Origin of the sequence: Nisaea sp. (assembly GCF_017640745.1) — a bacterium.
Taxonomy (GTDB): Bacteria; Pseudomonadota; Alphaproteobacteria; order Thalassobaculales; family Thalassobaculaceae; genus Nisaea.
The window spans coordinates 1-55,074 of the sequence record NZ_JAEPQA010000005.1; the positions used below are offsets into that span (position 1 = coordinate 1).

General features: G+C 63.1%; 58 protein-coding genes and 1 pseudogene (1 of these 59 only partly in view). 24 read left to right on the plus strand and 35 right to left on the minus strand.

Annotation, left to right across the window (positions count from 1 at the left end):
* The 3 genes and pseudogenes from JJ959_RS05325 to JJ959_RS05335 all read left to right on the plus strand — a co-directional run.
* Nucleotides 1-354, plus strand: a pseudogene (locus JJ959_RS05325) (ABC transporter ATP-binding protein); the annotation flags it as partial.
* A 10-nt stretch (nt 355-364) separates the two neighbouring features.
* Nucleotides 365-1,147: an ABC transporter ATP-binding protein gene (locus JJ959_RS05330; RefSeq protein WP_292880510.1), complete on the plus strand. Its 783-nt coding sequence runs from the start codon at nt 365-367 to the stop codon at nt 1,145-1,147.
* Nucleotides 1,148-1,197: 50 nt separating this feature from the next.
* Nucleotides 1,198-1,683, plus strand: coding sequence for a dual specificity protein phosphatase family protein (locus JJ959_RS05335; RefSeq protein WP_292880512.1), 486 nt, complete (start codon nt 1,198-1,200; stop codon nt 1,681-1,683).
* 11 nt (nt 1,684-1,694) lie between these two features.
* On the opposite strand, the gene JJ959_RS05340 is transcribed toward JJ959_RS05335, so the two are convergent.
* On the minus strand, nt 1,695-2,048 hold the full coding sequence (locus JJ959_RS05340) for a RidA family protein (RefSeq protein WP_292880514.1): 354 nt from the start codon (nt 2,046-2,048) through the stop codon (nt 1,695-1,697).
* 218 nt (nt 2,049-2,266) lie between these two features.
* On the opposite strand from JJ959_RS05340, the gene JJ959_RS05345 reads away from it, so the two are divergent.
* Nucleotides 2,267-3,301, plus strand: a complete 1,035-nt coding sequence (locus tag JJ959_RS05345; protein WP_292880517.1) for a phosphotransferase family protein — start codon at nt 2,267-2,269, stop codon at nt 3,299-3,301.
* On the plus strand, nt 3,294-3,713 hold the full coding sequence (locus JJ959_RS05350; protein WP_292880520.1) for a DUF6285 domain-containing protein: 420 nt from the start codon (nt 3,294-3,296) through the stop codon (nt 3,711-3,713). Before JJ959_RS05345 ends, JJ959_RS05350 begins: the two co-directional genes overlap by 8 nt.
* A gap of 194 nt (nt 3,714-3,907) precedes the next feature.
* On the opposite strand, the gene JJ959_RS05355 is transcribed toward JJ959_RS05350, so the two are convergent.
* Complete coding sequence (locus JJ959_RS05355; protein ID WP_292880523.1) at nt 3,908-4,345, minus strand: methylglyoxal synthase; 438 nt, start codon at nt 4,343-4,345, stop codon at nt 3,908-3,910.
* A 120-nt stretch (nt 4,346-4,465) separates the two neighbouring features.
* Between JJ959_RS05355 and JJ959_RS05360 the strand changes: the two genes are divergently transcribed.
* The 5 genes from JJ959_RS05360 to JJ959_RS05380 all read left to right on the plus strand — a co-directional run bounded on the left by JJ959_RS05360 (nt 4,466) and on the right by JJ959_RS05380 (nt 10,472).
* Nucleotides 4,466-5,158 carry an RraA family protein gene (locus JJ959_RS05360; protein WP_193180035.1) on the plus strand — a complete coding sequence of 231 codons (693 nt, stop codon included), beginning with the start codon at nt 4,466-4,468 and terminating at the stop codon, nt 5,156-5,158.
* Nucleotides 5,159-5,182: 24 nt separating this feature from the next.
* Complete coding sequence (locus JJ959_RS05365) at nt 5,183-6,154, plus strand: hydroxyacid dehydrogenase (protein WP_292880527.1); 972 nt, start codon at nt 5,183-5,185, stop codon at nt 6,152-6,154.
* Between the two features lie 12 nt (nt 6,155-6,166).
* Nucleotides 6,167-6,922, plus strand: coding sequence for an aldolase/citrate lyase family protein (locus JJ959_RS05370; protein WP_292880529.1), 756 nt, complete (start codon nt 6,167-6,169; stop codon nt 6,920-6,922).
* On the plus strand, nt 6,922-8,037 hold the full coding sequence (locus tag JJ959_RS05375) for a malate/lactate/ureidoglycolate dehydrogenase (protein WP_292880532.1): 1,116 nt from the start codon (nt 6,922-6,924) through the stop codon (nt 8,035-8,037). The genes JJ959_RS05370 and JJ959_RS05375 overlap by 1 nt, the downstream gene beginning before the upstream one ends.
* A 110-nt stretch (nt 8,038-8,147) precedes the next feature.
* Nucleotides 8,148-10,472: a molybdopterin-dependent oxidoreductase gene (locus JJ959_RS05380; protein WP_292880535.1), complete on the plus strand. Its 2,325-nt coding sequence runs from the start codon at nt 8,148-8,150 to the stop codon at nt 10,470-10,472.
* A gap of 158 nt (nt 10,473-10,630) precedes the next feature.
* Here JJ959_RS05380 and JJ959_RS05385 read toward each other — a convergent pair whose 3' ends face one another.
* The 5 genes from JJ959_RS05385 to JJ959_RS05405 form a co-directional block, all read right to left on the minus strand.
* Complete coding sequence (locus JJ959_RS05385; RefSeq protein ID WP_292880538.1) at nt 10,631-11,512, minus strand: isocitrate lyase/PEP mutase family protein; 882 nt, start codon at nt 11,510-11,512, stop codon at nt 10,631-10,633.
* Between the two features lie 107 nt (nt 11,513-11,619).
* Nucleotides 11,620-11,805, minus strand: coding sequence for a 50S ribosomal protein L32 (gene rpmF / locus JJ959_RS05390; protein WP_292880541.1), 186 nt, complete (start codon nt 11,803-11,805; stop codon nt 11,620-11,622).
* 125 nt (nt 11,806-11,930) lie between these two features.
* Nucleotides 11,931-13,919, minus strand: a complete 1,989-nt coding sequence (locus tag JJ959_RS05395) for an acetyl/propionyl/methylcrotonyl-CoA carboxylase subunit alpha (RefSeq protein WP_292880543.1) — start codon at nt 13,917-13,919, stop codon at nt 11,931-11,933.
* A 64-nt stretch (nt 13,920-13,983) separates the two neighbouring features.
* The gene (locus JJ959_RS05400; RefSeq protein ID WP_292880545.1) at nt 13,984-14,256 is read right to left on the minus strand and encodes a hypothetical protein; all 273 of its coding nucleotides are present in this window, start codon (nt 14,254-14,256) and stop codon (nt 13,984-13,986) included.
* Between the two features lie 66 nt (nt 14,257-14,322).
* Complete coding sequence (locus JJ959_RS05405) at nt 14,323-15,519, minus strand: pyridoxal phosphate-dependent aminotransferase (RefSeq protein ID WP_292880547.1); 1,197 nt, start codon at nt 15,517-15,519, stop codon at nt 14,323-14,325.
* A gap of 134 nt (nt 15,520-15,653) precedes the next feature.
* Here JJ959_RS05405 and JJ959_RS05410 point away from each other — a divergent pair, with 134 nt between their 5' ends.
* A complete protein-coding gene (locus JJ959_RS05410; protein ID WP_292880549.1) occupies nt 15,654-16,262 on the plus strand; it encodes a histidine phosphatase family protein in 609 nt (202 codons plus the stop codon).
* Nucleotides 16,263-16,693: 431 nt separating this feature from the next.
* Here the strand turns inward: JJ959_RS05410 and JJ959_RS05415 are convergent, their stop codons facing one another.
* Both JJ959_RS05415 and JJ959_RS05420 read right to left on the minus strand, forming a co-directional pair.
* The gene (locus JJ959_RS05415; protein ID WP_292880551.1) at nt 16,694-17,566 is read right to left on the minus strand and encodes an NlpC/P60 family protein; all 873 of its coding nucleotides are present in this window, start codon (nt 17,564-17,566) and stop codon (nt 16,694-16,696) included.
* Nucleotides 17,563-18,741, minus strand: coding sequence for a VWA domain-containing protein (locus JJ959_RS05420; protein ID WP_292880554.1), 1,179 nt, complete (start codon nt 18,739-18,741; stop codon nt 17,563-17,565). Before JJ959_RS05420 ends, JJ959_RS05415 begins: the two co-directional genes overlap by 4 nt.
* Before the next feature lie 122 nt (nt 18,742-18,863).
* Here JJ959_RS05420 and JJ959_RS05425 point away from each other — a divergent pair, with 122 nt between their 5' ends.
* Complete coding sequence (locus tag JJ959_RS05425; RefSeq protein WP_292880556.1) at nt 18,864-19,829, plus strand: hypothetical protein; 966 nt, start codon at nt 18,864-18,866, stop codon at nt 19,827-19,829.
* Here JJ959_RS05425 and JJ959_RS05430 read toward each other — a convergent pair.
* From JJ959_RS05430 to flgB, 11 genes are all read right to left on the minus strand, one after another.
* Entirely contained in the window at nt 19,826-20,194 is a 369-nt protein-coding gene (locus JJ959_RS05430; RefSeq protein ID WP_292880559.1) for a hypothetical protein, read from the minus strand. The two genes, JJ959_RS05425 and JJ959_RS05430, sit on opposite strands and share 4 nt — an antisense overlap.
* The gene (locus tag JJ959_RS05435; RefSeq protein ID WP_292880561.1) at nt 20,191-21,051 is read right to left on the minus strand and encodes a MoxR family ATPase; all 861 of its coding nucleotides are present in this window, start codon (nt 21,049-21,051) and stop codon (nt 20,191-20,193) included. Before JJ959_RS05435 ends, JJ959_RS05430 begins: the two co-directional genes overlap by 4 nt.
* A gap of 136 nt (nt 21,052-21,187) precedes the next feature.
* Complete coding sequence (alaS, locus tag JJ959_RS05440) at nt 21,188-23,848, minus strand: alanine--tRNA ligase (protein ID WP_292880563.1); 2,661 nt, start codon at nt 23,846-23,848, stop codon at nt 21,188-21,190.
* Between the two features lie 251 nt (nt 23,849-24,099).
* Nucleotides 24,100-25,167 (minus strand): recombinase RecA, encoded by a 1,068-nt coding sequence (gene recA, locus JJ959_RS05445; RefSeq protein ID WP_292880566.1) that lies wholly within the window; start codon nt 25,165-25,167, stop codon nt 24,100-24,102.
* A gap of 269 nt (nt 25,168-25,436) precedes the next feature.
* Nucleotides 25,437-27,485, minus strand: a complete 2,049-nt coding sequence (locus JJ959_RS05450; protein WP_292880569.1) for an ATP-binding protein — start codon at nt 27,483-27,485, stop codon at nt 25,437-25,439.
* 64 nt (nt 27,486-27,549) lie between these two features.
* Complete coding sequence (gene flhB, locus JJ959_RS05455; protein ID WP_292880572.1) at nt 27,550-28,620, minus strand: flagellar biosynthesis protein FlhB; 1,071 nt, start codon at nt 28,618-28,620, stop codon at nt 27,550-27,552.
* 62 nt (nt 28,621-28,682) lie between these two features.
* On the minus strand, nt 28,683-29,447 hold the full coding sequence (gene fliR, locus JJ959_RS05460) for a flagellar biosynthetic protein FliR (protein ID WP_292880575.1): 765 nt from the start codon (nt 29,445-29,447) through the stop codon (nt 28,683-28,685).
* 13 nt (nt 29,448-29,460) lie between these two features.
* Entirely contained in the window at nt 29,461-29,727 is a 267-nt protein-coding gene (gene fliQ / locus JJ959_RS05465; protein ID WP_292880577.1) for a flagellar biosynthesis protein FliQ, read from the minus strand.
* Nucleotides 29,728-29,836: 109 nt separating this feature from the next.
* Nucleotides 29,837-30,142, minus strand: a complete 306-nt coding sequence (locus JJ959_RS05470) for a flagellar hook-basal body complex protein FliE (RefSeq protein WP_292880579.1) — start codon at nt 30,140-30,142, stop codon at nt 29,837-29,839.
* 76 nt (nt 30,143-30,218) lie between these two features.
* Nucleotides 30,219-30,629 (minus strand): flagellar basal body rod protein FlgC, encoded by a 411-nt coding sequence (gene flgC, locus JJ959_RS05475; protein WP_292880581.1) that lies wholly within the window; start codon nt 30,627-30,629, stop codon nt 30,219-30,221.
* Nucleotides 30,630-30,657: 28 nt separating this feature from the next.
* Nucleotides 30,658-31,068: a flagellar basal body rod protein FlgB gene (flgB, locus tag JJ959_RS05480; RefSeq protein WP_292880583.1), complete on the minus strand. Its 411-nt coding sequence runs from the start codon at nt 31,066-31,068 to the stop codon at nt 30,658-30,660.
* Nucleotides 31,069-31,186: 118 nt separating this feature from the next.
* Here flgB and JJ959_RS05485 point away from each other — a divergent pair, with 118 nt between their 5' ends.
* From JJ959_RS05485 to fliP, 4 genes are all read left to right on the plus strand, one after another.
* Nucleotides 31,187-31,594 (plus strand): EscU/YscU/HrcU family type III secretion system export apparatus switch protein, encoded by a 408-nt coding sequence (locus JJ959_RS05485; protein WP_366816918.1) that lies wholly within the window; start codon nt 31,187-31,189, stop codon nt 31,592-31,594.
* Nucleotides 31,591-31,923 (plus strand): hypothetical protein, encoded by a 333-nt coding sequence (locus tag JJ959_RS05490; RefSeq protein WP_292880585.1) that lies wholly within the window; start codon nt 31,591-31,593, stop codon nt 31,921-31,923. The genes JJ959_RS05485 and JJ959_RS05490 overlap by 4 nt, the downstream gene beginning before the upstream one ends.
* Before the next feature lie 116 nt (nt 31,924-32,039).
* A complete protein-coding gene (locus JJ959_RS05495) occupies nt 32,040-32,378 on the plus strand; it encodes a flagellar biosynthetic protein FliO (RefSeq protein WP_292880588.1) in 339 nt (112 codons plus the stop codon).
* The gene (fliP, locus tag JJ959_RS05500) at nt 32,375-33,151 is read left to right on the plus strand and encodes a flagellar type III secretion system pore protein FliP (RefSeq protein ID WP_292880590.1); all 777 of its coding nucleotides are present in this window, start codon (nt 32,375-32,377) and stop codon (nt 33,149-33,151) included. Before JJ959_RS05495 ends, fliP begins: the two co-directional genes overlap by 4 nt.
* 21 nt (nt 33,152-33,172) lie before the next feature.
* On the opposite strand, the gene JJ959_RS05505 is transcribed toward fliP, so the two are convergent.
* The 9 genes from JJ959_RS05505 to JJ959_RS05545 form a co-directional block, all read right to left on the minus strand.
* Complete coding sequence (locus JJ959_RS05505) at nt 33,173-36,796, minus strand: hypothetical protein (protein WP_292880593.1); 3,624 nt, start codon at nt 36,794-36,796, stop codon at nt 33,173-33,175.
* Between the two features lie 38 nt (nt 36,797-36,834).
* A complete protein-coding gene (locus tag JJ959_RS05510) occupies nt 36,835-37,557 on the minus strand; it encodes a flagellar motor protein MotB (protein ID WP_292880596.1) in 723 nt (240 codons plus the stop codon).
* 2 nt (nt 37,558-37,559) lie between these two features.
* On the minus strand, nt 37,560-38,195 hold the full coding sequence (locus tag JJ959_RS05515; protein WP_292880598.1) for a hypothetical protein: 636 nt from the start codon (nt 38,193-38,195) through the stop codon (nt 37,560-37,562).
* Nucleotides 38,196-38,198: 3 nt separating this feature from the next.
* Nucleotides 38,199-38,669, minus strand: coding sequence for a protein phosphatase CheZ (locus JJ959_RS05520; RefSeq protein ID WP_292880601.1), 471 nt, complete (start codon nt 38,667-38,669; stop codon nt 38,199-38,201).
* Nucleotides 38,670-38,713: 44 nt separating this feature from the next.
* Nucleotides 38,714-39,103, minus strand: a complete 390-nt coding sequence (locus JJ959_RS05525) for a response regulator (protein WP_193179982.1) — start codon at nt 39,101-39,103, stop codon at nt 38,714-38,716.
* Nucleotides 39,104-39,305: 202 nt separating this feature from the next.
* Nucleotides 39,306-40,163, minus strand: coding sequence for a hypothetical protein (locus JJ959_RS05530; protein WP_292880604.1), 858 nt, complete (start codon nt 40,161-40,163; stop codon nt 39,306-39,308).
* A complete protein-coding gene (locus tag JJ959_RS05535) occupies nt 40,163-40,711 on the minus strand; it encodes a DUF6468 domain-containing protein (RefSeq protein WP_292880607.1) in 549 nt (182 codons plus the stop codon). Before JJ959_RS05535 ends, JJ959_RS05530 begins: the two co-directional genes overlap by 1 nt.
* Nucleotides 40,712-40,720: 9 nt before the next feature.
* Complete coding sequence (gene fliM / locus JJ959_RS05540; protein WP_193179976.1) at nt 40,721-41,755, minus strand: flagellar motor switch protein FliM; 1,035 nt, start codon at nt 41,753-41,755, stop codon at nt 40,721-40,723.
* A gap of 9 nt (nt 41,756-41,764) precedes the next feature.
* On the minus strand, nt 41,765-42,301 hold the full coding sequence (locus JJ959_RS05545) for a flagellar basal body-associated FliL family protein (RefSeq protein ID WP_292880611.1): 537 nt from the start codon (nt 42,299-42,301) through the stop codon (nt 41,765-41,767).
* 435 nt (nt 42,302-42,736) lie between these two features.
* Between JJ959_RS05545 and flgF the strand changes: the two genes are divergently transcribed.
* From flgF to flgH, 4 genes are read left to right on the plus strand one after another with little or no spacing between them, the layout of a single operon-like run.
* The gene (gene flgF / locus JJ959_RS05550) at nt 42,737-43,462 is read left to right on the plus strand and encodes a flagellar basal-body rod protein FlgF (RefSeq protein ID WP_292880614.1); all 726 of its coding nucleotides are present in this window, start codon (nt 42,737-42,739) and stop codon (nt 43,460-43,462) included.
* Between the two features lie 24 nt (nt 43,463-43,486).
* Entirely contained in the window at nt 43,487-44,272 is a 786-nt protein-coding gene (gene flgG / locus JJ959_RS05555) for a flagellar basal-body rod protein FlgG (RefSeq protein ID WP_292880616.1), read from the plus strand.
* Between the two features lie 35 nt (nt 44,273-44,307).
* Entirely contained in the window at nt 44,308-45,297 is a 990-nt protein-coding gene (flgA, locus tag JJ959_RS05560; RefSeq protein WP_292880618.1) for a flagellar basal body P-ring formation chaperone FlgA, read from the plus strand.
* Nucleotides 45,298-45,335: 38 nt separating this feature from the next.
* Nucleotides 45,336-46,100, plus strand: coding sequence for a flagellar basal body L-ring protein FlgH (gene flgH, locus JJ959_RS05565; RefSeq protein WP_292880620.1), 765 nt, complete (start codon nt 45,336-45,338; stop codon nt 46,098-46,100).
* Between the two features lie 121 nt (nt 46,101-46,221).
* Here the strand turns inward: flgH and dksA are convergent, their stop codons facing one another.
* Both dksA and JJ959_RS05575 read right to left on the minus strand, forming a co-directional pair.
* Nucleotides 46,222-46,638 carry an RNA polymerase-binding protein DksA gene (dksA, locus tag JJ959_RS05570; protein ID WP_193179965.1) on the minus strand — a complete coding sequence of 139 codons (417 nt, stop codon included), beginning with the start codon at nt 46,636-46,638 and terminating at the stop codon, nt 46,222-46,224.
* A gap of 175 nt (nt 46,639-46,813) precedes the next feature.
* The gene (locus JJ959_RS05575; protein WP_292880624.1) at nt 46,814-47,236 is read right to left on the minus strand and encodes a flagellar assembly protein FliX; all 423 of its coding nucleotides are present in this window, start codon (nt 47,234-47,236) and stop codon (nt 46,814-46,816) included.
* A 184-nt stretch (nt 47,237-47,420) separates the two neighbouring features.
* Here JJ959_RS05575 and JJ959_RS05580 point away from each other — a divergent pair, with 184 nt between their 5' ends.
* Genes JJ959_RS05580 through JJ959_RS05590 form a run of 3 tightly spaced genes read left to right on the plus strand, consistent with a single transcriptional unit; the run spans nt 47,421 to nt 49,370 of the window.
* Nucleotides 47,421-48,575 carry a flagellar basal body P-ring protein FlgI gene (locus JJ959_RS05580; RefSeq protein ID WP_366816919.1) on the plus strand — a complete coding sequence of 385 codons (1,155 nt, stop codon included), beginning with the start codon at nt 47,421-47,423 and terminating at the stop codon, nt 48,573-48,575.
* 11 nt (nt 48,576-48,586) lie between these two features.
* Nucleotides 48,587-48,922: a rod-binding protein gene (locus JJ959_RS05585; RefSeq protein ID WP_292880627.1), complete on the plus strand. Its 336-nt coding sequence runs from the start codon at nt 48,587-48,589 to the stop codon at nt 48,920-48,922.
* A gap of 1 nt (nt 48,923) precedes the next feature.
* On the plus strand, nt 48,924-49,370 hold the full coding sequence (locus JJ959_RS05590; protein ID WP_292880629.1) for a hypothetical protein: 447 nt from the start codon (nt 48,924-48,926) through the stop codon (nt 49,368-49,370).
* Between the two features lie 84 nt (nt 49,371-49,454).
* On the opposite strand, the gene JJ959_RS05595 is transcribed toward JJ959_RS05590, so the two are convergent.
* The 4 genes from JJ959_RS05595 to flgK all read right to left on the minus strand — a co-directional run bounded on the left by JJ959_RS05595 (nt 49,455) and on the right by flgK (nt 53,621).
* Nucleotides 49,455-50,384 (minus strand): tetratricopeptide repeat protein, encoded by a 930-nt coding sequence (locus JJ959_RS05595; RefSeq protein ID WP_292880632.1) that lies wholly within the window; start codon nt 50,382-50,384, stop codon nt 49,455-49,457.
* Nucleotides 50,385-50,567: 183 nt separating this feature from the next.
* Entirely contained in the window at nt 50,568-50,954 is a 387-nt protein-coding gene (locus JJ959_RS05600; RefSeq protein WP_292880635.1) for a hypothetical protein, read from the minus strand.
* Nucleotides 50,955-51,132: 178 nt separating this feature from the next.
* Nucleotides 51,133-52,134, minus strand: coding sequence for a flagellin (locus tag JJ959_RS05605; RefSeq protein ID WP_292880637.1), 1,002 nt, complete (start codon nt 52,132-52,134; stop codon nt 51,133-51,135).
* Between the two features lie 14 nt (nt 52,135-52,148).
* A complete protein-coding gene (gene flgK / locus JJ959_RS05610) occupies nt 52,149-53,621 on the minus strand; it encodes a flagellar hook-associated protein FlgK (RefSeq protein ID WP_292880640.1) in 1,473 nt (490 codons plus the stop codon).
* 160 nt (nt 53,622-53,781) lie between these two features.
* Here flgK and JJ959_RS05615 point away from each other — a divergent pair, with 160 nt between their 5' ends.
* Nucleotides 53,782-55,074, plus strand: the 5' portion of a protein-coding gene (locus JJ959_RS05615; protein ID WP_292880643.1) for a tetratricopeptide repeat protein. The gene runs 420 nt beyond the window's last position; 1,293 of the gene's 1,713 nt are visible here — the first part of the coding sequence; its start codon is at nt 53,782-53,784; its stop codon lies beyond the right edge, outside the window.

Below are 55,074 nucleotides of genomic sequence, written 5' to 3' on the forward strand. Positions count from 1 at the left end.
CCGGACCCGGACCTGATGATCGCGGACGAGCCGACATCCGCGCTCGACGTCACCGTGCAGATGCAGGTGCTGGCGATCATCGACGATCTGGTGACCCAGCGCGGCATGGGGCTGATGTTCATCTCTCACGACCTCAATCTGGTCGCCTCCTTCTGCGATCGCGTGATCATCATGTATGCGGGCCAGATCGTTGAGACCTGCAAGGCGAGCGAGCTGGACCAGGCGAAACACCCCTATACCCGCGGCTTGTTGAACTCCCTGCCCCGGCTCGACCGCGAGCCCGGGCCGCTGCCGGTGCTTCAGCGCCAGGAGAGCTGGAAGACGGAGCCCGGCGTCGATGCCTACTTCAAGTGAGAGCGGCCCAATGGCGCTGATTGATATTTCCGACCTCGATGTCCGCTTCGGCTCCGGCGACGAGAGTGTGCATGCCGTCCGCGGCGTCTCCTTTTCCGTCGAACAGGGCGAGACCTTCGGACTGGTCGGCGAGTCCGGCTCCGGAAAGTCGACCGTGCTGCGCGCGATGAGCGGCCTCAACCCGGACTGGAGCGGCACGATCGAGATTGGCGGAGAGCGGCTTGGCGCCAATCGCGACAGGTCGTTCTACAAGCGGGTCCAGATGGTGTTCCAGGATCCCTACGGCTCGCTGCATCCGCGCCACACCGTCGACCGCATCCTGACCGAGCCCTGCCAGATCCATGGCATGCCCGGCATCGAAGACCGTGTGCAGGAGGTGCTCGTCGCCGTCGGGCTCGGCCCGGCTTTCCGCTTCCGCTTTCCGCACCAGCTTTCCGGCGGCCAGCGCCAGCGGGTCGCCATCGCCCGGGCGCTCATTCTGGAACCGGAGATCCTGCTGCTGGACGAGCCGACCTCGGCGCTCGACGTCTCCGTCCAGGCGGAGATCCTCAATCTGCTGCAGCGTCTGAAACAGGAACGCGGCCTCACATTCCTGCTGGTCAGTCACGATCTCGCCGTCATCGCCCATATGTGCGACCGGCTGGCGGTGATGAATGCGGGCCGCATCGTCGAGGAACTGACGGTCGCGCAGCTCAGGGCCTCGGAACCGCGGGAGGCCTATACCCGCCAGTTGCTGCGGGCCAGCCTGGGCTACGACCGCGCGGCCGCGGCGAACATGGAATCGTTCGATTGAACATGCGCGCGTTCATTTTGTATTTACGACTGTCAGCCTAACGTAGGCCGATGCAAAGCCTCGGTTTTACAGAGATCCCGGTTCCCGGCACTCCGGGAAGCCTCTTCATCGGTCCGCTTCCGGCCGACGAGGATGTCGTGCGCCTGATTGCGGAGAAGGGTTTCGACACCGTCCTTTCGCTCGCGACCAGCGAGGAGTTGCAAGATCTTGGAACTCCCGGACTGAGGGATGCCTTTCTCAGCCATATGGTCAACTGGACGCACTTTCCGATCAAAGATTTCGACATCCCCTCGGCGGCCGACACGCGGGCATGGAAATCGATCGAAACCATCCTCGTCGAACGGCTGAAACATGGCGGACAGGTCGTGATCCATTGCCGGGCCGGCTTCGGGCGCAGCGGCATGATCGCCGCGCGTCTCCTGATGGCTTGCGGCACCGAGCCGGATGAGGCCGTGCACATCGTCCGCACGGCGCGGCCGGGAACGATCGAGACGCCGGCGCAGCTCGACTGGGCGAGAAGCGCCGGCGCCGCGTAAAGATACAGAGGTCAGAGGGCGGCGATCGCCATGATCTCGACGGTGTATTTCGGGCTGGCCAGGCGCGGCGACTCGACACAGGCGCGGCACGGCGTATTGCCCTTGGACACCCAGGCGTCCCAGACCGCGTTCATTTCCGCGAAATCGTCCATCGAATTCAGCCAGATCGTCGCCGTCAGCAGCTTCGACTTGTCGGTGCCGGCTTCCGCCAGAAGCGCGTCGAGCGAGGCCAGGATGTCCTTCGTCTGATCCGCGACGCTGGCGCCCGGCGCGTTCTGGGCGACCTGGCCCGCGGTGTAGACGGTGTCCCCATGGACCACGACCTGGCTCATCCGGTCGCCCGTACGATAGCGTTTGATTCCCATATTCTTCGCTCCTGAAGCTGTAAAAGAGCCCGCAGCATAGTGGGCCCCGGCGCCTTCCGCATAGCGTCATCCGCCGATCTCACCCATGCCGGCGCGGGAAGAGCGGGCATTCCGGCAGAACGGCCCAATAGAGCGTTGCAATGACCGCCCTCGCCCGGCTTAATCGGGCCCGGATATGAGCGGGAGATGCTCGCCGGAGCGAGGGACGAGCGGACACGATGAAAGCGGAAACGCGCGCCGCACTGGCCGACTGGCTGCGTTCGGAAACAGGCGCCGAGAAATTTGGGATCACTGGAGAACGGCTGCTTTCGGGCGGCGCCATCCAGGAAAACTGGCTGCTGGAGATCGACTGCACGGGCGGACGCCTCGACGGCATCGAACGCGTTGTGCTGCGCACCGATGCGGCGTCGGGCGTCGATGAAAGCCACGGACGCCCGGAGGAGTTCCGCCTGCTCTCCGCCGGGTTCGAAGCCGGCATGACGGTGCCCGAACCGCTTGCCCTCGAAGCCGAGGGCGCGGTCATCGGCAAACCCTTCTATGTCATGCGCGCGGCCGCCGGCACCGCCAATCCCCGGATCCTGACACGCGACGAGAAAATGGATCCGCTGCGCGGCGAACTGGCGAAGCAGATCGGCCGCGAGATGGCGAAGCTGCACGCGATCCGTGCACCGCGCGCGGATCTCGATTTCCTCGGCGCACCGCCGGCGGATCCGGCTTCACAGAGGATCGCCGAACTGTACGGCTTCCTCGACAGCCTGCCCAAAGCCTATCCGGCGCTCGAATGGGGGCTTCGCTGGCTCGAGCTTAACAAGCCGGCCGCCGGCCCCTCCGCGCTCTGCCACCGCGATTTCCGCACCGGCAACTACATGGTTGCGGAGGGTCGCCTCACCGCGGTGCTCGACTGGGAGTTCGCCGGCTGGAGCGATCCGCTCGAGGATATCGGCTGGTTCTGCGCCCGTTGCTGGCGCTTCGGCGTCGACAAGCGCGAAGCCGGCGGCGTCGGCGCCCGCGCGGATCTCTATGCGGGGTACAGCGAGGTGGCGGGCGCCGCACTCGACTGGAGCCAGGTGCCGTTCTGGGAGGTTCTGGCGACGGTCCGCTGGGGCACCATCGCCCTGCTTCAGGGAGAGCGCCACAATTCAGGCGCCGAGCGGTCCATCGAACTCGCCCTGACCGGCCGCAAGGCGGCCGAGATGGAGCTGGATGTGCTGCAGCAGGTCGCCGAAATCGAACGGAGCAAGAGCGATGTATGAGGCCCCGGGACGCAAGGCGCTGATCGAGACCGCGCTCGACAGCTTCCAGGCGGAGATCCTTCCTGAACTGGCGGGCGACCGCAAATATCTCGGCCTGATGATCGCCAGTGCGCTCGCCATGGCAGTCCGCGAACTGGAAGCCGACGAGGACGCGGATCCGATACGCCGGGTGCTCGATGCCTTTGCCGCGCTCTATGGCGAGGACAATGTGGCGCGCGCCGGTGCGGATGCCCAAACCCGGCTCGACGCGCTCAGCCGGGACCTCACGCGCGAGTTGCGCGAAGGTGTCTACGACAGGGACCTCACCGGCCCGGTCCAGCAGGTCCTGACCGTGCTCATCGAGGAAAAGCTGAAACTGTCGAATCCGAAGTTTCTTGCCGCGCGGGAATACTCCCAGCCGACTCCGAACTGACTGATGCAAAAAACCGATTCAACGCAAGATAATTATCCGGGTTAAAGCGTTCTCTTAACCATCTGCGTTAAAACGGTTTATGCAAATTGATCGATCTCATTTTCCGGGAAAATGCCAGCAATTGCTGATGCGTATCGGCAACAGATTCCCACAGCGGCGGCACGAGTCGATGCAGCGGCGCCACAATTTCGCGCTCAGGGAATCTCGCGGTTGATGTAGCTCTCGTAGTCCGGCACCGCCCGCTCGTACGGCGAGTCGAAATGGGTGCTGGTCAGCACGAAATCGGCACTCGCCTGGTTGCAGGCGAGAACCACGTTGTAGAGCGTGCAGAGCCGGACCAGCGCCTTGACGTCGACATCGTGCGGCATGGTCGTCATCGGATCGGTGAAGAAGATCAGGATGTCGAGCCCGCCTTCCGCGATCAGCGCGCCCATCTGCTGGTCGCCGCCGAGCGGCCCGCTCCTGAACCGCCTTACCGCGAGCCCCGTCTCTTCCGCGATCATCTTCCCGGTTGTGCCTGTGGCGACCAGTTCGTGACCTTTCAGCTTCCCAGCATGGGTGCGGACGAAATCCCGAAGCGCGGCCTTGCGGGCGTCGTGGGCGATCAGCCCGATCCGCTTGTTCCTGTTCATGCAATCCGCTCCCTCGCCCGGCGCGATAGTTTCCAAATGCGCGCTACACTGTCCTCCTGCCGCCCGTTAGGCTGCAAGAAAAAGCACCGTTGAAAAACAACTGATATGGGACGGGAGGACATGTCCGAAATCACCGAATCCGATCTGCGCAAGCTGACGGAGTGGGATACCCCCACAATCTGCAACGGCCTCGAAGTGGTCATGCCGGAACGCCGCACGATCGGCTTCACCACCATGCCGCTCGTCGCCCTCGACCCGTCTCTGCCGCCGATCTGCGGCTATGCCCGCACCGCCACCATGCGCGCCGTGACCCCGCCGCAGGGCGATGCGAAAGCCCATCGGGCGGCCTATTACACCTATGTCGCCTCGGGCGAGAGCCCGCGCATCGTCGTGCTGCAGGACCTCGATCCGGAGCCCGGCTTCGGCGCCTTCTGGGGCGAGGTGAACACCACCGTGCACAAGGGACTCGGCTGCCTTGGCTGCGTCACCAACGGCTCGTTCCGGGATATCGACGCCTCGGCCAAGGGCTTCCAGATCCTCGGCGGCAAGGTCGGCCCGAGCCATGGCTGGGTGCACCCGGTCGATTTCGGCGTCCCCGTCAATGTCGGCGGCATGGCGGTGAACCATAACGACATCATCCATGCCGACCGGCACGGTGCCGTCGTGGTCCCGGCCGAAGCGGTGAAGAAGCTGCCGGACGCGATCGCCCTGCTGGAGCGCCGTGAGAAGGTCATCCTCGACGCCGCCAAGGCCCCGGATTTCAACATCGACAAGCTGAAAGCCGCGATGTCCGGCGCCGCCGAGATCCACTGATCCCACCAGCCGAAGAGACGAGAGATGAAGAACAAGTTCCACGTGCTGGTGCCGGACAAGCTCAATCCGGCCGGCCAGTCGCTGTTTGACGCACGCGACGATATCGTCACCACGACGCTGCACTTCCCGACCGAGGACGAAATGGTCGCGGCGGCGGCCACCTGCGACGCCATCGCGGTGCAGACCACGAAGATCCCGCGCCGGGTGATCGAGGCGGCCCCGAACCTGAAGGTCGTCTCCCGGCACGGCGTCGGCTTCGATTCCGTCGATGTCGCGGCGCTGACCGAACGCGGCATCCCGCTCTGCGTCGCCGCGACCTCCAACATGGTCTCGGTCGCCGAGCACACGCTCTATTTCATCCTCGCTTTGGCGAAGAAGAGCGTCGAGTTCGACCACGCGACCCGGAACGACAATTTCTGGATCAAGCGCCAGATGGGCGCCCAGGACATCGCCGAGAAATCGCTGCTTCTGGTCGGTTTCGGCCGGATCGGTAGTCGTGTCGCAAAACGGGCTCTGGCTTTCGACATGAAGGTCTCGGTGCTCGATCCCTATGTCGACAACGACGTGATCAAGGCGGCGGGCTGCACCCCGGTCTCCAATCTCGACGCGGTCTTGCCGCAGATGGACTTCGTCTCGCTGCACTGCCCGAAGAGTCCGGAGACGGTGAACATCATCGGCAGGGCCCAGCTCGTGGCGATGAAGCCGACCGCGCATCTGATCAACACCGCGCGCGGCGGTCTGATCGACGAGGAGGCGCTCTACGACGCACTGACCTCCGGCAGCATCGCCGGCGCCGGGATCGACGTCTTCGCGGTCGAGCCGCCGAAGCCGGAGCATCCGCTCTTCCAGCTCGACAACATCATGGTCAGCCCGCACAGCGCCGGCGTGACCGAACAGTCGATCCTGCGCATGGCCTATCAGACGGCGGAGAACGTGCTGAACGTGCTCGACGGCAAGCCGGACCCGAACGTCATCATCAACAAGGAAGTGCTCTAGGGAGGGCGGCCGATGAAAACGAGACTGAAAGACTGCCTCGCGAGCGGCAAGGGCGCCATCAACGGCTGGCTCTCCATTCCGAACACCTTCACCGCCGAGATCATGGCGGCACAGGACTTCGACAGCGTCACCATCGACCTGCAGCACGGGCTGGTCGACTACCAGGCAGCGCTCGGCATGCTGCAGGCGATGAGCGCGTCCAACGCCACGCCCGTGGTGCGTCCGCCGTGGCTGGAGCCGGGCATCATCATGAAGCTGCTCGACGCGGGCGCGCTCGGCATCATCTGCCCGATGGTGAACAACCGCGCCGACGCCGAGCAGCTCGTCGGAATCTGCAAATACGTTCCGGACGGGTTCCGCTCCTCGGGACCGACCCGGGCCGGGATCGTCTACGGCGCCGACTATCACACGCGCGCCAACGACACGATGGTCATCTTCGCGATGATCGAGACCGAGGAAGCGCTCGCGAATGTCGACGAGATCGCGGCGACACCGGGCCTGACAGGCCTCTATATCGGGCCGAGCGATCTCTCGATCTCTCTCGGCCACAAGCCGGGCCTCGACCGCACCGAGCCTCAGATGCTGGAGACGTTCGAGAAGATCCGGCTCGCCGCCAAGGGCGCCGGGATCAAGGCGGGCATTCACTGCCTCGACAACAGCTACGCCAAGAAGATGCTGGCTCAGGGCTTCGACCTGGTGACGCTGGCAAACGATGTCCGGCTCTATTCGGCGGCGGTTTCCAAGACCGTCAGCGACATGCGCAGCTGATGGGCGGAACATCGGAGGTCCGGATCGCTCCGGAGGTCATGATCAAGCTGGTGCGCGCGATGTTCGCGCGCGCCGGCTGTTCGGAAAAGGAAGCCTCGGACATCGCCGAGCGGCTCACCGGCGCCAATCTCCGGGGCCATGACAGCCACGGCGTGATCCGGGTGCCGCGCTATCTGCAATGGATCGAGGCCGGGCGGCAGAAGATCAACCAGACCATCGAGATCGTCATGGAGAACGAGGTCATGGCGATCGTCGACGGCAAGTACGGTTTCGGCCAGAGCGTCGGCGAGCAGACAATCGATCTCGGCCTGCAGAAGGTGAAGGCGCAGGGTCTCGCACTGACGGCTCTCCGCAATGCAGGCCATCTCGGCCGGATCGGCGACTGGGCGGAGCGCGCAGCGGCGGCCGGCATCGCCTCCATGCACATGGTCAATGTCCGAGGCTCGCTCCTCGTCGCCCCCTTCGGCGGGCGCGAGCGGCGCATGGGCACCTCCCCCTTCTGCATCGGCATTCCGGTCAAGGGCGGCGATCCGGTGGTGCATGACTTCGCCACCTCGACCGTCGCCGAAGGCAAGGCGCTGGTCGCGCTCAAGGGCGGCAAGGCCCTGCCGGAGGGCTCGCTGATCGACGAAGAGGGCAAGCTGACCAACGATCCCTGGCCGCTCTATGGCGACGTGCCGGCCGGCAAGGCACCGGAGCCCTATGGCGGGCCCGGCGCGCTGACTCCGTTCGGCGGCCACAAGGGCTCGGGACTTAATTTCATGATGGAGATGATGGCCGGTGCCCTCACCGGCTCCGGCTGCGCCGGCGGCCCGGACGAGCCGGAGCGGCGGCCGTTCTGCAACGGCATGCTCTCGATCTTCATCGACCCGGCGCGGATGGACAGCAGCGATGCCATGGCGGACGAGATCCGCAGCTACATCGCCTTCGTGAAGAACACCCGCCCGGCGGAAGGTGTTTCGGAGGTCCTGGTGCCGGGCGAGAAGGAACGCATGACGCTGGCCGAGCGCAGCTCTGGCGGCCTCCCGCTCGCACCGGAGGTCTGGGATGACATCCTGGCTTCCGCCCGCAAGCTTGGTTTCTCTGAGAGCGAACTGGAAGCGCTGACGGCCTGACGCGCCGCAAAAAAAATCCGTCATCCCGGACCTGATCCGGGATGACGTTTAAATATGGAGGGAGAATGTCCTACCCTTCTCCCTCCTCACGCCTTCCCGCGAGCTGTGCCATGTCCGAACCCACCAGTATCCCCGCGTTCTGTACCCAGTGCCGCTCCCGCTGCGGCTGCACGGCGAAGGTTTCGGACGGCAAACTCCTCGGTATCGAACCGCTGCCGGAGCATCCAAGCGGCGCCAAACTCTGCCCCAAGGGCCTGGCGGCACCGGAACTTGTCTATCATCCGGACCGTCTGACAAAGCCGCTACGCCGCACCTCCCCGAAAGGCGCCGCACACCCGACCTGGGAGCCGATTTCCTGGGACGAGGCGCTTGACGAGATCGCCGGCCATATGGCGCGGATCCGAGACGCGCACGGGCCGGAGCAGGTCGCCTTCTCCGTCACCACGCCGAGCGGCACGCATATTTCCGACGCGATCTCCTGGATCGAGCGCTTCATCCGCGCCTATGGCAGCCCGAACACCATCTACGGCACGGAAATCTGCAACTGGCACAAGGATTTCGCCTCGCGCTTCACCTACGGCAGCGACATCGGCACGCCGGACTTCGCGCGGACGGACTGCGTGCTGCTCTGGGGCCACAATCCTGCCGCAACCTGGCTCGCCCGCTCGACGGAAGTGCAGAAGGCCATTCGCCGCGGCGCCAGACTGGTGGTGATCGATCCACGCCCGACAATGTACGCACGGCGGGCAGACGTCTGGCTCAAGGTCCGCCCCGGCACGGACCAGGCGGTCGCGCTGGGTCTGCTCAAGCTGCAGCTCGAGAGCGGTGCCTTCGATCAGGAATTCGCCCGGCGCTGGAGCAATGCCGCCCTGCTGGTTCATCCGGCACACGGACGTCTGTTGCGCGAGAGCGATGTCGTGCCGGATGGCCGCGAGGATGTCTTGCTTGCCTCCAGCGCGGACGGACGCGAACTCCTGCGCTACGACACGGCGGCAAAGGCCTGGCTGGATGCCCCGGAGAGTGCCGCGCTGTTCGGATCGCGCGAAATCGGCGGCCCGTCGGGTCCTCTCAACTGCCGGACCGTCCTGCAGATCCTCCGGGATGCGGCAGCGGACCATACCCCCGAACGGGTCGAGGCGCTCTCCGGCGTGCCGGCAGAGGATCTCCGCAGGGCGGCGGAGATCCTGACCCGCAGTGCGTCCGTCGCCTACTACGCCTGGAACGGCGTCGGGCAGAGCGTGACGGCGACCCAGACCGACCGCGCGATCTCGAGCTTCTATGCACTGACCGGGCACTACGGCGCCCCCGGCGGGAACATCCCGGGCGGCGCGGCGCGCTTCAACGACATCTCAGGACAGGACCTGCTTTCAGAGACACAGCGCGGCAAAGCGCTCGGTCTTGCCGACCGACCGCTCGGTCCCGGACGGCACGGCTGGGTGACGGCACGCGACGTCTATCGCGCCGTGCTGAAAGGCACGCCCTATCCTGTCCGCATGCTGTTCTCCTTCGGCGGCAACCCGCTCGCCGCCCAGCCGGACACGGCGCTCGCGAAAGAGGCTTTCCGAAAGCTCGAGTTCCATGTCCATACCGACTTCTTCCTGAACGCGAGCGCGGACTACGCCGATATCGTGCTTCCCGCCGCGACCTCATGGGAGCGCGAGGGGCTGCGCAACGGGTTCGACGCCAGCCTGGAGGGCATGCGGAAGGTGCAGCTCCGCCCGGCGGCGATCGCACCGGTCGGCGAGGCCCGCAGCGATACCGACATCGTGCTGGCGCTCTCCCGCCGTCTCGGCCTCGCGGAGACCATGTTCGATTGCAATGCGGACATGGGCCACGATCATATGTTGGCCCCTGCCGGTCTCGACGTCGCCCGGCTGAGAGCGACGCCGGAAGGCGTCATGCTGGAGGGGAGCGTACCCGAGAAGCCCTATCTCTCGGCCGGCTTCCCGACCCCGAGCGGGCTGGTCGAGCTTTATTCAGAGCAGTTCCTCGAACACGGGCAGCACCCCATCCCGGACCTCGATCCGGCGGAACTGCCGGCCGCCGAGGAAAGCACCTTTCCCCTCCGTCTGGGCTCGGCCAAGACCGTGGTCTATTGCCACAGCCAGCACCGCAACATTCCGTCCCTCCGCCGGTTGCAGCCGGATCCGATCCTGGAAATGGCACCGGAACTCGCCGAGACGCGCGGCATCGCCGAACGGGACTGGGTGGAGGTTTCGACAAGATCCGGGACCTTCCGCGCCCGGGCGAAGTTTGCGAAGGGCCTCGCGCCGGACGCGGTCTTCGCCCAGCACGGCTGGACGGTCGGTGATGCGGTTCCCGATGGCACGGCGCTCGCTGCCAACCTGAACGCCGCCGTTGCAACCGACCGCGCCGACCCGGTCAGCGGCTCGATCCCGCTCCGTTGTTCATGGTGCGAGGTGAGGAAAATTTAAAACCCTGATTCGTCATCCCGGCCGCAGAGCCGGGACCTTTCTGATCACCTGTACGGATGTGTTCGACGCCGGAACGCGCATTATGTTCGACAAGGTCCCGGCTCTGCGGCCGGGATGACGTCCATAACGGGATGACGTCCATAGAAGAGTGAGCCGCCTCAATCCCCGTCCGGACCGTATTTCTTCTCCAGCCCGTAATACCAGTCGAAGCCAACGGTCTCGTAGAGCTCCTCGAAGGTGAGCAGCCGGTCCGGTCCCGGATGCGCTCCGTTCGCCATAAGCGCGAGCGCATCGCGCATGGCGCGGAGCGAGACGTTGAGCAGGGTGACGCCGAAGAGCAGGCAGTCGTAGCCGATCTGCTCGGCCTCGGCCGGGCTCAGCAGCGGCCGACCTTCCCGCTCCAGCTGAGCGAGCAGTTTCGGCACGGAGACGCGGCGGCAGAGCTCCTCCATCTCGCTGCGTTCCTGCGGGCCTTCGAAATAGACGATGTCGGCGCCCATGTCGGCGAAGGCCTCGCAACGCCAGAGCGCCTCCTTCAGGCCCTCCGCGACGCGGCTGTCGGTGCGGGCGAGGATCAGGATGTCGCCGCCCTCCGCGCGGATCTCGTCCCGCATGTCGAGCGCGGCGCGGAGACGGGTCGTCGCCTCATTGCGCGAGACGACCTCGACGCCCTTGGCGAAGCCGCAGCGCTTGGGGAAGACCTGATCCTCCAGCATGACGCAGGCGATCCCCGCGTCCGCGAAGCCTTTCACCGTGCGACGCACATTGACCGGATTGCCGAAGCCGGTATCCGCGTCGCCGATCAGCGGCAGCGAGACGGCGCCGGCGATGTCCCGCGCCTGATCGAGGATTTCCTTGTAGGAGAGCAGCCCCGCGTCCGGCAGCCCGATCTGCGTCGCGCTGACGGCGTAGCCGCTGACATAGGCCGCCTCGAAGCCCGCCTTCTCCACCAGCTTCGCGCTCATCGCGTCAAAACAGCCGGGGATCGTGAGGATCCGGTCCTCGCCCAGCCGTTCCCTCAGCGCCTTCGCCTGCTTCATCCGTCCCTCCCCCTTATTTCTCTCTTGGGGGAGACGATAGCGCCGGGCCCGAAACGGAAAAAGGCCCCTCGGGAGGGGCCTCTTCGCTACACGTATCCGTGCCGGTCTCAGAAAGCGTCTTTGACTTTCAGGACCTGGCGGCCACGATACATGCCGGTCTTCAGATCGATGTGGTGCGGACGGTGCAGTTCACCGGTATCCGGGCTTTCCACATACGTATCCGACTTCACCCGGTCGTGCGCCCGGCGCATGCCACGCTTGGACGGGGTCGTTTTCCTCTTAGGAACAGCCATCGTTCTATCCTCGGTTCGTCGGCATAGTTGCACCGACGGTGCAATCTCAGGGGCGGTGTCTTAGTGGGTTTCGGAGGCGGTTGCAAGGGAAAAACCCCTGCAAATCCGCCCCGGCGATGCATCCCCTATTCGAATTCCATGATCTGCTGGTCGACCGCGAGGCTGGCGCCCGCGGCGGCGTGGATCTTGGCGACCGTGCCGTCCTTGGTGGCACGCAGCACGTTCTCCATTTTCATCGCCTCGACCACCGCCAGCTCCTGGCCGGCCTTGACCGGGTCGCCCTCGGAAACCGCGAGCGAAACCAGGAGCCCCGGCATCGGCGAGAGCAGGAACTTGGAGAGATCCGCCGCTTCCTTCTTCGGCATCCGGTCGAGCAGATCGGAAGCCTTTCGGCTCAGTACCGTGAACTGGCGCTGCGCCCCCGCGATGGAGGTGTGATAGTCGATCCCGCGCCGTTCCATCTGGACCGGGAACGGTTTGCCGTTCACCGTGCCGCCGAAAACAGGTTCCCCGGCCCGGAGCGCGCCGCGCACCTCGTACTTCGTGCCGCCGATCGTCACGTCATAGCCGCCGTCGACGAATGCCGCTTCGGCATCTTCGGCCGCATCGTCATGGCGGACTTTCCAGGCGCTCGGGATCGGTTTGCGATCACCGACCGGCGTCTGGCCGGAAATCATCCGGTTGCGTTCGGCATTGGCGCATTCCGCCGCCACCGCGACGGCGCGCATGGCGTTCTCGATCTCCTCGGAGACCGGCGCCCCCTCGAAGCCATCCGGATATTCCTCGGCGATGAAGTTCGTCGTGAGCCGCCCGTCGCGGAACCGCTCGTGCGCCATCATGGCGGCGAGGAAGTCCACGTTGTGGCCGACTCCGCGGATATGGAAGCGGTCCAGCGCCTCCGCCATGCGGTCGATCGCCTCGATCCGGTCCTTGCCGTAGGTGCAGAGCTTGGCGACCATCGGATCGTAGAACATGGAGATCTCGGCGCCCTCGTAGACGCCGGTATCGCAGCGCACGCTGTCGCTCTCCGCCGGCGGGCGGTAGCGCACGAGACGGCCGGTCGAGGGCAGGAAGCCGCGATAGGGGTCTTCGGCGTAGATCCGCGATTCCATCGCCCAGCCGGTCAACTTGATGTCCTTCTGGGTGAAAGGCAGCTTCTCCCCCGCGGCGGAACGGATCATGATCTCCACCAGGTCGAGACCGGTCACCAGCTCGGTCACCGGATGCTCCACCTGCAGGCGGGTGTTCATCTCGAGGAAATAGAAGTTCCGCTTGCCGTCGACGATGAACTCGACCGTGCCGGCGGAGGAATAGTCCACCGCCTTGGCGAGCGCGACGGCCTGCGCGCCCATCTCGGCGCGGGTCTTCTCGTCGAGGAACGGGCTCGGCGCTTCCTCGATGACCTTCTGGTGGCGGCGCTGGATCGAGCATTCGCGCTCGCCCAGATGCACGACATTGCCGTGCTTGTCCGCGATCACCTGGATCTCGATATGGCGCGGCTCCTCGATGAACTTCTCGATGAAGACGCGCTCGTCGCCGAAACTGGACCGGGCCTCGTTCACCGCCGAGCGGAAGCCGCTGGCGACCTCTTCGGCACTATGCGCGATCCGCATGCCCTTTCCGCCGCCGCCAGCCGACGCCTTGATCATCACCGGAAAGCCGATTTCGGCCGCGACCTTGGCCGCCTCCTTCTCGTCGGCGAGGATGCCGAGATAGCCCGGCACCGTGTTCACCTTGGCCTCGTGCGCGAGCTTCTTCGACTCGATCTTGTCGCCCATCGCCCCAATGGCCTTCACCCCGGGGCCGATGAAGGCGACGCCTTCCTTCTCGAGCGCCTTTGCAAACGTGGCGTTCTCGGACAGGAAACCGTAGCCCGGATGCACGGCCTCGGCGCCGGTCTGCCGGATCGCATCCATGATCCTGTCGATCACGAGATAGGATTCGGCGGACGGCGCGGGCCCGATATGCACCGCCTCGTCGGCCATCTTGACGTGAAGGGCGTCGGCGTCCGCATCGGAATAGACGGCGACGGTCTGAATGCCCATGCGCTTTGCGGTGCGCATCACGCGGCAGGCGATCTCGCCGCGGTTGGCGATGAGGATTTTCTTGAACATGAGAGGGAAGTTAGCCGCTACCCGGAGAGGCGGCAATAGCGCTTGGAGCGGGATCTGACGGAGATCAGATCAGGAAGTTGATATAGGAGCCAGGAGGCGCGTCCGGGTCGATATTGTCGTTTGCGATCAGCGTCAGAAGGCGGGCGATCTGCCGGTCGATGTCGGCATCCGTGGTCGCGGTCCGGAGCCGGAATCCGCGCTCGGGCGCGCTCGGGGCGAGCCGCGGCGTCTCCTGCGCCGGTGCGACCCGCGCCGGACGGCGCACGGCCGGACGCTGCACGCGGCCGCGAATATCGCCGACGCCGCCGTTACCCGGTCCGCTTGGGGGAAGTGCCATGTCCGATCCCTCGGTTCATTGCATACTTTGTCCGACTATACCCGAGCCAGACTCACCGGGAAAGCGTCAGGCCCTTCCTCCGAGCACCGTTTCAAGCGCATCCATGGCCGATTTCAGCCGCTCCGGGGCCGAGGCATAGCAGAGCCGGATATAGCCCTCGCCCGCGGGACCGAAGGCGGCGCCCGGCGCGAGGCCGACATTGCACTTGTCGATGATCTCCTTGCAGGCGGCGACCGAGTCCGTCATCCCCTCGACCGCGAAGAAGGCATAGAAGGCCGCCTTCGGGCGCGCGGCGCGGATGCGCGGCCAAGCCTCCAGCCGGTCGAACACGATGTCGCGGCCGGCGAGGCAGCGGTCGCGGAGCTGTTTGATCACGTCGTCCCCTTCCCGCATGGCGACGATGGCGCCGCGATGCAGGAACTGCGGCACGCCGGAGGTGACGATCTGCACCAGCTTGGCGACCGTGAGCCCGAGCCCGGCCGGATGGGTCAGCCAGCCGAGACGCCATCCGGTCATCATCCAGGACTTGGAGAAGGAGTTGATCACGAAGAGCCGGTCCGTCGGCTCCGCGATCTCGAGGAAGGACGGCGCCACATCGCGGTCGAAGACGAGCTGGTGATAGACCTCGTCCGAGATCACCCAGATGCCGCGTTCGCGGGCGAAATCGAGCAATTGCTGCTGCTGCTCGCGCTCCATCAGCCAGCCGGTCGGGTTGCCGGGCGAATTGACGAAGATCGCCTTGGTCTTGTCCGTAACCGCGGCGAACAGCTCCTCCATGTCGAGATGCCAGTCGTCTTCCTTGAGGGTGAGCGAGACATGTACGCTCTTGCCGCCGTTGATCGCGACCGTCGAATAGATGTTCGGCCAGATCGGCCCGATCACCACGACCTCGTCACCGGCCTCGAGGATCATTTGCATGGCGATGGAGAGAGAGGACATGCCGCCGGTGGTCAGGCTCACCCGCTCGGTGTCGAGCGCGAGGTCCTCCTCCAGCCTGAAGGTGCGGTTCATGTAGGCGGCGATCTCCTTGCGGAGATCGAGAATGCCGCGCTGGTCGGTATAGAAGGTCTCGCCGCGGCGCATCGCGTCGGCCGCCGCCTCGGTGATGAAACCCGGCGTCGGCAGGTCCCCTTCCCCGAACCAGAGCGGGATAAGCCCCTGCCGGTCCCAGCCGTGCTGCGCCACCTCGACGATGGCGGTTTCCTTGAGGCCCTCGACGAGCGGGTTCATCGGGCCGAAATCGGGCGCGGCATTCATCAGCATCACTCAATCCTGCATGTCGGAATAAAGGCCGCCAGAGCGCGCCACCGGCGAACTTTAGCCCTTTGCCGCCGCCTCACAACCCCATAAAACCGATGGCGTGCATTAGCCGCATTTAACCGGGAACGACAGCCTCGATGACAAGGATTTATCTGATCCGCCACGGCGAAACGGTCTGGAACCGGGAGGGCCGGTTGCAGGGGCATCTCGACTCGCCCCTGACCCTGAACGGCATCCGCCAGGCGGAAGCCTACGGGCGCAAGCTCGCCGAGATTTCGGCTGGCGAGGCATTGTCTCTGCATGCAAGCCCGCTCGGCCGCACGCGCCAGACGGCGGCGATCATCTGCGAGATCGCGGGTCTGCCCTACAACGAGATCCGTTTCGATGCGCGGCTGAAGGAAATCACCCTCGGCGAACATGACGGCTATCCCGGCTGGGAGCAGCTCGACCGGGATTTCCCGGAGCTGGCGGCCAGGCGAAAGGCCGATCCGTGGAACTACCAGCATCCGGGCGGCGAAAGCTCCGAGCTGGTCCGCCGCCGGGTGAGACCGTTCCTGGAGGAACTCCGGCAACAGGGCGGCGTCCACCTGATCGTCGCCCATGGCGTCCTCAACAAGGTCATGCGCGGGGTCTATCGCGGCCTCTCGGAAGAGGAATGCTTCGCCCTCGACCGCCCGCAGGACGGCTTCTACGTCCTCGAAGACGGGCGCGAGCAATTTATTCGAAGCTACATAGAGAAAATTTAAGTTGCGAACTTTCTCCTACTCTTACCCAGGACGAAGTCTAGCAATTTGAGCAAATGGTTTCTTATCCCATTCGCCTAGATCATCGGGGATACCCAATTGTCCAAAATCGATGCCATCACCCGGTGAGTGCGTATATCCACCAGCCACATCATCTGCCGCTTGCGCAGCGTTCATATAAGATCCGAGGTTCTCGTCTCGAAACATCACTTTATATTGACCGTTCCCCTCCGGAATGAGGCTCACTCGCCCCACTTTGGTATCGAACGAATACATAAAGATAGTGTGACCGGGTGCGAACATTGATCAAAACCAAAGAACATCATCTATGGTTGCAATTTATATCACACACGATGCTTTTGGGGACAATTTTATTGCAACAAATATTAGACTTCGCTGAATAGCCAATTGAGTAGCAAGCGAATTTCTCGGCTCTAGTTACGCGATAAAATCCGGCGAATGGTGCGGATCGGGATATCCATGTCCTTCGTGCGGTCCATGAAATCCGTCAGTACCTCGTAGGCCACCGCCATGTGGTGACCGTTGGCATGCAACAGGATGCCCGGCTCGGCGAGGAACATCACATGGCCCGCGGTGAAGAGCAGGTCGCCCGGCTGCGCCGCATCCAGGCCGCCTTCCACGATTTCACCGACCGCCGCTTCCTGCATATCGCTGTCGCGCGGCGCGGTGATCCCGGCGCGGGCGAGCGCGATCTGCACCAGACCTGAGCAGTCGATTCCGAAGCTGGAGCGCCCGCCCCAGCCGTAGGGCGCGCCCATGAACAGCTCGGCGGTCGAGAGATAGTCCGGCTCGACCTCGTTCAGCGCGCAGAGATGCATGCTGTAGATCCAGCCGCCGCCGGGACCGTAATCGACCCGAGAATATTTGCCGGAAACGTCCGTCACCCGCACCCGGGTCGAGAGATGCAGCATGTCGAGCGGGATGGTCTTCAGATCCGGCTCCGGAAAGACGTAGGAGCGCAGGGCCTGGATCTCGTTGCTGTAGGGCGCGTCATTGTCGGGCCCCAACCCCTCCTCGCGGACATAGCCGACATAGCCGTCCGTCTGGTTCTGCCCCCACGCCCAACCGTCCTTGCGCTCGTAGACGATGAAGCGCTCGTTGAAGAGCAGCTCCGTCGACTGACGCGCCGAGGCCTCAGGCTTCTCGCGAACGGACAGCGTGCCGCGCAGGACCCGGCAATGCTCGCCCTTCACATATTTCGGCGCCTCAATCTCGGCTTCGAGGAAGTCGGCGGCGATATCGGCGCGGGCCGGCGTCAGACGGTGGTCGAAGGGATCGATCTTCACGCCATGAGCTCCTTGATCGCGCGGTCGAGGCCGTCGAGGGTGAGCGGGAACATGCGGTCCTCCATAAGCTCGCGGATCATGCTTATCGACTGGGTGTAGTGCCAGTATTTCTCCGGCGTCGGATTGAGCCAGGCCGAGCGGCGGAAATGTCCGGTAAGGCGCTGCATCCAGACCCCGCCCGCCTCCTGGTTCATATGCTCGACGCTGCCGCCGGGCATGGCGATCTCATAGGGGCTCATCGAGGCGTCGCCGACGAAGATCGCCTTGTATTCCGGCCCGTAGGTATGCAGCAGGTCCCAGGTCTGGGTGGCGTCGACATGGCGCCGCCAATTGTCCTTCCAGAGCTTCTCGTACGGACAGTTGTGGAAGTAGAAATATTCCAGATGCTTGAACTCCGACCGGGCGGCGGAGAACAGCTCCTCCATCACCTTGGTATAGGGATCCATCGAGCCGCCGACATCGAGGAACAGCAGCACGTTCACAGTGTTGTGCCGTTCCGGGCGCATCTTCAGGTCGAGATAGCCGCCGTTGCGCGCGGTCGAGCGGATCGTGTCGCTCATGTCGAGCTCGGTCGCCGCGCCGGAACGGGCGAAGCGGCGCAGCTTGCGGAGCGCCATCTTGATGTTCCGCGTGCCGATCTCGACCGAGTCGTCGAGATTGCGGAACTCCCGCTTGTCCCAGACCTTCACCGCGCGGTTGTTGCGGTTGCCATCCTGGCCGATGCGCACGCCTTCCGGGTTGTAGCCGTAGGCGCCGAACGGGCTGCGGCCGGCGGTACCGATCCATTTGTTGCCCCCCTGGTGGCGCTTCTCCTGCTCCTCCATGCGCTGCTTGAGGGTCTCCATGAGCTTTTCCCAGCCGCCCATGGCCTCGATCTCGGCCTTCTCCTCGTCGGTCAGGTTCAGCTCCGCCATCTTGCGCAGCCATTCCTCCGGGATCTCCTGGCCGAACAGGTCGGAGAGATATTCCAGCCCCTTGAAGACATGGCCGAAGACCTGGTCGAACCGGTCGAGATGGCGCTCGTCCTTCACCAGCGTGGCGCGGGAGAGATAGTAGAAATCCGTGACCGCGTAATTGCCGAGCCCGGCCCTGACGGCCTCGAGCAGCGTCAGGTACTCCTTTACGGAGACCGGCACATCGGCGCGCTTCAGTTCGTAGAAGAAATTCGAGAACATGGGGACGAGTTGTCACAGCGTCCGGGCAAAGGGTCAAGCGGGAACGCGGAGCCCTTCGGCGATCCTTCACATCCATTGCCGCCAGCCGTCTTCGGAAGAGACCCACGTCTTTCGGAAGCGCGATGGCCGACGCGAACGTTCCCGCCGCTCCTGCGTCCGGCCCCAGGCTGCCGCCGGACGATTTCCCTCTGTCGAACCTGCACTCCGGTACGTCCGACAAGCGCGGCCGGATGGTGATCGACGTGCTCTGGGCGGTCAGAGACTTCAAGATCTACAAGACCGACAAGGGCATCAGCCCGCAATTTTCCGACGACCCGGAGATGGCCAGGAAACAGAGGCAGGCCTATATGTCGCTCGGTCCGGAACTGGCCGAGCTCAACCAGCAGATCGAGATGCTGAGGAACGGCTGGGCGCGCTGGATCACGTGGCTCTGGCAGCGTCTCGGCGCGCGCGACGACCCCCAGCTTGCCTATTGCGAGCGGGAGACGGCGCGCGGTATCGCCCAGGCGCTGGACGGCCGGCCCGACGAAGGGCGGCAAACCCTCGCCGATCTCAGCCAGCGTCTCGCGAAGCGCTTCGGCAATGTTCTGCGGGTGCTCTATTTTTCGATCTGCGCGCTCGCTGCGCTGGAGATCACTGTCGCACTGGCGATCTACACCGACGGAATGTCTCCGGCGCACACGGACACGATCCTCGGCCTGCAAACCTTCCAGCTGTCGGTTGCGGCGGTGATGGGCTGTCTCGGCGCCCTGCTCTCGACCGCGATCGGCCTCCGTAATCTCTCGATCGATCCGGCGGCGAGCCTCACCATCAACATCACCTACGCGGTGCAGCGCATGCTGGTCGGCATCCTCGGCGCCGTGGTGCTGCACATCACGCTGAAATCGGGGATCGTCAGCGCGCTCATCGGCAACGCGCAGGTCACCGGCGGCGAAGACAGCGCGATCTACAAGCTCGCCTTCATGAGCCTGCTCGCCGGCTTCAGCGAACGGCTGGTACCGAACCTGCTGGAGCGGACGGCGAAGAAATATGAAGAAGGCAGTCCGGAAGGTACGGCCGCCGCAGAACGCGCCGAGAAAGCGGGTTAGTTCAGCGCCGTCGCGAGAGCCTGCTGCTTCAACAGCATCTCCGTCACCATGGCGCGCGCACCTTCATCCGTGCAGTCATAACCGGTGAAAGCGGCTCCGGACTTTGCCTTTTGCATCGCGGCCCGTATTGCCGCCCACTCGACGGGACCGGCTCCGGCTTTCGTCGAGAGTCCCTTGATCTGCTCAACGAAATACTCCGCCTCTTCCGGCGGGCCGCCGCAGAACGGCACGGAGGCCTCGATGCGCCCGGCAGCCGCTCCGAATTCCGCGATCGCCTTTTGCAGCGCCGCATCGGCTGCCTGCGCACCCGTCGCAGAAAGACCGGCAATTGCGATACCGGCCAGAAACAGCGCTGACCTCATCATCCCCGCCCCTCCCGGCGGGCAATGAAGGCCAGCCGTTCGAACATGTGCACATCCTGCTCGTTCTTCAGCAAGGCGCCGTAAAGCGGCGGAATGATGTCCTTCTTGTCCTTGGAGCGCAGGGCCTCCGGTGGAGTGTCCTCGACCACCAGGAGCTTGATCCAGTCGAGCAGTTCGGAGGTCGACGGCTTCTTCTTGAGCCCCGGCACCTCGCGCACCTCATAGAAGGAGGTCAGCGCCTCGCGCAGCAGGTTCTTCTTCAGATCCGGGAAGTGCACCTCCACGATCTCGGCCATCACCTCCGGTTCCGGGAAGCGGATGTAATGGAAGAAGCAGCGGCGCAGGAAAGCGTCCGGCAGCTCCTTCTCGTTGTTAGAGGTGATGATGACGACCGGCCGCTGCTTCGCCTTCACGGTCTTCTGGGTCTCGTAGACGAAGAACTCCATGCGGTCGAGTTCGAGCAGAAGATCGTTCGGGAACTCGATGTCCGCCTTGTCGATCTCGTCGATCAGCAGGATCGACTGGGTATCGGACTCGAAAGCCTCCCAGAGCTTGCCACGCACGATGTAGTTAGAGATATCGTGCACTTTCTCGTCGCCGAGCTGGCTGTCGCGCAGGCGCGAGACCGCATCGTATTCGTAGAGCCCCTGCTGCGCCTTGGTGGTCGACTTGATGTGCCATTCGATCAGCGGCATGCCGAGGGCCTTCGCCACCTCGTGCGCCAGTACGGTCTTGCCGGTGCCGGGCTCGCCCTTCACCAGAAGCGGGCGCTGCAGGGTGATCGCGGCATTCACCGCGACTTTCAGATCGTCGGTCGCGACATATCCGTCCGTGCCGGAAAAGCGTGCCGTATCGCTCATCTATACTCCTCGGGTCTTTGATCCGCCGCGCGGTCAGGGAATGGCGGCGGGCAGAGAAAGAGGCGCCCGGTCGAGGCGCCTCCCTGTCAGGTTACGGCGAACCGGCTCCGGCTGTCGATGCCGAAGCCACACGAGCTCAGGAGAGCTTCTCGGCCAGAGCGGCCTCGATCGCGGCGATGGCCGCCGGACCCGCCGAAGCGTCCGGACCGCCCGCCTGGGCCATGTCGGGACGGCCGCCGCCGCCCTTGCCGCCAAGCGCTTCCGAGCCCACGCGAACGAGGTCAACGGCGCTGACCTTCTCGGTCAGGTCCGCCGTGACGCCGACAACGATCGAGGCCTTGCCTTCGTCGGACGAGATGACCGCGGCGACGCCGGAGCCGATCTGCTGCTTCAGGCCGTCGGCAACGCCCTTCAGTTCCCGCGCCGGAATGCCTTCAAGCACGCGGCCGGCGAATTTGACGCCGGCGATCTCCTTGGCCTCCGACGATCCGCCAGTCCCGCCCTCGGCGAGTTTGCGGCGCAGGTCCTGAACCTCGCGCTCGAGCTTGCGGCGCTCCTCGATCAAGGCCTCGACGCGCTCCGGCAGCTGGTCGACCGTGACCTTGGCGGCGGCCGCCGCCGTGGTCAGCAGCCCTTCGCGGGCATCGACATATTCGAGTGCACCGGCGCCGGTCACCGCCTCGATCCGGCGCACGCCGGCCGCGACGGCGCTTTCGGAGACGATGTGCAGCAGGCCGATATCGCCCGTGCGGTTCACATGGGTGCCGCCGCAGAGTTCGACGGAGTAGATGTCCTTCGACGGATCGTCGGACGGCCCGCCCATCGCGACCACGCGCACCTCGTCGCCGTATTTCTCGCCGAACAGCGCCATGGCACCATGCTTGATCGCGCTTTCCGGATCCATCAGCGTCGTCGTGACCGGGCTGTTGCCCCGGATATGCTCGTTCACCTCGGCCTCGACCGCTTTCAGCTCCATGTGGCTCATCGCCTTCGGGTGGCTGAAGTCGAAGCGCAGGCGGCCCGGCGCGACGAGCGAGCCCTTCTGGGTCACATGCTTGCCGAGATGGCGGCGCAGCGCCTCGTGCAGCAGGTGGGTGGCGGAGTGGTTGGCCCGGGACCGGCCGCGCCGTGCGCCGTCGACCGTGAGCTCGACCGCGTCGCCGACCTCGACCACGCCGTCCGTCACCTTCGCCATATGGACCCAGAGGTCGCCGACCTTTTTCTGGGTGTCGCTGATTTCCATATCAGTCCCGCCCAGGGTGCGTGCCGTGCCGGCATCGCCGACCTGGCCGCCGGACTCGCCGTAGAACGGGGTCTGGTTGACGATCATGGCGAATTCCGCCGGGCCTTCGATCTTCTGGACCGGCTTGCCGTCAAGAACCAGGGCCTCGACCTGTCCTTCCGCATGCTCGGTGTCGTAGCCGAGGAATTCGGTCGCGCCGCACTTGTCCCGCAGCTCGAACCAGACCTTGTCGGTCGCGGCCTCGCCGGAGCCGGACCAGGCGGCGCGTGCGGCCGCGCGCTGACGCTCCATCGCCGCCTGGAAGCCGTCCGTATCGACCGCCCGGCCCTGGCCGCGCAGGATGTCCTGCGTCAGGTCGAGCGGGAAACCGTAGGTGTCGTAGAGCTTGAAGGCGACCTCGCCGGAAAGGGTCTCGCCCTCGCCGAGCCGGCCGGTCTCCTCCTCGAGATGCTTCAGGCCGCGGCCGAGGGTCTCCTTGAAGCGGGTTTCCTCGAGCTTCAGGGTTTCCTTGATCAGGCTTTCCGCGCGGCCGAGTTCCGGATAGGCGTCGCCCATCTCCTTCACCAGCGTCGGCACCAGCTTCCAGATCAGCGGATCCTGACAGCCCATGATATGGGCGTGGCGCATGGCCCGGCGCATGATCCGGCGCAGCACATAGCCCCGGCCCTCGTTCGACGGCAGCACGCCGTCGGCAATGAGGAAGCTGGAGGCGCGCAGATGGTCCGCGATCACGCGGTTGGAAACCTTGTGCGGGCCGTCAGGATCGACGTTCGCCGCGTGCGCGGAGGCCTCGATCAGAGCGCGCATCAGGTCGATATCGTAATTGTCGTGCTTGCCCTGCAGCACGGCGGCGATGCGCTCCAGCCCCATGCCGGTATCGATCGACGGGCGCGGAAGATTGATGCGCTCATCCTTCGTCACCTGCTCGAACTGCATGAAGACGAGGTTCCAGATCTCGATGAAGCGGTCGCCGTCCTCGTCCGGACTGCCCGGAGGACCGCCGGGGATCTCCGGGCCGTGATCGAAGAAGATTTCCGAGCACGGGCCGCAGGGACCGGTATCGCCCATGGCCCAGAAATTGTCCGAGGTGGCGATGCGGATGATGCGTTCGTCCGGCAGACCCGCGATCTTGCGCCAGAGGCCGGCCGCCTCCTCGTCCTCGTGATAGACGGTCACCAGCAGCTTGTCCTTAGGCAGACCGTAGCGCTTGGTGATCAGGGTCCAGGCATGCTCGATCGCCTGGTCCTTGAAATAGTCGCCGAAGGAGAAGTTCCCCAGCATCTCGAAGAAGGTGTGGTGGCGCGCGGTGTAGCCGACATTCTCGAGGTCGTTGTGCTTGCCCCCGGCGCGCACGCATTTCTGCGAGGTCGCGGCGCGCTTGTAGTCGCGGTGCTCCTGCCCGGTGAAGACGTTCTTGAACTGCACCATGCCGGCATTGGTGAAAAGCAGCGTCGGGTCGTTGCGCGGCACCAGCGGGCTGGAGGCGACCTCCTCATGTCCGTTCTCGACGAAATAATCGAGGAAAGTGCGGCGGATATCGTTCGCGGTCTGCATCTCGTCCCTCCGGGCCGGCGCCGTGTCGCATCGCCTCGGCGCGGCCGTGCCTTTTCGCCCGTCGCCCCTCGCGGCAAGCGGGCTCCGCTTTTACTGAAGATGCGGGTCCCTGTCCAGCGCGGGAGGCTTGGGTTTCCGCCGCTTTCCGGCACGCGAAACCCCGCCGCTTGGTTCCGCGACGGGGCTCACTGCTCTCGGGGGCAATCCGGCCCGCCGGGCAGGCGGGCCGAAAGCTCTTGCGGAAGACCGCGTCAGGCGTCGTCCTCGGCATCCGGGCCCTGCATCATCGCATCCGCGACGAGGCCCGCATTCTGCCGGATCTGCTTCTCGATCTCGGCCGCGACATCCTTGTTCTCGGCGAGAAACTTCTTGGCATTCTCCCGGCCCTGGCCGATGCGCTGGCCGCCATAGGAGAACCAGGCGCCGGACTTCTCCACGATGCCGGCATTGACGCCGAGATCGAGGATCTCGCCGGTCTTGGAGATGCCTTCGCCGTACATGATGTCGAACTCGACCACCCGGAAGGGCGGCGCCATCTTGTTCTTCACCACTTTCACGCGGGTCTGGTTGCCGACGACCTCGTCGCGGTCCTTGATCGCGCCGATCCGGCGGATATCGAGACGCACCGAGGCATAGAACTTCAGCGCGTTGCCGCCGGACGTGGTTTCCGGGTTGCCGAACATCACGCCGATCTTGAGACGGATCTGGTTGATGAAGATGACGAGGCAGCGCGACTTCGAGATCGAGGAGGTCAGCTTGCGCAGCGCCTGGCTCATCAGCCGCGCCTGCAGGCCGACATGGCTGTCGCCCATCTCGCCCTCGAGTTCGGCCCGCGGCACCAGGGCGGCGACCGAGTCGACCACCAGCACGTCGATCGCGCCGGACCGTACCAGCGTGTCGGCGATCTCCAGCGCCTGCTCGCCCGCATCCGGCTGGGAGATCAGCAATTCGTCCAGATCGACCCCGAGCTTACGGGCATAAACCGGGTCGAGCGCGTGTTCCGCGTCGACGAAGGCGCAGGTGCCCCCGTTCTTCTGCGCCTCGGCGATGGCATGCAGCGCCAGCGTGGTCTTGCCCGAGCTTTCCGGGCCGTAGATCTCCACGATGCGGCCGCGCGGCAGGCCGCCGATCCCGAGACCGATATCGAGACCGATCGAGCCGGTGGAGATCGCCTCCACCTCGATCGACTGATCGTTCTGGCCGAGCTTCATCACGGAGCCCTTGCCGAACGCCTTCTCGATCTGGCCGAGCGCGGCCTCCAGTGCCTTTGTCTTATCCATGGGGTCCCGTTCGATGACTTTGAGTGCTAGTTCCGACATACCCGATCCTCCATATCTCACAGGGACGCCTTCCAAGGCAATCAGAGCCGGACCGTCGCCCCGATATGCTTCATGGGCGGGACTGGGCTGATTTCCGAAACCAACCATGTACCATTTTTGTTCTCATTTACAGCATTATTTTCACTTTTTGTTCGCGTTCGAAATCTAGGATTCGAGTTCGGACGCCCCACGACATCTTGGGATAGAGAGAAAATTCCCGGATTTTGTTCTCATCATGTTCCGTCCGAGCAGCAGCGAATCAGAACGCGTCACACAAGCGGGTGCAGCACGTCCTTCACCGTTCCCGCGAGCTGCTTGAGGCTGAACGGCTTCGGCAGGAAATGGATATCCTTGTCCTGCTCGATACGCTGGCGCAGCGCGTCTTCGGAATAGCCTGAGATGCAGATCACGCGCAGGTCGGGCCGGTCTTCCCGCACCTTCCGTACCAGGGTCGGTCCATCCATGCCGGGCATCACCACGTCGGTAATCAGCAGGTCGATCACCTCGCTCTTGTCGGAGAGCAATTGCAGCGCAGCCTCTCCGTTGCGGGCCTCGATCACCTTGTAGCCCTTGTTGCGAAGCGCGCGAGCGCCGAACAGCCGGACCGGATCCTCGTCCTCCACCAGCATGATGGTCTCGACCCCGGTCAGATCCTTCCGGGCATCCGCGGAATCGTGAGACATGTCGCTGGAACGGCTCGGCGTGATCTCGCCCTCGTGCGCCGGCAGGAAGATGGAGAACACCGTGCCCTTCCCGACCGTGCTGGAGACCGAGATGAAGCCGTTGATCTGCTTCACGATGCCGTAGACCGTCGAGAGCCCGAGTCCCGTTCCCTGTCCTACTTCCTTGGTGGAGAAGAAGGGTTCGAAAATGCGGCCGATGATGTCCTCCTCGATCCCGGTGCCGGTATCGGCAACATCGAGCCGGACATAGCGTCCCGCCGGCATGACGTCGTCGCCCTGGCGCACCGGGGTGGCGGTGACGAAATCGTGCGTCCGCATGGTGATGGTCCCGCCGCCCGGACAGGCGTCGCGCGCGTTGACCACGAGATTGATCACCACCTGTTCGAGCTGGCCCTGGTCGACCCGGATCGGCGCCAGATCGCGGCCGTGGGAAATCTCCAGCGTGATGTTCTCGCCGATGAGGCGGCGCAGAAGGTGCGAGAGATCGGCAAGGGTCTCGGTCACGTCGAGGACCCGCGCGATCATGGTCTGTTGCCGCGAGAAGGCGAGCAACTGGCGCACCAGATTGGCGGCGCGGTTCGCGTTCTGCTTCACCTGCATGACGTCCGAGAAGGACTGGTCGCCCGGCCGGTGCCGCACGAGCAGCAGATCGCAATAGCCGTTCATCGCGGTCAGCAGGTTGTTGAAGTCATGCGCCACCCCGCCGGCGAGCTGCCCAACGGCCTGCATTTTCTGCGACTGGGCGACCTGGGCCTCTAGCTGCCGCCGCCGCCCGATATCGATCAGATAGAGCGCGCAGGTCGCGCCGTCGGGCCCCTCTCCGGAAGCAAGCTCGCGCGAGAAGACGGCGACTTCCGCCCCGGCCTCCCCGTCGCGTCCGACCAGCTGGACCTCGATGCTGTCGCTTCCACCCGGCCCGGAGGTCTCATCGAGGAACCGTTCCGCCGTCTCCCGGTCATCCTCCTCGACGAGTTCCGAGAATGTGCGGCCGCCAAGTCCTCCACCAGCCGCCGTGAGCCCCGTGAAACTCCGGAACGTCTCGTTCGAGGCCAGCATCTTGCGTCCGTTGCCGAGAAAAACGACACCGACCGGTGCATATTCCAGCGCCGGCGCTGTCCAGCTCTCCGAAGCCGGGACGAGCAGCGCCATGATGCTCTGGCCCGCGCCGCCTTCTTTTGCCGCTTCCGCACTGAGGAGGATCTGGTAGCCCCGCTCCATGGACGGACCCGAGGACGGCAGGTTACCGGCCGGAAACAGCGTCCCCGCGCCGGCATCGCGGACCGGTTCGAGATTCTTGCTGACAGTCAGCCGGAGCCTGAGAACGGTCTTGTTCGACTCGATGCCGTCGAGGCTTCCCTCCGCGAACCGTTCAAGGAACGCCGCGTTGGCTGACAGGAAACGGCCTTCCGAGGAAAACTTGCAGAATGGCAAGGCGATCTCGGGCTCCGGCGGGGGCGCATTGCGCTCTGCCTCGAGTTCCGCAGCCAGCGAAGCCGCCTCGGCCGATTTCGCATCCCGCTCGGACTGGATCCACCGGATCTGCTCCCGCAGGCGCTTGGAATTCACAGCGCATGCAACGGCGGCGCCTCCACCGACAAGAGCGGCACCCATGGCACCGATGATTACTGGATCCATCCTGCCCCCCGCAGACCACAGGTCGCGTGCGTCTTTGTCACTCTCATCGCCAGTTTGGGTTCGATCAGTTCATCGGCACGTAGGTCTGGTTCATCTTGAAGACGTAGCTGATCACTTCGGCCACCGCCTTGTAATAATCCTCGGGAATTTCCTCATCGAGTTCCGCGTTGTCATACAGTGCCCGGGCGAGCGGCCGGTTCTCGACCATCGGCACTTCGTTCTCGTTCGCGATCTCGCGAATCCTGAGTGCGACCGCATCGACTCCTTTGGCGACGACGCGCGGTGCCGCCATTTGCTCCATGTCGTATTTCAGCGCGATCGCATAATGGGTCGGGTTGGTGATCACCACCGTCGCCTTCGGAACCTCCGCCATCATGCGGGTACGGGCGCGTTCCATGCGCAGCTGGCGCAGCCGCGCCTTAACATGCGGATCGCCTTCCGTCTGTTTGTGCTCGTCGCGCACTTCCTGCTTGGACATCTTCATCTGGTTCATGAATTCGTAGCGCTGGTAGAGATAATCGACGACCGCGATCACGGCGGCGACGGCCAGCACGCCGATAAAGATCTCGATCGCCACAAAATGGGTTTCGTCCAGCAGCTCCTTCAGATCCATCTGGACCATCAGATCGATGCGCGAGAACTCGGGCTTGACGATCAGGTAGGCAACGAAGCCGACAAGGATCATCTTCACGATCCCTTTCAGCAGCTCGACCACCGATTTCAGGCTGAACAGCCGCTTGGCCCCGCTGATCGGAGAGATCTTCTCCAGTTTCGGCTGAATGGATTCAGGCGACATCAGCCAGCCGATCTGCATCAGGACGCCGAGCGCCGCCAGCACCACGAGCAATGCCAGCGCCGGCGCGATCGCGAGACCGACCCCCAGCAGCATATCGATCATGATTGCGCCGGAGCCCGTGACATCGATCATGTCCGGGCGCTCGATGAAGATGAGCAGCGACTCCGTCAGGCCGCGCATCGTGAAAGGCCCGACCAGCCCGACGACCACGGTGGCGCCCAGAAGGATGGCGAAATTATTCACCTCCTTGGAGCTGAGGACCTGCCCCTTCTCGCGCGCCTGCGAGAGTTTTCGCGCAGACGCTTCCTCTGTCTTATCGCCCTGGTCCTGATCGGACATCGCAGCGGCTCCATCTGCGGTCCCCTGCCGCGTCACTCACGCGGCTACGGTTTCGCACTTGCTCAGATCGGGACGACGTAGCGCCCGATACTCTCGGAATAATACTCCAAAAACACCATCATCGCGCCGCCCAGAACAAGCGACAGGATGACGAGCCCCATCATCACCTGAACCGGAAGCGCGACGAAGAAGATCTGCAGCTGCGGCATCAGCCGGGCCATGATGCCCATCACAACATAGAACAGCAGCCCCAGGACGAGAAACGGCGCCGAGATCTGGATCGCGATCTCGAAACTGTTCGCGATGATCCGGGAGATCGCGTCCGCGAAATCCGCCACTGGAAGCGCTGCCCCTGGCGGGAACAGGGTGTAGCTGTCGATCATGGCACGGATCAGCAGGTGATGCAGGTCCGCGATCAGCAACAGCAGCGTCGCGAGATTGAGCAGGAAGAAGCCCGGCAGCGAGCCCTGGGTCGCCAGCGCCGGGTTGAAGATCTGCGCGTTCGCGAGGCCGGTATTCATTGCGATCACCTGCCCGGCGGTATCGAGCGACAGCAGCACGATCCTCGCGACAATGCCGAAATAGAGCCCGATGACCAATTCGATGAACAGCAGCCGAACGAGCTCCGGCGCCGTCGGCGCGAACGGGATGGTGTTCCCGACCAGGGGGGCGACGACGAGGCTGAGCCCGATCGCCAGGATCATACGGAACTGGACCGGGACGAAGGTTTCCCCGATGCCCGGTATCAGCATGACGGTCCCACCGACCCGGGCGAGCACGAGCAGGACGATGTAGACCTGGGTCGGGAGAAAGTCCTCAAGGGGCACGGCGGGCTCCGCCCTATCCGAGGGAAATGATCTTGTCGGCGATCGACTGCATGAAGGCGTTCAGCGTATTCAGCATGAAAGGCAGGAAGAAGATCAGTCCGGCAAAGACGATGATGATCTTCGGCACGAAGACCAGGGTCATCTCCTGCAACTGCGTCAGGGCCTGGAACAGGGCGATGATCAGTCCGATCGCGAGACCGAGCAGCATGATCGGCGACGACATCGTCAACATCGTCAGAACCGCCTCGCGGCCGATCTCGATCGCCTCGACTTCGTTCATGCCCGCCCCCCGGCAAAACAGGTGCAGCCCGGCAATAATTGCCGGGCAAGAATTGACCCGTAGATTATGCCGCCAAAAGGCGGTCCGGTAAAACCCGACGCGATGACCGTCAGATCGGCATCCGGATGATTTCCTGGTAGGCCTGCACCATCCGGTCGCGCAGCGTGACGATGGTCCGGAGGGTGATATCGGCGCTGTTCACCGCCTGCACGACGTCGGTCAGGTCCGCCTCGCCGGCGATTCCCTTCATCGACATCTGTTCGCCCGTCTGCATGGTGCCGAGGGCATCATGCGCGGCGCCTTTCACGAAGCTGGCGAAATCCTGACCCGCAACGCTTGCGGTCTTGGACTCTTCCGCTCCCGGAACCTTGCCGATTCCGGCCGCTCCAAGCGCATTTCCGATATTGGCCACCATTGCCATTCTCCAATCGGGTTCGGTCCGATTCTAGCGGGAAACCGCCCCCCTTGCCAGCATTACGCCGTGCCGCGGACTAGGCCCGCAACAGGTCGACCGTACGCTGCAGCATGCTGCGCGCCATCTCGATGGACGAAAGGTTCGCCTCGTAGGTCCGCTGCGCCTCGCGCATATCCATCATCTCGATCAGCGAGTTCACGTTCGGCCGGCGAACATAGCCCTCCTCGTCCGCGAGCGGGTGGAACGGCTCATAGGCAAGCTCGAAGTCCGAATCGTCGCGGCCGATCTTCGCCACCCGCACCATTTCGGCATTCACATCGCGGTTCATGAAGTTCTCGAACACGATGGTCTTGCGCCGGTACGGGTCCTGCCCCTTGACCGAGCCGAGCGAGTCGGCGTTCGCCACGTTTTCCGAGATGACCCGAAGCCGGGTCCCCTGGGCCCGCATGCCGGATGCGGAAATCTTGATCGCGGAATTGAGATCCATGACAGGGTTCCTTTCCTAGCCGTTCCGCTTAGCGGCTGTTGCCGCCGAGCGCAGTCCGGAACATGCCGATCTGCTTGTTGTAGAGGTTGAGCGCGAGGTCGTATTGCAGCTTGGTGTCCTGCACTGCGATCATCTGCTCTTCCAGCACCACGCCGTTGCCGTTCGGGCTCGCCTCGTAGACGTCCTTCTGGCTCTTTTCGTCGATCCGGTAGTCGGATTTCGGCAGGACGCCGCTGATATGATTGCCTTCGGTCTTGGCAACCTGGAGCTTCGTCACCTGCTGCAGGTTGCGCTTGAAATCGAGCGGCGTCAGATCCTGCGCCCGGTAGCTCGGAGAGTCCGCATTGGCGATGTTCTGCGACAGGACCGACTGACGCTCGGAGAGCCAGTTCATCTTCTGGTGCGCCATTCGCAGCAGGTTTGAATTGTCGATCGCCATTACGAACCTCTCTTTCGAGACCCTTGTTCCGGTGCCCCATCGGGGTGTCTGCCGGGATAAAAGCAAACACCGTGCCAAGATTGTCCGGTTTGGGTTGAGCGGGGCCTCGCATATACTCATGACCATGACGGAACGGGTTCGAAACATCGCCGGAACGGCAGCCGGCGCGACGGATGAGGAAAGCCGCGAGAAACAGCGCGCGACCATGGAGCGGCGCGCGGCCAACGCGCGCCGGGCCGCCGATGCCATGAAGGACCGGCAGGTGGCGATCGCCCTCGACCACGATGCCGGGACCGAGGAAGCGCCCAGGGTCATCGCCAAGGGCTATGGCGAACTTGCCGAGAAAATTCTACGTCTCGCATTCGACAATGACGTGAAGGTGCGAAAGGATCCCGACCTCGCGCAGATCCTTGCCGCTGTCGAGGTGGACTGCGAAATTCCGGTCGAGGCCTTTGCCGCCGTCGCCGAGATCCTGACCTATGTCTACCGTGCGAACGAGCGGCTGAGGTCCGGGGAGACATCATGAGCACCGAAAACGGAAACGAGATCGCCGAACGGCTGGCATCTGTCAAAGCCCGGCTCGAAGCGACGCTTCAGGACCCCGCAAGCGCGGTTTCCGGCGCACTGACCGGTCTCGAAACGGATGTCGCGCGGATCTGCGCCACGATCCCCTCCCTTCCTCCGAAGCAGGCGCATGCTCTCGCCCCGGACATGAAACATGTGATCGGCCTGCTCGAACTGCTTTCGGAAGCGATCGCGGAGAAAGCCGCTGCGGAACCCGCAGGCGCCGATTCCGCCGCCCGGCGCCGTCAGGCCGCCGCCGCCTATGGTGCCGGCCGCAAGCGCGGAAGCTGACCCGGCTCCGGCCGAAAGCCCCGGTTTCCGGCATCTGCGTAGACCGCTCCCCATCCGTCTGCCCCCCCTACCGCTTGTCTGTTCCCATCCGCGACGCCTTATGAAATGCTTCCCCCATGGGTTTCGAGGTCTATCTCAGGTTTTTCCTCGCCTTCGCCTTTACCATCGGCTTGATCGGCGCGGTTTACTGGATTGCCAGGCGGTATGCCGGGCGCTTCGGAATCGTGCGCGCGCACACCGCCGGGCGCCTGTCCCTGACCGGACAATTCTCCCTCGACACGCGCAGGCGCCTGGTGCTTGTGCGCCGCGACGACCGTGAGCACCTTCTGCTGCTCGGCCCGAACAACGACCTGCTGATCGAAAGCGGGATATCGTCGGATCCGGACAGCTTCGCCGCCGCCCTGAGGGACGCCAAAGTTCCGGTCGCGACCACAGATACGGATAAGAGCTCATGAGTGCCGTACCCCTGCTCCGACACCGTTCCCTGCGGATAATTCTCGGCGCCCTGCTCGTCTCTGTACTTTCGCTGGCCGCCTTTGCACCGGAGACGGTCGCCCAGACCCTGACACTCGATATCGGCGAGCCCGGCGGGTCGACCACGGCGCGCCTGATCCAGCTTGTCGCCGCGATCACCCTGCTCTCGCTCGCACCAGGCATTCTGGTGACCGTGACGTCCTTCACGCGGCTGGTGATCGTCTTCTCGCTGCTGCGGACCGCACTCGGAACCCAGCAGTCGCCGCCTAACCTGGTGATCGTCAGCCTCGCGCTATTCCTTACCGGCTTCATCATGGCGCCGACGCTCGAACAGGCCTGGGAAGACGGCGTAGCCCCGCTGATCGCCGAGCGGATCGACGAATTCGAGGCCTTCGAGCGGGCGGTCGCGCCGTTCCGCACCTTCATGCTCGCCCAGGTGCGCGAGAAGGACCTGGCGCTGTTCGAGGATATCGGTCAGGTCGGGCCGGCAGAGACCGGTGCCAATGCGCCGCTGAAAGTACTGGTACCGGCCTTCATGATCAGTGAGCTCCGGCGCGCCTTCGAGATCGGCTTCCTGATCTATCTGCCCTTCGTCATCATCGACATGGTCGTGGCCTCGATCCTGATGTCGATGGGCATGATGATGGTGCCGCCGGTGATCGTCTCCCTGCCCTTCAAGCTGATCTTCTTCGTGCTGGTCGACGGCTGGTACCTGATCGCCGGCAGCATGGTGCGGAGTTTCGGAGGCGGATAGCTCTCAGCCCCAAAGCAGTGACTAGTTCGTCGCGCTCAGCGGCTTGTCTTTCAGCCTGTCCCGATAGGAACTGAGGAACGCCTGGAAGCGTCCGATCTCGCCGAACCGGTCCGCTAGTGTGCGGAAATCGTCCAGCTCTCCCTCGGTCTTGTTCGTGATCAGGCGGAAAGCCTCGCGGAAAGGCGTGTTATCCATCTGCTGGGTATAGACCTGCCGGATCCGGCTCAGCTGATCGAGATTGTTGCTGAGCGAAAGCGAGACCGCCCAGTTCAGGATCAGGTTCGCGGCCTGCTCGTCGATCCGGCGGCCATCACGGCCGGAGCGGCCGACGAGCCGTTCGAAGACCTCAGCCGCCTGGGCCCAGCGCTGGGTGCGCCAGAAGATATCGGCACGCAGCAGATCCGCGTCCCGGCTATCGTCCCCCGAGAGCAGGCGGAGCGCACCGTCGGCATCGCCGAGCTCGAATTCGCCCCGGGCGCGCAGACGCTTGCGCTCGAGAGCGAGCTCCGCGCCGAGCCCCGGCGCAACACTCTCGTCGAGCGCACTGAGCGCTTCTTCCGGCCGCCGGTCCAGCAGCCGGATCAGGGCCAGGCGCGCACCGACCCTGGCCTTGTCCTCGCCCTGCAGGCGGAACTTCACCTGCCGCTCCAGAAGGATCGATGCCCGGTCGAGCAGATCGACCTGCACCAGCCGGTCCGCCAGACGCTGGATGATCTCGTCGCCGCGCGCGCCGACAGGAGTCAGCTCGCGGAACTGGTCATAGAGGGACAGCGCCTGGATCGGCGTCATCTTGTCCGACTCGCCTTCGGTGAAGATCTTCGCGAAGGCGTCGGTCATTTCTTCCGCCACCTGATCCGCATAGAGATTTTCCGGGAAGAAGGTCACAGCCTCGCGCAACGCGCTCAGCCCTTCCACATATTCGCCTTCCTCCAGGTAGAGCCGGCCGAGCTCGCGCAGCAGGTCGAACTCCACCTGATCGCCGCGCCAGGTGTATCTGAGGCTCTCGAGCCCGGTGATCGCATCGGTGCGGCTCAGCGTTCCGTTCCGCAGCCCGTGCTCGATCAGCGCGCGTTCGGAGCGGACGCGGGCCCAGCGGTCCAGGTCCTGCGACAGGCTGCGCCAGAAGTCGAGCGCCGTGTCCGTATCTCCGGACGCATAGAGAACCCTGCCGCGCAGGTAGTTCAAACGGGCCTGCTCACCCGGAGTGGGCTGGCCGTCGGCGACCACGTCGATGAAGGCGCCGGCGCCGCGGAAGTCTCCCGCCCGGATCGCCGCTTCCGCCGCCAGCAGCGCCATCTGCGTCGCCATATTCCGGGGATAGCCTCCAGGAATCTCGCCGGCACGCGAGAAATGCTCGACCGCTTCCGGCCAGCGCCCCTGCGAAGCCTTGGTCGCACCGCGCCAGAGCTCGGCTTCGGACAGTCCGTTGAGGCTGCGGTCCCCAAGATCCTCCTCGGCCTCCTTGAACCGGCCAAGCATGAACTGGGCCGCGCCTCGCAAGGCTTTCACATCCGGCCGACGGGCGAGATCCTCGTCTTCCACCTCGATGGTCCGGAGCAGTCCCATCGCTTCCGCGGCAAGCCCGTGCGCGAAGTAAAAATGCGCCAGTTCCAGGCGCGGACCACTTCGCGCGATGCTGGTCGCCTCGGAAATCCGGCGCTGGATCTCCTGCTTGTTTTCGAGAAACCGGTCGATATCGCCCTTGCGCCAGTTGCTGAAATCAAAGATCCGTCCGGGCGGAAGTCCTGGCGGCAGGCCGTCGATGCGCTGTGCGACCTGATCGTCCGTCGACTGCTGCACCGCGCGCGAAATGGTCAGGCCGCCGGTCTTGGTGATCGCCACCCCGTCGGGCAGAGAGCGGATGGTGATATCGTCGGCAAAAGGCTGGACGACGAGACCCTGCGCCGTGTTCAGGAGATTGAACTCGGCGAATTGGCGGAGCCCGTCGACGCCGCGGCTGAGCGATGCGACCGGCACCACGAACAACTGATCACCGATTTCAGGATCCCGCATAGTCACCGTCGGACTGTGATCCTCCAGATGCACGAAGACCCGCGGTCCCTGTGCGCTCACCAGCTGGGTGTCGACCCGTAGCGGAACATCCGGCCGGCTGTTCTGCGGCCGGAAATCGACAATCCAGACCGCGTTGTCGCGCCAGACCCGTGGATTGACCCCTTCGACCGTCGGGAACCGGACCGCCGAACCGCCGTTCACGGGAACCTGCGCCTTGGCGCCAAGCAACTGGAAGTCGGCTTTCTCCAGCGCCGTCATGTCGAACTGGGCCTGGGCGCCGAACACGACCCACACATAGCCCGCCCGGGAAAAGACCGCTGCGGCCACCGGCTGGGTCCATTCGAAACGGACGGAAACAATGCTGTTGTCGAGACTGGCGGTGACGGGAATGACGGGACCGCTGATCGTCGCGGCATCTCCCGCGCTGAGGCTTCGCACAAGCGAGGCGCCGTCTTTCATCAATGCCTTGAGGTCAACGTCCTGGAGCCGCGTCGCCGTCCCGAAGGCGTCCGGCTCCCGTTCGATCCTCGCCGGCGCCGGAGCAGAAGGTGCCGGTACCATTCCCGCGACGCCCGGAGCGGCGCCACGCCCTTCGACGGCCGCAGGCTGCGTATTCGTGTCGGCTGGAGCTGGAGTTTCCGGCGCCGCGGCGGGTTCCGGTGCGCGCGGCGACGGAAGAGTCTGAAGGCCAAACTGCTGCGCGACCTTCTGTGCCGTGTCGGTCGCCTGTGCCGGCGGGACCTCAGCGGTGACGGGCGCGGTCGGAGCCGCTTTCGGCACCGGAACATCCGACGGCGCGCCGATGCCCGTCCGGCTGGGCTCCGCGCCGGCGACGACATCCAGCACGACCCGGGTTCCGGTCGTGAAATGGCGAATCCCGTCACGCGCCTGCAACGGTATGGTCACCTCGATCGCGGTCGCGCCGGGATCCGAGGTGAAGCTCTTGAAACGCTCGGGCAGCCGGGCACGGAGCTCGGCATCATCGATCCAGGCCGGGCGGGCAAAGGTCAGAACCGCACGGTCGGGCTGTTCGGAAACCGTGTAAGGCGTGTCGGCCGTCCAGTCGAAGACGAACCGGAAATAGCGGTCATGCGCGCCGGTACGGACGGTGAGAATCGGCTGATTGGAACCTCGCGGCGCGGGTGGCGGCGGTTCGGCGCGCTGGGGAGCTGAGGCAGAGGGTGCCGCGGCTGGAGCTGGAGCCGAAGCCGGCGCGGACTGTGCCGGCGCTGCCGCCGGAGCAGGAGCAGGTGCCGGCGGAGCCGCCGCGTTGCGATCATAGAAATCGAGGACAACCGAGTTTCCGTCCCGGCGCGAACGGAACCGGGGATTTCCGGAGAGGTCTATCAGTACCGTCCGGTTGTCGGAATCGAGGCTGACGGCACTGACATAATTACCGATACCGCCCGCAACAGGGCCGAAATTCGCCGACACGGTGCGATCGAAGCTGACAGCAAGTGTGGACCCGAACTTCTGAGCCGAATAGCCGACCCTGGCCGGCCAGTCGAAGCGAATGCTGTCGACACCGTTCCGACTGGCTCCCGACACCGCGACTTGCTGGGCCACCACATCGGCTGCGAACGCGACCGACATGCACATGAGGGCAAGGAACAGAGCAAGTGCGCGGAACATGCGGGACGCACCCGACACAGGAGTTTTGCGGGAAACGATCATCTCCGGTCCCGCTCCTTGTAAATCACCAGGTCTACGCGCCGTGCCTGCCGATACCGCTCCTCTTGATCCAGAGACGGATCGATTTCGCCAAACTTTCCGTCTGCGGCACCCCGAACCTCTACCGGCTTGTCGTAGCCGAATTTCCGCAGCGCCTCCGCGACCGAAAATGCCCGTGCGAGCGACAGATCCCAGTTCGACGTGAACGCCGCCGTCGGAGAAACGAACGGACGCGGATCGGTATGACCGACAATGTCGATGCGATTATCGAGCTGCGAGAGCGCGACCGCGAGATTGAACATCGCGCCTTCGCCCGACGGCAGCAACGCTGCCGACCCCGGACGGAAGAACACATCGCTGGCCATCGAGACCACGAGCCGTCCTCCTTTTGCCGCCACCTTCGCATCCCGGAGAAGCGCATCGCGCGCAAGTTCGGCCCTCAGCAGTTGCTGGAGGTATCCGAGATCGAACCCCAATCCCGGATCCTCGGACTTGATCGTCTCCGGCATGAGGGACTGGCGCGCCCGAGTCGGGTTCTCGCTGGAGAAGGCCGATCGCAGCGAGGCGGTGAAGGATTCCCACTGCGGCGCATCGGGCGTCGTCATCGAGAACATGAGAACGAAGAAGGCAAGCAGCAGCGAGACGAGATCGACGAATGTCACCATCCAGCTGACACCGTCCCTGTGCTTGCGTCCGTTCCTGCGTGCGGCTGCCCCGCCCATGACTAACGCCGCCCCGCGGTGCCGAGATCGACGGCGATGCGCATGGTGCCGCGCGGCATCTCGCGAAATCCGATTGAAATTCCGGACCGCGGCGCCCCCATCCCGATCAGGATCTCCGCCAAGCGCGCCGCGCGCAACTGTGCGAGCTCACGCTCGGCATCCGCCGCCGGATAGGAGAACCAGAACCGGACCTCGGCCGCGCTCCGCGCAACTTCCCGTGCCAGAATCGGCGCGATCCGCGTGGCGAATTTCCGGAAATCATGACTGGGATCGATCCCCCGACCCTCGAAGAGCTTGCCGGTTTCGAAATCGATATAGACGGGATTGCCGTTCCGCTCCTCGGTCAGCCAGGTGACGCTCAGCAACGGGCTGAAAGCTTCGAAGACCTCATCTTTCAGGCCCGCATCCGCGTTCTTTCCGGGCTCGCCCTCGAAGACGCCGGTCCCGGTGCCGCCTTCCAGAACGGAGGCGAAACTGGCGCGCACGCTGTCGAGCACGCCATCGCTCTTGCCGGACACTCTGGTGGAGATCGAATTGAGAAATATGAAGAACGCGAGGAGCAACAGAAACAGGCTCAGAAACAGCGGCAGGCTGCCGAGTTGGCTCGTTCCACGTGCCTTGTCGTCGCTTCGGACCATAAATTACTTGTCGAGTTGGTCCATCAGCGCATCAATTTCTTCCTGGGTCTTTGCATCGGAAGGCAGCTGAGGACCGTTCAACAAACCCTCTTCTGAGAACGGTTCACCGCCTGATTTTTCAACATTTTCCGTATGTTTGTCACGATTTCTTTTCGCCTCGGATGAAGCGGGACCGTGACCGTGGCCCGTATGGGACATGACCGCTTCCACACGGTCGGCGACGCTGTTGAGCGTCTTGTGGATTCGCCCGACCCTCTGGCCGGTCAGATCCTGGAAGCCGCAAGCCTCGAAAATCTCGACGATGGCCTCACCGACGGCCTCGGAAACCTCCTCCGACATGCCCTCGCGCAAAGCGTCAATCTTCTCGACGGCCGTCAGGATTTTCTCCGCCGCGGCCTCGGCGACGGAGGTGACGGCATCCAGTTCGAGTGCCGCTTCCGGCAACAGGTCGTCGCGGATTCCGTCTTTGGCCATCGAACTCCCCCCGTTGCGACGGTCTGACAAGGTAGTCGGCGCGATTAGAACGCGCCGATCACCGCAGTCATTTTGGTCTTGAGAGTCGCGGCATTGAACGGCTTCACGATGTAATTGTTCACACCGGCCTGTTTCGCCGCGACAACGTTCTCGGTCTTGCTCTCGGCAGTGACCATGATGAACGGTGTACTCTTCAGTTTCGCATCTGCCCGAACTTCCTTCAGCAGCTGCAGACCGGTCATCGGCTCCATGTTCCAGTCGGAAATCACGAGCCCGTATTCCTCGCCGCGACGCAGCATCTGCAAAGCCTGGCTGCCGTCGCTCGCTTCATCCACATTGTTGAAGCCAAGCTGCTTTAGAAGGTTCCGAATAATGCGCAGCATTGTCTTGTAGTCATCGACAATGAGGATCTTCATGCCCTTGTCGACCGCCATCGGCACCTCTCCATCTCGTAAAAACCCGGATCGCGTCCGGCTTCAGATTAACCAACAGCCAGACACTAACCTCATCCTATTAAAAGGTCGTTAATGCCTGATATGCCGATGAAATACTGCCAATTGCAGGGTCTCGGCAAGTTTCGTCTGATCTTTCGGCCCGATATCCCGGCTGACAGCGTCTCGCGGGAAATGGTCCGGTTCAGTTCGTCGTGACAGGAATGGTCTTGCGTTCCGCGATTCGGGAAGTCACTTCCTTCGCCTTTTGCGGACGCATGTTGGCCAGGACGGGTGCCGACTTCGAGGCCTTCATCCGATCGAACACCCGCAGCAGAATGTCCATGTCCAGTTCGTCGAAGATCCGTGCCGCATCCTGCGGCTTCATCTTCTCGTAGATCGCGACGAGGCCCTTGATCTCCTCTTCCTCCTGCTCATCGTAGGTCTTGATGAGCCCTTCGATCTCGGCACGGACTTTCTCGAGTTCGACGATCTTCTTCTCGATACGGTCTTCCGCCGCGGTCAGCAGACCTTCCTTCTGGATCACCGCCTGCTCGCGCGCGTCGAGTTCCTTGCGGCGTTTGGAAAGATCCTGCAGCAACTCGATTTCCGAACGGGTGAAAAGCACCGGGTCGAGCGGCTTGTCCCCCTCGCTCTTCGGGGCCGGTTCCGTCGCCTGAGCAATCTGCTCCGGTTCCTTTGCGGCTTGCGCCACCGGTTCCGCTGCCGGGCTGTCCGCCTCGGCGAAGGCCGCGACACTCACCGGCGAACGGCCGCTCGCAAGGGTTTCCCATATGCCGGCGACCTTGACGCTGATCAGCAGGAACGCGACGAAAACCACGACCGGCAAGACACGGATAACGGCCCGTGAGCGTCCGGAGACGGGACGTGGCTGTCCTGCCTGGCGGGGATCGTGCGCTCCGGCAGCCTTGACCGGTTTTCCTTTCGCGGGCTGCTTGCCCTTGACCGGCCGGCCGCCCTGGATCCGGGCAGCATTCGGGGTCGCCGACTGCGCCTCGGGATCTATCGTCTGGGCTTTTCTGCCTCGTCGGTCATATGCCATCAGCGTGCGTTCCTCAGTGCTTTGAGCAGTTCTTCCTCGGCTTCAGATCGCGGCGCGGAGCCGGCATGATCCGAAGCGGGCTCACCTCGCCCGGAGGAGGTTGCGCGGGACGGTTCCGGACCGCGCCGCACCGGTGCGCCCGGCCGCTTCGCCGCCGGTTTCTTGGCCGGGTCCGGCCGCGGACCCGCAGCGGCGGCGCCAGCGTTTGACTGCACGACTGACGTCCCTTCACTCGCATTCGCAAGCCGCCCAGCTACGATATCGGCACGCTCGACCAGAAAGGCAAGTTCGTCGCGCAATGCTTCCGCTTTCGAGGCGGCATCCTTGAATACGGACTTGCCGTTCTCGCCGGCGCTCCGCAGCCCCGCCGTCGCCGCCTCGGCGCGGGCGCAGGCCACGTTCAGCTTGTCGACGAAAACTTCCATTTCGTCGTGATTGCCGCGCAACCGGTTCAGTTTCCGGTTGAGGATCATCGCGTAGACGATCGTCGCAAGGAGCAGCACGACCAACAGGCCGTCCAGTACCAGAGGCAGGACCGTGTTCATCATGCCGCGTGCCTACATCTTCCGCAGTTTCTGTTTGATCTTAACTGCAATATGGCCGTTGCGCTGCCCCATTCCCCCGACGAAGAGCGGAACGTCGCCGCAGCGCATGTCGATCGTCGATTTCGGGCTGGCGTTCAGCAGCAGCCTGGTGCCCGGCTTCCAGTTGAGCACGTCGTTCAGGGAAAGCACGACCTGATCGAGCACGGCCTCGAGCTCGATATCCGTCGCCCAGAGTTCGTTCGCAAGGTGGGTTTCCCAGATCGAGTCGCGACCGAACTTCTCGCCCATGAACATCTGCAGCAGCAGTTCGCGCACAGGTTCGAGGGTCGCATAGGGCAGCATCAGTTCGAGCCGGCCGCCCCGGTCTTCCATGTCGATCCTGAGACGCGCCAGAACGGCCGCGTTCGCCGGACGCGCGATGGTCGCGAAGCGCGGGTTGGTCTCGAGACGGTCGAAGCGGAAGGTGACGGGGCTCAGCGGATCGAAGGCGGCCGATAGATCGCTGAGCACAACGGTCACCATGCGCTCGACAAGATTGCGTTCGATGGTCGTGTAAGGCCGGCCTTCAATACGCATCGCCGCAGTACCGCGGCGGCCGCCGAGCAGCACGTCGACGATGGAATAGATCAGAGCCGAGTCGACGACCAGAAGGCCGTAATTGTCCCATTCCTCCGCCTTGAACACGCTCAGCATCGCCGGCAGCGGAATCGAGTTCAGGTAATCGCCGAAACGGATCGAGGTGATGTTGTCGAGCGAGACCTCGACGTTGTCGGAGGTGAAGTTGCGCAGGCTGGTCGACATCATGCGCACGAGGCGGTCGAACACGACCTCGAGCATAGGCAGACGTTCGTAGGAGACCAGAGCCGAGTTGACGATCGCCTGGATGCCGGAGGTGTCGCCGTCTCCGCCGGCGCCCTCGTCGAAGCCGAGAAGGGAGTCGATTTCGTCCTGGTTTAGGACCCGGGCACCTGTACCGCCTCCGCCGACTTCGTCGTCGTCGTCATCGGACATTGCCTCCCATTCGGCAGCAAGATCGTCATCGGCCATGCGAATACCTCACTGAACCAGCATTTCCTTGAACAGTACGTCCTTCACCCGCGCAGGACGCACCGCCAGGTTCACGCGCCTGAGCAATTCCTCCCGGAGCCGGTACATACCGGCAGACCCTTGCAGATCGTCGACCCGAAGCTCGCGCAAATATACCTGAAAATTGTCGACGATACGCGGCAGGTTCTCGTTCACCACATCGACATCCGCCGGATTGCTGACCTCGAGCGCGATCTTGATCTTCAGGAACGCCGTCTTGCGCCCGCTCGTATTGAGATTGACGATCAGGTCCGGCACTTCGAAGAAAATCGCCTGGGCGGACGGCTGCGGAGCCTCGGGCGGCGGCACATTGCCGTCTGCGGCCTGCTCCGGCGGAGGTTCGTCCCCGCCCAGCATGCCGAGCATGAGCGCTCCGCCGGCACCTGCGCCAATCAGCAGCAGCAGAGGCAAGAGGACGAACAGAATGATCTTTTTCGGGCTTAGCTTCCTACTGCCGCCTTCTTCTTCGCCACCGCCATCCTCGACGACTTCGCCTTCTTCGGCCATGCAATCCGTCCCAGATCAAAACTTTCGATACAGCGACATTGCGGCTGTATTTTGACAATGGGTATCCGCCACAGATTTCCCACGCCAGCTTGCCACAGTAGCAAGGCAAGGGCCAAAGCCGCGGACCTCATATAGAAGTAAACCACAAGATGCGTCATTTCTCCATATTTTTCATTAACTTCGCCAAATGAGCGAACCTAGTCTCTAAAGACATGCGCAGGTGAAGCACCCGGCAAGCACCGACGTTGCGCGATGCCAGGCGCCCGGCAATTCCTGCCAACCGGAACGGACTTGCCGTCGACGGCACGGATTTCTCCACGACGAAAAAACTAACTCATTGAATTAACGAGATTTCTAAGTTGGCACGAATTCTGCTTTTACCGGGGCAACGGCCGTAGAACGCGGCGATTTGGAAATTGGTTAGGAAAAATCGTCATGGAAAACGCGATCTATATCGGGCTCTCCCGACAGTCCGCTCTGAGGCGCGAACTGGCTCTGGTGGCCAACAATATCGCGAACACGAGCACCGCTGCCTTCAAGCGGGAAATCGCGCTCTACTCGCCGTACGAGACCGACACCAAGATGGAAGAGAAGCTCGACTTCGTGATCGATCACGGCACGATCGTGATTCACCAGCCGGGCACCCTGCAGCCGACCCAGAACACGTTCGACATTGCGATCGAAGGGCCGGGCTTTTTCGTGGTCGATAACGGCAGACAACCGCTCTACACGCGGAACGGCAACTTCAAGCTCGACCCGGACAATCAGCTGATCACCGGCAACGGCGACCTGGTCATGGATGAGGGCGACAACCCGATCTTCATCCCGCAGGACGGCCGCAAGATCGAGATCTCTCCGGACGGCACGATCAGCGCCGGCCCCGAGGTTCTGGGCCGGCTCAAGGTCGTCGAGTTCGAGGATCTCGCCCGCATGCAGAAGCGTGGCGGCAGCCTCTTCGATACCACTGAGGACCCGAAGCCGGCCGAGCGATCGGAGCTGATGCAGGGTCACCTCGAAACCTCGAACGTTTCCGCGATCAGCGAACTGACCCGCCTGATCGACATCCAGCGCTCCTATGAGGGCGTGAAGAACATGCTGGACCAGGAGGCCGAGCGCCTTCGCAGCTCTGTCCGCAAACTCGGCTCGCCTCAGGCGGTCTAACCTGTTGGAAGAAGGAATTTAATCATGCAGTCCCTCAATATCGCCTCCACCGGCATGCTGGCACAGCAGACCAACGTCGAGGTCATCTCCAACAACATCGCCAACATGAACACCACCGCATTCAAGCGGCACCGGGCCCAGTTCCAGGACCTGCTTTACCAAGATCTGCGGCGCGTGGGCTCGAACTCCTCCGACGCGGGCACCATCGTGCCGTCGGGCATCCAGCTCGGTGTCGGTGTGCGCACCGCGGCAACCTACCGGGTCAACGAACAGGGCTCCCTGATCCTGACCGACAACCAGTTCGACCTCGCGATCCGCGGCAACGGATATTTCCAGGTCCTTCTGCCGGACGGCGAGACGGCCTACACCCGTGACGGTTCCTTTCAGGTCAGCCAGACCGGCGAACTGGTGACCGCAGACGGCTACACCGTGCAGCCTGGCATTACCATCCCCTCCGAAGCGGTCGGCGTGACGATCAACGAATCCGGCCAGGTGCTGGTGAAACTCGACGGCCAGACGGCGGAATCCAATGTCGGCCAGATCCAGCTCGCGATCTTCCAGAACGATGCCGGCCTCGAACATGCCGGTAACAACCTGCTGCTGGAAACCGAGGCATCGGGCGCGCCGAGCACGGCCAACCCGACCACAGACGGGTTCGGCGGTCTGTTCCAGGGGTATATCGAATCCTCGAACGTCGATCCGGTGCAGGAAATCACCGACCTGATCACGGCGCAGCGCGCCTACGAACTGAACTCGAAGGTCATCGAGACCTCCGACCAGATGATGGCCACGGTCAACCAGGTCCGCTAACGCGGGCCTGAGGCCCCCAACAAGGGAGTAGTGACATGACTGGCAAAATGCTGAAGCCCCTGAAAACCCTCTCGGCCGGATTGCTGCTCGCGATTTCGGTAAGTCTGCCGCAGCTCGCCACGGCCGCCGGGAACGCCACGGGACAGACGGTTTTCGCCAACGACACCGTCACGCTCCGGAGCGACGCCCTGATGCTGAGCGATCTGTTTTCCGGCCTCCCGGCCGAAAAGGACGCCCGCATCGGCGACGCTCCTCTCCCGGGCGAGGACCTCGTGGTTCGTGCCGGCACGCTGCAACATCTCGCGGAAGCGCACGGCATCGACTGGAGCCCCAGCAGCGGCCGCGTGAGGGTCATCGTCGAGCGCGAAGGCCGGGCCGTTCCCCTGCAGATGGTCCGCCTTGCCATCGAGGAGCGGCTTACGGAGGACTATATTGCCGACCGGGTCGAGGTCGACATCACCAACCGCCGCCTCACCATGATGGTGCCGAGCGATATGGACCCGGAGGTTAAGGTCGAGACCCTTGACTACAACAGCCGGAGCCAGCGTTTCGCCGCCCTGATTTCGGTTCCCATCGGGAACGACAAGTCGCTCCGGGCCAGGATCCAGGGCGAAGTGCATGCCGTCATAGAAGTGCCGGTGCTGAACCGTCATGCCGGTCCGGGCGAAACGATCCGCGAAAGCGACATCGTCTGGACGGCGATGCAGGCCCGCCGATCCAACCACAATACGGTGACGTCTCCCGACCAGATCGTGGGCATGAGCGTCCGCCGGCCGATCAGCGCCGGCAGCGTGATCCGCCGCACCGACGTCACGCCGATCCAACTGGTCCGCAAAGGCGATCTGGTGACGATGGTGTTCCAGACCTCGCTGATGACGCTGACCCTTCGCGGACAGGCTCTTGAGGACGGCGCCCGTCGGGACTCCATCCGGGTGAAGAACCTCGGCACCGGGAAGATCGTCGTCGGCTCCGTGACCGATGCCGGCATCATCTCTGTCGCCGGTCCGCGAATTGCAATGAACTAGGTAAGCGCCAAGAACTGGCCTTGTAAGGAAACGGCAAAATGACCAAGAACTCTGTCTCCGCCCTGCTCACCCGCCTCACCGCGGTCACCCTGATCGGCATGTCCGTCAGCGCCTGCGGCGTCTTCCAGCGGCTCGCGGATATCGGCAAGACGCCGGAACTCTCGGCGATCCAGAATCCGACGCAGGCGGACAATTACCGCCCGGTCTCGATGCCGATGCCGACCCCGGTCACCGCCAGCCGGCAGGCCAACTCGCTCTGGGTCGAGGGCTCCCGCGCCTTCTTCGAGGATCAGCGCGCCAGCCAGGTCGGCGACATCATCACCGTCGTCGTCGAAATCTCGGATCAGGCCGCGATCGACAACCGGACGCGGCACGACCGGACCAACACCAACAGCATGGGGATCTCCGGCCTGTTCGGCTACGAGGATCTGCTGAGGGATGTCCTGCCCGAGGGCGCTGACGCCGGCTCGCTCGTCGGCACGGCCTCCGGGCTTGCGAATGACGGCCGCGGCCGTATCGACCGGAACGAAACCATCAACCTGCGCCTGGCCGCCGTGGTCACGCAGCAGCTGCCGAACGGCAACATGGTTCTGTTCGGCCGTCAGGAAGTCCGGGTAAATCTCGAAGTCCGCGAAATCGTTGTCGGCGGCGTCATCCGCCCGGAAGACATCAACTCGGACAACACGGTCAGCTACGATGAGATGGCCGAAGCCCGTATCGCTTATGGCGGACGCGGCCAGATCTCGGATCTGCAGCAGCAGCGCTACGGCTCCCAGGCTCTCGAGATCCTGATGCCCTTCTGATCGGACGGCGGGGGCGAGACGGCAAGAATTGCCTCCCTCCCCCAATCATAAACAGCCAAAAAGAATTGGGCCGTTCCCTCGGGAACGGCCCTTATTCTTTCTGCGGGGGACGATTCGGTTTCTAATCGTCCCGATGCGTCCGTTCGAGACGTTCATGGCGTTCCTGAGCTTCAAGGCTCAGGGTCGCGATCGGGCGGGCTTCCAACCGCCGGAGGCCGATAGGCTCTTCGGTCTCCTCGCAGTAGCCATAGCTTCCGTCCTCGATACGCTGCAGGGCTGAATCGATCTTGCTGATCAGCTTGCGCTCGCGATCGCGGGTCCGAAGTTCGATCTGATGATCCGTCTCCAGAGACGCCCGGTCGGCCATGTCCGGTTTCTGCAGATTTTCCTGCGTCAGATGGCTAAGCGTTTCGTTTGCTTCCTGGAGCAACTCGGCGCGCCACCTCAGCAGCTTTTGCCGGAAATATTCCTGCTGCTTGGGGTTCATAAACTCTTCGTCTTCCGACGGCTTGTAGTCCGGCGGCAACGTGACGCTCATCCCGGTCCTCCACCACAAAGGCCAATCAAAGGCAAGATTTCTGCCCTTTTGGAGCGGCCGGAGTATAGGTCCGCGTCCTATCAGGTTTCAAGCTTCTGTTTGCCTTTGAGGGCGGTCCCGGAAAAACAAATAACTTATTGAAAATAATATAAAAATTCGATCCGGCGCAAAATCTCTATAAAAAAGTCCCCAGTTTGGCGAGTTCGACACGCGCCCTGAGTTCGATTTCATCCAGGATTTCGCCGAGCCGCGGATCGGTGAAGGTGCGTTCTTTGGTCTGCTTTATGGTCTGCGCCAGCCCGCGCAATTCCGACTCGGGGATCGCCCCCAGAAGCAACCCGTCCCTGAGCCGTTCGAGGCGCGCAAGAAGATCCTCGCCCTGGGCCTGCCCCTGCTTGGCGCCACGCCGGCCGTCGGCATCCGCCTCCTGAACGGCGAGCAAGCCGCCAACGGAGGTCGCCGCCCGGGTTCCCTGGGCCGACCTGCTTTCCTGGGTCTCCTCAAGAAGACCAGAAAACTGGGTTCCGCTGGTGCTTCCCGACTTCGACGTCTTACGTGTCGACGGGGTATTCACGCGGCGTGATGGATCTACTTTCATTCCAGAACCCTACGCTGTTCCGTACAGATATTCTACCGTCCGAGATCCCGCATAGCCAGCATCGCCATGGGACTGCCGGACAATTGGTCTCTCGGAGCCCCGGAAGTTGGCACGATCCTCGCATATGGTCTGGCCAATAGGAGTCCGAGAAACGGCTCAGCTCTAGCAAGAGGAACCGGAACCGATGTGGCCGCAGAAAAACAAGGTGCACCGCTCCATCTCCCCGAAACGGATGGCTCTCAGCCTGTTTGCGGCAGTTTTGCTGCTTCTGAGCGCCCCCGGCGACGCGCTCAGCCAGACCAGAATCAAGGATATCGTCGATTTCGAGGGTGTCCGTGAAAACATGCTGGTCGGCTATGGCCTTGTGGTCGGCCTGAACGGCACCGGCGACGATCTCGGCAGTGCAATTTTTACCCGTGAAAGCCTCGTCGGCATGCTGGAGCGTCTCGGCGTAAATGCACGCGACAACAATCTCGACACCGACAACGTCGCCGCCGTCATGGTAACCGCGATCCTGCCCCCCTTCTCCAAACAGGGCAGCCGAATCGACGTCTCGATTTCCGCGATCGGCGATGCAGAGGATCTTCTGGGCGGCACGCTGCTCGTTACTCCCCTGGTCGGCGCGGATGGCGAAGTCTACGCCGTCGCGCAAGGATCCGTCGCGACCGGTGCGATCTCCGCCGGCGGCGAGGGCGAAACGATCGTGCAGGGTGTACCGACAAGTGGCCGGATCGCCAATGGCGCCATCATCGAACGCGAAATCGACTATTCGATGATGCAGATGGAAACCGTCACGATCGCCCTGAAGAACCCCGATTTCACGACTGCGCGCCGTATCTCGCAAGCGATCAACGCCTTCGTCGGCCTGCCGATCGCTCAGGCACGGGATCTTTCCTCCGTTCGGATGCTGGTTCCCGAAAACTATCGCGGCAACGCGGTTGCGCTGATCACGGATATCGAGCAGCTGCGCGTCACACCGGACATCCCCGCAAAAGTCGTCATCAACGAGACAACCGGAATCATCGTGATGGGCGAGAATGTCCGCATCAGCACCGTCGCCATCGCCCAGGGCAACCTGACGATCCGGATCACCGAGACGCCGCAGGTCTCGCAGCCACAGCCTTTCGCGCAGACCGGCGAAACCGTCACCGTTCCGCGGACTCAGATCGAAATCGATCAGGACGAGGATAAGCAGCTGTCCGTACTGGCCCAGAGCGTCACGCTGCAGGAACTCGTCGACGGACTGAACGCCCTCGGCATCGGGCCGCGCGACCTGATCTCCATCCTGCAGGCGATCAAGGCTGCCGGCGCCCTGCAAGCTGAAATCGAAGTCCTCTAAGGAGCTGTATCATGGATAGCATGGCTCTCACGGAAACCGCCTCCGCCACGACCAACCTGCGGGCGTCGCAGACCGACGCGGCCGCGAACCGGCTGAAGGCCGCCGGCAAGAACCGCGAAGAGGTGCGCCAGGCCGCCGAGGAATTCGAGTCGATCTTTATCAGCCAGATGCTCGGCCACATGTTCAAAGGCGTCGGAAACGGCGAAATGTTCGGCGGCGGTCCGGCGGAAGACATTTATCGCGACCTGATGGTCGACGAATACGGCAAGCAGATCGCCAACACCGGCGGTATCGGGATCGCAGACACCATCGAGCGGCAACTGCTCGCGCTTCAGGAGGTGAATTGACATGGCCGACCTATCCATCATTGACGCATTCCGCGAGAGCATGATCGGCCTGATGAAGCTGCTGAACGAGGAAACCGCGATGCTGAAAAGGCGCGAGTTCAAGACCCTCGACAAGCTTCAGGCACGAAAGCGCCAGCTATCGATCTCATTCGAAAAACATCAGACAGAAATGCGGAGCCACCCGGAAGTCCTGGAAATGATCCCTGCCGATGAACGCACCGCGCTCCGGGAGCTCTATCAGCGTTTCCGCTGTGCCCTTTCCGACAACATGCTGGCCCTGAGGTCCAGCCACGATGCCGCCGAACGGGTCGTGTCGCTGATTATGGATTCGGTCAGGAAGCAGCGCGGGATCACCGCGGAAGAGCCGTCTTTCGGCCGGCCGCGAACCGGATACGCTGCGTATTGCCCCGCCAGCCGCGCCGTGGCGGCGGTCAGCAAGAGTCTCTGACCTGCCCCAGCAATGAAGACGGGCCGTCAAAGCGGCCCGGTCTCGAGAGAACTCTTCTCTCGCTTGAAACGATCGCTCCGGCGATCAGGCCAGGGCCGCGGCGCGCTGCTCGGCGTCTTTCGCCGCTTCTTCGTTTCCGGCCTTGCTGTGCAGCCGCGCCAGAAGAGAGAAACTGGAAGCGTTCCCGCTATCGAGAGCGACCGCTCTCTCGGCCGCTACGATCGCGTCGTCGCTGCTACCAAGCGACTCGAGCAATACGGCGATATCGTTGAAGACCTCGCTCTCGGCCGGCGCATCCGCGAAAGCGCTCTCCAGTTCGGCGATGGCTTCGTCCCTACGGCCAAGGCGCTTCAAGAGTACGGCAAGACGGCAGCGGGATCCGATATCTTCCGGCGCGCGCTCGCGAACGGATGAATAACAGCGTTCCGCTATCTCGAGTTCGTCAAGTTCCATCATCACATTCCCGAGCGTCATCATGGCTTCGAGATTCTGATTGTCCGCACTGATTGCCTGATGAAGAAATTCCGCCGCGCTGGGTAAATCCTCGCGATCTATTTCGAGAATTCCCCGCCAGGTGAGAAGACGACTGTTGGCGGGGTGTTTGGACAGGCCTTCCTCAAGGACGGAAACAGCATCGCCCAACTTCTTTTGCGACCGGTAGACGAGGCAGAGAGAGAGGAACGACTCCGAAATGTCCGGATCTACCGAGATTGCCTTGCGTAACAGTTCGGCCGCGCGTTCTAGGTTTCCGAGATGTAATTCAAGAGTCCCCGCATGACAGATATAGCGACCTGAATCCGGCTCGATTTCCATCGCGGATTCAAAGAAATCACCTGCGGCTTCCAGCTCATTGCACTGCATGCAGAGCAAACCGGCGAGATCCAGCGCCTGGTGGTTTTGCGGATCCCGTTCGAGGATCTCGACATAAATGTTCCGCGCTTCGACTACTTCGCCGGCTTCATGGTGAGCGATCCCGCGCCTGAGCAGCTCATTGATCGCGTCTTCATTCTCCACGCTGGGGTCCTCCGTCGGCAAAACGCGTTTTACCATTCTTTCCTAACATACTTGGAACTCTAGGGGAAATTTCACTTCCTCCCGCTGGGAGCAGTGCTCGGACAGAGTGATCGTCAGAATCAAAAAAGGCGCCAGACCTCACGTCTGCCGCCTAGACGAAATATTTAAATGAGTATCCGACGGTCAAATCAGAACGTCGACTTCGGATTCCGCCGGGGACCCGGCTTCCGATTCGTTATTCGCCGCAGAGCCCTGAACAGCAGTGCTCGCCGCCGCCGTTGACTCACGTGGTTCTGGAATCTCGATTCCCAAGCCCGCAGTTTTCTGCAGCTCCTGAACCACGCGTTCCGGCGGAAACTGCCGCTTCACTTCACCGGACTGGCTATCCCGGACCTCGAAGATCACTTTGAGCGCTTCGGAGTCGAAACGGATGACCGGGCTCAGATAAAAATCGGACTGGATGGGTTGCGCCGTAGCTACAACGCCAAAACCTGACGTCGGGTTTGACGGCGTGGGGACCGGCTGCGCAATCGATCGTGCAGCGGTCGCCCCGGATAGGATCTCGACCATGACGATCTCCGTTCTGGAGTCAACTAACCTGCCTTTTGTCGGCAACTGCAGATAAATGTACTATCGCAAAAGTCAATTGTCGAGTCATTTGCACGACATGCAAAAATTTACGAAAATCCCCTTCGAACCGATATTTGCCTACAGGCAAACGGTTTAGCGGGGATTTAAGAGCGCAACTCTACAGGAAGTTCGCGAGCGACAGGCTACGCAGCGATGCGGTGGTCTGATAAGCGGCCTGAAGTTGCCCCTGGATCAACTGGAACTCGGCCGCAGCCTCGAAGGAATCGATGTTTTCGACACCGTCCAGTTGTTTGGTGAGAACCGTGTTATCGTCTTTATGCTGCCCCTCGATATCCGTCATCCTTGCTTGCGTCGTGCCGAGGGCTGCGATCATGAGACCGATATTGTCGGCCGCGGTCTCGACCCGGGTCAGCCCGTCGGTGACCAGGGCGCTGTAATCGGCATCCAGCCCGGCCGCATAGTCGACATCTGCGAAAATCGCGAAAACCTCGAAAAGCTCCTCGAACGCGTCATTGTTAGCAAGCTCACCGAACTCGAGACGGACACCTTCCGCTGCGTCAAAGGCAAAGGGGCGAGTCTGTCCCGGAGGAAGGCCGCCGACATTGTTCCAGTTGCCGTCGGTTCCAAAGAAGGTTCCCGAGTTGGCAATGACCGTCGCGGAGTTACCTACGGCAAGAGCGGGAATCGCTGCAAACGCGTTTGTTTTCAGCGTCGTCGCATTGATGAGCGGCTGCGTACCAACCGAGGTGCCATTGAACAGATTGCGTCCCTCGGACTGCGAATTGAGCAGACTGACAAGCTGGTCGATCGCGGAATCAGCGAATTGCTTCAGCACGGGCGCGGTATCGTCGTACTTGCCTTCCTGCTGCTTGATCAGCTCGGAGCGCATTTGCTCCGCAAGATCCTGCATGCCGACCAGTGCCGCTTCCATCACCTTAGTACGGGTCCGAACCGAGTTGATCGTGTTGATGTAGGCTTCCTTCGTCTGGATCTCCTCGCGCAACTGAATCGAGATCCGGGCGTTATCGCCCGAAAGACCGCTGTAGATCTGGGAAATCTTCCCCGTCGAGACCTGCTGCTGCGCGCGTAGCATCTGGTCCTGCAGGTTCAGGATCGTGTTCTGGGTTCTGAGTGCCGTTGTCAGGGTGGCGATACGCATCGTCTCACTCCCACCTAGCGAATGATGTTAACGAGCTCGTCCAGCGATTGCTGGACGGTCTGCAAGACCCGCGCCGATGCCGCGAACGCGGCTTCCAACTCGATCAGCTTGGCGAGTTCCTCGTCTGTATTGACCCCGCTCTCGTCTCGGAACGACTGGACCAGGGTATCGCGGTAGTTTGTTTCGAAGGTCAGCTGGCTCTCGAAAGTCGCGTGCTGGTTCGCCTGGAAACCAACCAGTTCCGCGGCAAAACCCTCGATTGTATTCGTCGCCGTCAGACCGAAGCCCGAGACGAAGGTCTGGGTCGCCTGAAAAGCGTCAAGCATGGCGTTCGCAATGCGGTGGTCACCGGAACCGATCGCAACATAGGTATTCGCCGCGTCGCCGGTATTGCCGGTAACAAGGAATGAGGGCGTCCCGGTCACTGTCGGATTGACCCGGATGACTTCGGCAAAGCCCTGTTCGTTGCCAAGCGCATCCGCCGGAACGTTACCGCCGGCGTCCACGAAGAGGTTCACCACCGCAGTGGTGCCGTTGATCGTAAATGTGTCGAGATCGTTGGCCAGTTCGTGCGCGAGCGTATCGAGCTGATCCTGCGCCTCGACCAGTATGGTATCTCTAAGTCTCAGCAACCCGGCCAATTCGCCATCACGTCCGGAAACCTCGCTCGAGATATTCGGATTCGTCGCCGTGCCCGCCAACCCGTCCTCGATCTGCAAGGGCTGACCGGCGGTCGTCGATGTAAAGAGTGCGGTTTCGGTGAAAGTCAGCGGAAATTTCGTGTCATCTAAAAGCAGCCGGCTGTCGCCGGTCAGGATCGTGAGCTCTCCGTTCGAGCGCTCGATAACATTGATGTTCAGATATTTTGACAATTCCTGAACATACTTGTCGCGGCTATCCTCGAGATCCGCCGTCGTCCGGCCTTCTGTCTTGCGGGTCGCGATCTCGTCATTGAGCTTTTCGATATTGGTGAGCGCATTATTCACCAGCTCGACTGTATCGGCGATCGCGCGGTCCGCTTCCTTGCGCAGGTCGGCGATCGCAGCGGTAATCTCCTGAAACTCCTGGGCTACGGCTTCCGCAGCACGAAGGACCTCCGCCTGGTTGGCGCCAAGTTCTGGAGCGATCGACATGACCTGGATCGATTCCTTCAGGTCGGTGATCTTCGCGGAGATCGAATCATTGTCGCCCGGACGACCGAAAGCCTCGACGAGACGCTCAAGATAGGCATCGAGCACACTCAGCTCGGAGACCGTCGCTTCCTGGGTCCGGATATCTTCCAGAAGACCTTCATTGACCGAACGTTCGATCACCCCCAGGTCCACGCCCTGCGCCTGGCCACCAATGACACGCGTCACAAGATCCTGCGACTTCCGTGTGTAATCGTCGTTCGTCGCGTTGGCGACGTTCCGTGAAACCACGTCGATGCGGGACTGGGCGGCCGACAAGCCGGATGTAGCGGCCAGAAGTGCGCTGGATATTGACATGGTGGCGATAACCTCCGAAGTCTCTTCGGCTAAATTGCATCACAAGACAGAAAGCAAAAACCGGGCCACTTCAGACTGGCCATCCCTTCTCGATGGCCTTCACGTCGCTCTTTGATTGGTGCAGCATGCTGAGATGACTGGTCCTCCTTCAGCAAATCCCGTGCAAGTCTTTCAGCACGCCGCGACGCTGCACAGCGCCGGCCGGATCCCGGAAGCCTTGGCGCTGTATGAAGGCCTCGCCGCCTCCCTGCCCCAGCTCGGACAGTTCTGGCATTTCTTCGGTCTCGCCAGCTTTCAGGCCGGCGAGACCGCTGCAGCACGGGAACGTTTGCGCCGCGCTCTGCTTCTCTCACCGCAAGATGCCAACTGCCTCAACAGGTTCGCCTGCATTTTTCTCGCCGCGAATGCGCCGGAAACCGCACGGCAGCACCTGCGGCATGCCCTCGCCCTTTCCCCGGATCATGCGGAAGCCTGTTACAATTCCGGTGAGGCGGAACGCTTGCTCGGAAACAATCCGGCCGCGCTTGCCTGTTTCGACCGAGCGACGGCCGCTCGCCCCGAGGAAGCCAACTGGCAGCTGTCCCGCGCGAAACTCCTGCACGAGCTCGGGCGTCTGCAAGACGCCCGAGCCGCCTTGGAAAACCTGGCACAGATGGGGCTCAAGAGCTCCGAGCTCTTCTTCCAAATGGGACGCACGCTCTTCGAATTCTTCGAAGCAGACAGAGCCATCGCATTTTACCGGCGTGCCTTGTTGCTCACCCCCGGATCCGCTGAGGGCTACAACAACCTTCAGTTGGTCCTGCGATCGGTCGAACGCCATAGCGAAGCGGTAAATTCCGCCCGGTATGCCCGGACCATGCGTCCGGGCGATGCGGTCCTTGAGTATAATCTCGCCGATGCCTTGCTTGCCGCAGGCCAAATGGCCGAAGGTTTCGCGCGCTACGCTTGGCGACACCACAAGGACGAGGTCCGGATAGAGCGGCGCTGCCTGCCTCCTGAATGGGACGGCCGGCCGGCAACAGACGACAAAGCCCTCCTCCTCTGCCATGAACAGGGCATCGGAGACGAAATCCGCCTTGTCTCCTGCGTCGCCGACATCACGCGCCGGTACAACGGCAGGATAGTCCTGGAAAGCGATCCGCGTCTGGTAGCGCTGTTTGAACGCTCATTCGAGGGTGTGGAAGTTGTCCCGAAAATCGCGCAGATGAATGGTATCGCGCCGGGCGCGGACTACAGAACCCTCTGCACTGAGCGGCAGATCGGCTCCCATATCATGCTCGGCGACATGCCAAGATACGTACGACCGGATTTGAATGCATTTTCGGAGGTTCCGGGTTTTCTGACGCCCGATCCTGAGGAACGTGCGCAATGGCGCGGTCGGTTCGATGTGGCCGCGGGAGGGCCTGCCGTCGGGTTCTGCTGGCGCAGCGGGATGCAGCGCCCCGGCTGGCGC

Bases quoted from the DNA above. Each gene is read 5' to 3' on its own strand.
- JJ959_RS05330 (WP_292880510.1), top strand. From the start codon at position 365: ATGGCGCTGATTGATATTTCCGACCTCGATGTCCGCTTCGGCTCCGGC.
- JJ959_RS05335 (WP_292880512.1), top strand. From the start codon at position 1,198: ATGCAAAGCCTCGGTTTTACAGAGATCCCGGTTCCCGGCACTCCGGGA.
- JJ959_RS05340 (WP_292880514.1), bottom strand. From the start codon at position 2,048: ATGGGAATCAAACGCTATCGTACGGGCGACCGGATGAGCCAGGTCGTG.
- JJ959_RS05345 (WP_292880517.1), top strand. From the start codon at position 2,267: ATGAAAGCGGAAACGCGCGCCGCACTGGCCGACTGGCTGCGTTCGGAA.
- JJ959_RS05350 (WP_292880520.1), top strand. From the start codon at position 3,294: ATGTATGAGGCCCCGGGACGCAAGGCGCTGATCGAGACCGCGCTCGAC.
- JJ959_RS05355 (WP_292880523.1), bottom strand. From the start codon at position 4,345: ATGAACAGGAACAAGCGGATCGGGCTGATCGCCCACGACGCCCGCAAG.
- JJ959_RS05360 (WP_193180035.1), top strand. From the start codon at position 4,466: ATGTCCGAAATCACCGAATCCGATCTGCGCAAGCTGACGGAGTGGGAT.
- JJ959_RS05365 (WP_292880527.1), top strand. From the start codon at position 5,183: ATGAAGAACAAGTTCCACGTGCTGGTGCCGGACAAGCTCAATCCGGCC.
- JJ959_RS05370 (WP_292880529.1), top strand. From the start codon at position 6,167: ATGAAAACGAGACTGAAAGACTGCCTCGCGAGCGGCAAGGGCGCCATC.
- JJ959_RS05375 (WP_292880532.1), top strand. From the start codon at position 6,922: ATGGGCGGAACATCGGAGGTCCGGATCGCTCCGGAGGTCATGATCAAG.
- JJ959_RS05380 (WP_292880535.1), top strand. From the start codon at position 8,148: ATGTCCGAACCCACCAGTATCCCCGCGTTCTGTACCCAGTGCCGCTCC.
- JJ959_RS05385 (WP_292880538.1), bottom strand. From the start codon at position 11,512: ATGAAGCAGGCGAAGGCGCTGAGGGAACGGCTGGGCGAGGACCGGATC.
- rpmF (WP_292880541.1), bottom strand. From the start codon at position 11,805: ATGGCTGTTCCTAAGAGGAAAACGACCCCGTCCAAGCGTGGCATGCGC.
- JJ959_RS05395 (WP_292880543.1), bottom strand. From the start codon at position 13,919: ATGTTCAAGAAAATCCTCATCGCCAACCGCGGCGAGATCGCCTGCCGC.
- JJ959_RS05400 (WP_292880545.1), bottom strand. From the start codon at position 14,256: ATGGCACTTCCCCCAAGCGGACCGGGTAACGGCGGCGTCGGCGATATT.
- JJ959_RS05405 (WP_292880547.1), bottom strand. From the start codon at position 15,519: ATGCTGATGAATGCCGCGCCCGATTTCGGCCCGATGAACCCGCTCGTC.
- JJ959_RS05410 (WP_292880549.1), top strand. From the start codon at position 15,654: ATGACAAGGATTTATCTGATCCGCCACGGCGAAACGGTCTGGAACCGG.
- JJ959_RS05420 (WP_292880554.1), bottom strand. From the start codon at position 18,741: ATGTTCTCGAATTTCTTCTACGAACTGAAGCGCGCCGATGTGCCGGTC.
- JJ959_RS05425 (WP_292880556.1), top strand. From the start codon at position 18,864: ATGGCCGACGCGAACGTTCCCGCCGCTCCTGCGTCCGGCCCCAGGCTG.
- JJ959_RS05430 (WP_292880559.1), bottom strand. From the start codon at position 20,194: ATGATGAGGTCAGCGCTGTTTCTGGCCGGTATCGCAATTGCCGGTCTT.
- JJ959_RS05435 (WP_292880561.1), bottom strand. From the start codon at position 21,051: ATGAGCGATACGGCACGCTTTTCCGGCACGGACGGATATGTCGCGACC.
- alaS (WP_292880563.1), bottom strand. From the start codon at position 23,848: ATGCAGACCGCGAACGATATCCGCCGCACTTTCCTCGATTATTTCGTC.
- recA (WP_292880566.1), bottom strand. From the start codon at position 25,167: ATGTCGGAACTAGCACTCAAAGTCATCGAACGGGACCCCATGGATAAG.
- JJ959_RS05450 (WP_292880569.1), bottom strand. From the start codon at position 27,485: ATGGATCCAGTAATCATCGGTGCCATGGGTGCCGCTCTTGTCGGTGGA.
- flhB (WP_292880572.1), bottom strand. From the start codon at position 28,620: ATGTCCGATCAGGACCAGGGCGATAAGACAGAGGAAGCGTCTGCGCGA.
- fliQ (WP_292880577.1), bottom strand. From the start codon at position 29,727: ATGAACGAAGTCGAGGCGATCGAGATCGGCCGCGAGGCGGTTCTGACG.
- JJ959_RS05470 (WP_292880579.1), bottom strand. From the start codon at position 30,142: ATGGTGGCCAATATCGGAAATGCGCTTGGAGCGGCCGGAATCGGCAAG.
- flgC (WP_292880581.1), bottom strand. From the start codon at position 30,629: ATGGATCTCAATTCCGCGATCAAGATTTCCGCATCCGGCATGCGGGCC.
- flgB (WP_292880583.1), bottom strand. From the start codon at position 31,068: ATGGCGATCGACAATTCAAACCTGCTGCGAATGGCGCACCAGAAGATG.
- JJ959_RS05485 (WP_366816918.1), top strand. From the start codon at position 31,187: ATGACCATGACGGAACGGGTTCGAAACATCGCCGGAACGGCAGCCGGC.
- JJ959_RS05490 (WP_292880585.1), top strand. From the start codon at position 31,591: ATGAGCACCGAAAACGGAAACGAGATCGCCGAACGGCTGGCATCTGTC.
- JJ959_RS05495 (WP_292880588.1), top strand. From the start codon at position 32,040: ATGGGTTTCGAGGTCTATCTCAGGTTTTTCCTCGCCTTCGCCTTTACC.
- fliP (WP_292880590.1), top strand. From the start codon at position 32,375: ATGAGTGCCGTACCCCTGCTCCGACACCGTTCCCTGCGGATAATTCTC.
- JJ959_RS05505 (WP_292880593.1), bottom strand. From the start codon at position 36,796: ATGTTCCGCGCACTTGCTCTGTTCCTTGCCCTCATGTGCATGTCGGTC.
- JJ959_RS05510 (WP_292880596.1), bottom strand. From the start codon at position 37,557: ATGGGCGGGGCAGCCGCACGCAGGAACGGACGCAAGCACAGGGACGGT.
- JJ959_RS05515 (WP_292880598.1), bottom strand. From the start codon at position 38,195: ATGGTCCGAAGCGACGACAAGGCACGTGGAACGAGCCAACTCGGCAGC.
- JJ959_RS05520 (WP_292880601.1), bottom strand. From the start codon at position 38,669: ATGGCCAAAGACGGAATCCGCGACGACCTGTTGCCGGAAGCGGCACTC.
- JJ959_RS05525 (WP_193179982.1), bottom strand. From the start codon at position 39,103: ATGGCGGTCGACAAGGGCATGAAGATCCTCATTGTCGATGACTACAAG.
- JJ959_RS05530 (WP_292880604.1), bottom strand. From the start codon at position 40,163: ATGGCATATGACCGACGAGGCAGAAAAGCCCAGACGATAGATCCCGAG.
- JJ959_RS05535 (WP_292880607.1), bottom strand. From the start codon at position 40,711: ATGATGAACACGGTCCTGCCTCTGGTACTGGACGGCCTGTTGGTCGTG.
- fliM (WP_193179976.1), bottom strand. From the start codon at position 41,755: ATGGCCGATGACGATCTTGCTGCCGAATGGGAGGCAATGTCCGATGAC.
- JJ959_RS05545 (WP_292880611.1), bottom strand. From the start codon at position 42,301: ATGGCCGAAGAAGGCGAAGTCGTCGAGGATGGCGGTGGCGAAGAAGAA.
- flgF (WP_292880614.1), top strand. From the start codon at position 42,737: ATGGAAAACGCGATCTATATCGGGCTCTCCCGACAGTCCGCTCTGAGG.
- flgG (WP_292880616.1), top strand. From the start codon at position 43,487: ATGCAGTCCCTCAATATCGCCTCCACCGGCATGCTGGCACAGCAGACC.
- flgA (WP_292880618.1), top strand. From the start codon at position 44,308: ATGACTGGCAAAATGCTGAAGCCCCTGAAAACCCTCTCGGCCGGATTG.
- flgH (WP_292880620.1), top strand. From the start codon at position 45,336: ATGACCAAGAACTCTGTCTCCGCCCTGCTCACCCGCCTCACCGCGGTC.
- dksA (WP_193179965.1), bottom strand. From the start codon at position 46,638: ATGAGCGTCACGTTGCCGCCGGACTACAAGCCGTCGGAAGACGAAGAG.
- JJ959_RS05575 (WP_292880624.1), bottom strand. From the start codon at position 47,236: ATGAAAGTAGATCCATCACGCCGCGTGAATACCCCGTCGACACGTAAG.
- JJ959_RS05580 (WP_366816919.1), top strand. From the start codon at position 47,421: ATGTGGCCGCAGAAAAACAAGGTGCACCGCTCCATCTCCCCGAAACGG.
- JJ959_RS05585 (WP_292880627.1), top strand. From the start codon at position 48,587: ATGGATAGCATGGCTCTCACGGAAACCGCCTCCGCCACGACCAACCTG.
- JJ959_RS05590 (WP_292880629.1), top strand. From the start codon at position 48,924: ATGGCCGACCTATCCATCATTGACGCATTCCGCGAGAGCATGATCGGC.
- JJ959_RS05600 (WP_292880635.1), bottom strand. From the start codon at position 50,954: ATGGTCGAGATCCTATCCGGGGCGACCGCTGCACGATCGATTGCGCAG.
- JJ959_RS05605 (WP_292880637.1), bottom strand. From the start codon at position 52,134: ATGCGTATCGCCACCCTGACAACGGCACTCAGAACCCAGAACACGATC.
- flgK (WP_292880640.1), bottom strand. From the start codon at position 53,621: ATGTCAATATCCAGCGCACTTCTGGCCGCTACATCCGGCTTGTCGGCC.